35 protein-coding genes, 5 tRNA genes and 3 pseudogenes are annotated in these 43,338 nt (G+C 41.2%); 28 read left to right on the plus strand and 15 right to left on the minus strand.

The features are described from left to right. Window positions 1-102 precede the first annotated feature (102 nt). Window positions 103-789 (plus strand): M15 family metallopeptidase, encoded by a 687-nt coding sequence (locus B0183_RS04385; RefSeq protein WP_015939779.1) that lies wholly within the window; start codon window positions 103-105, stop codon window positions 787-789. Window positions 790-814: 25 nt separating this feature from the next. Here B0183_RS04385 and B0183_RS04390 read toward each other — a convergent pair whose 3' ends face one another. The 5 genes from B0183_RS04390 to B0183_RS04410 form a co-directional block, all read right to left on the minus strand. Continuing rightward, window positions 815-2,224: an ABC transporter ATP-binding protein gene (locus B0183_RS04390; RefSeq protein WP_021114020.1), complete on the minus strand. Its 1,410-nt coding sequence runs from the start codon at window positions 2,222-2,224 to the stop codon at window positions 815-817. A gap of 232 nt (window positions 2,225-2,456) precedes the next feature. After that, on the minus strand, window positions 2,457-3,239 hold the full coding sequence (locus tag B0183_RS04395; protein WP_078208389.1) for an ABC transporter permease: 783 nt from the start codon (window positions 3,237-3,239) through the stop codon (window positions 2,457-2,459). Then, complete coding sequence (locus tag B0183_RS04400; RefSeq protein ID WP_010787018.1) at window positions 3,236-4,180, minus strand: ABC transporter permease; 945 nt, start codon at window positions 4,178-4,180, stop codon at window positions 3,236-3,238. Before B0183_RS04400 ends, B0183_RS04395 begins: the two co-directional genes overlap by 4 nt. A gap of 94 nt (window positions 4,181-4,274) precedes the next feature. After that, window positions 4,275-5,858, minus strand: coding sequence for an ABC transporter substrate-binding protein (locus tag B0183_RS04405; protein ID WP_078208390.1), 1,584 nt, complete (start codon window positions 5,856-5,858; stop codon window positions 4,275-4,277). Window positions 5,859-5,976: 118 nt separating this feature from the next. Continuing rightward, the gene (locus B0183_RS04410; RefSeq protein WP_078208391.1) at window positions 5,977-6,744 is read right to left on the minus strand and encodes a TOBE domain-containing protein; all 768 of its coding nucleotides are present in this window, start codon (window positions 6,742-6,744) and stop codon (window positions 5,977-5,979) included. Between the two features lie 144 nt (window positions 6,745-6,888). Between B0183_RS04410 and modA the strand changes: the two genes are divergently transcribed. Further along, complete coding sequence (modA, locus tag B0183_RS04415; RefSeq protein ID WP_005714031.1) at window positions 6,889-7,647, plus strand: molybdate ABC transporter substrate-binding protein; 759 nt, start codon at window positions 6,889-6,891, stop codon at window positions 7,645-7,647. Window positions 7,648-7,807: 160 nt separating this feature from the next. Here modA and B0183_RS04420 read toward each other — a convergent pair whose 3' ends face one another. After that, window positions 7,808-8,332 (minus strand): hypothetical protein, encoded by a 525-nt coding sequence (locus tag B0183_RS04420; RefSeq protein WP_078208392.1) that lies wholly within the window; start codon window positions 8,330-8,332, stop codon window positions 7,808-7,810. An 89-nt stretch (window positions 8,333-8,421) separates the two neighbouring features. On the opposite strand from B0183_RS04420, the gene B0183_RS04425 reads away from it, so the two are divergent. From B0183_RS04425 to B0183_RS04450, 6 genes are all read left to right on the plus strand, one after another. After that, window positions 8,422-9,273 carry a thymidylate synthase gene (locus B0183_RS04425; RefSeq protein WP_078208393.1) on the plus strand — a complete coding sequence of 284 codons (852 nt, stop codon included), beginning with the start codon at window positions 8,422-8,424 and terminating at the stop codon, window positions 9,271-9,273. Window positions 9,274-9,467: 194 nt separating this feature from the next. Continuing rightward, a tRNA-Gly gene (locus B0183_RS04430) sits at window positions 9,468-9,543 on the plus strand. Between the two features lie 12 nt (window positions 9,544-9,555). Beyond that, a tRNA-Leu gene (locus B0183_RS04435) sits at window positions 9,556-9,642 on the plus strand. Window positions 9,643-9,660: 18 nt separating this feature from the next. After that, window positions 9,661-9,736 (plus strand) — tRNA-Gly (locus B0183_RS04440). Between the two features lie 12 nt (window positions 9,737-9,748). Further along, window positions 9,749-9,835: transfer RNA gene (locus B0183_RS04445), tRNA-Leu, on the plus strand. An 18-nt stretch (window positions 9,836-9,853) separates the two neighbouring features. Further along, window positions 9,854-9,929: transfer RNA gene (locus B0183_RS04450), tRNA-Gly, on the plus strand. Between the two features lie 80 nt (window positions 9,930-10,009). Here the strand turns inward: B0183_RS04450 and B0183_RS04455 are convergent. Next, on the minus strand, window positions 10,010-10,594 hold the full coding sequence (locus B0183_RS04455) for a DUF2726 domain-containing protein (RefSeq protein ID WP_042906641.1): 585 nt from the start codon (window positions 10,592-10,594) through the stop codon (window positions 10,010-10,012). Window positions 10,595-10,838: 244 nt separating this feature from the next. On the opposite strand from B0183_RS04455, the pseudogene B0183_RS04460 reads away from it, so the two are divergent. Next, window positions 10,839-11,627, plus strand: a pseudogene (locus tag B0183_RS04460) (phosphoribosylaminoimidazolesuccinocarboxamide synthase). A gap of 194 nt (window positions 11,628-11,821) precedes the next feature. Beyond that, a complete protein-coding gene (locus tag B0183_RS04465; protein WP_021111391.1) occupies window positions 11,822-12,496 on the plus strand; it encodes a 7-cyano-7-deazaguanine/7-aminomethyl-7-deazaguanine transporter in 675 nt (224 codons plus the stop codon). 43 nt (window positions 12,497-12,539) lie between these two features. Here B0183_RS04465 and B0183_RS04470 read toward each other — a convergent pair whose 3' ends face one another. Then, complete coding sequence (locus B0183_RS04470) at window positions 12,540-13,994, minus strand: aminoacyl-histidine dipeptidase (RefSeq protein WP_078208394.1); 1,455 nt, start codon at window positions 13,992-13,994, stop codon at window positions 12,540-12,542. 179 nt (window positions 13,995-14,173) lie between these two features. Here B0183_RS04470 and gpt point away from each other — a divergent pair, with 179 nt between their 5' ends. Further along, window positions 14,174-14,653 carry a xanthine phosphoribosyltransferase gene (gene gpt / locus B0183_RS04475; RefSeq protein ID WP_005714020.1) on the plus strand — a complete coding sequence of 160 codons (480 nt, stop codon included), beginning with the start codon at window positions 14,174-14,176 and terminating at the stop codon, window positions 14,651-14,653. Window positions 14,654-14,890: 237 nt separating this feature from the next. Further along, the gene (gmk, locus tag B0183_RS04480; RefSeq protein WP_078208395.1) at window positions 14,891-15,517 is read left to right on the plus strand and encodes a guanylate kinase; all 627 of its coding nucleotides are present in this window, start codon (window positions 14,891-14,893) and stop codon (window positions 15,515-15,517) included. 52 nt (window positions 15,518-15,569) lie between these two features. On the opposite strand, the gene radA is transcribed toward gmk, so the two are convergent. Then, window positions 15,570-16,946: a DNA repair protein RadA gene (gene radA, locus B0183_RS04485; RefSeq protein ID WP_005711784.1), complete on the minus strand. Its 1,377-nt coding sequence runs from the start codon at window positions 16,944-16,946 to the stop codon at window positions 15,570-15,572. Between the two features lie 187 nt (window positions 16,947-17,133). Between radA and B0183_RS04490 the strand changes: the two genes are divergently transcribed. The 5 genes from B0183_RS04490 to dapE all read left to right on the plus strand — a co-directional run bounded on the left by B0183_RS04490 (window position 17,134) and on the right by dapE (window position 22,375). Further along, window positions 17,134-17,586: a pilin gene (locus tag B0183_RS04490; protein WP_078208396.1), complete on the plus strand. Its 453-nt coding sequence runs from the start codon at window positions 17,134-17,136 to the stop codon at window positions 17,584-17,586. 332 nt (window positions 17,587-17,918) lie between these two features. Further along, entirely contained in the window at window positions 17,919-19,304 is a 1,386-nt protein-coding gene (locus B0183_RS04495; RefSeq protein WP_071610759.1) for a GspE/PulE family protein, read from the plus strand. Continuing rightward, the gene (locus tag B0183_RS04500; protein WP_078208397.1) at window positions 19,297-20,493 is read left to right on the plus strand and encodes a type II secretion system F family protein; all 1,197 of its coding nucleotides are present in this window, start codon (window positions 19,297-19,299) and stop codon (window positions 20,491-20,493) included. Before B0183_RS04495 ends, B0183_RS04500 begins: the two co-directional genes overlap by 8 nt. After that, window positions 20,490-21,158 carry a prepilin peptidase gene (locus B0183_RS04505; protein ID WP_078208398.1) on the plus strand — a complete coding sequence of 223 codons (669 nt, stop codon included), beginning with the start codon at window positions 20,490-20,492 and terminating at the stop codon, window positions 21,156-21,158. Before B0183_RS04500 ends, B0183_RS04505 begins: the two co-directional genes overlap by 4 nt. Window positions 21,159-21,241: 83 nt before the next feature. After that, complete coding sequence (gene dapE, locus B0183_RS04510) at window positions 21,242-22,375, plus strand: succinyl-diaminopimelate desuccinylase (RefSeq protein ID WP_078208399.1); 1,134 nt, start codon at window positions 21,242-21,244, stop codon at window positions 22,373-22,375. Window positions 22,376-22,448: 73 nt separating this feature from the next. Here the strand turns inward: dapE and clpX are convergent, their stop codons facing one another. Further along, window positions 22,449-23,699 carry an ATP-dependent protease ATP-binding subunit ClpX gene (gene clpX, locus B0183_RS04515; protein ID WP_078208400.1) on the minus strand — a complete coding sequence of 417 codons (1,251 nt, stop codon included), beginning with the start codon at window positions 23,697-23,699 and terminating at the stop codon, window positions 22,449-22,451. 6 nt (window positions 23,700-23,705) lie between these two features. Beyond that, complete coding sequence (gene clpP, locus B0183_RS04520; protein WP_010787003.1) at window positions 23,706-24,287, minus strand: ATP-dependent Clp endopeptidase proteolytic subunit ClpP; 582 nt, start codon at window positions 24,285-24,287, stop codon at window positions 23,706-23,708. Between the two features lie 100 nt (window positions 24,288-24,387). Between clpP and B0183_RS04525 the strand changes: the two genes are divergently transcribed. Beyond that, window positions 24,388-24,777 carry a SufE family protein gene (locus B0183_RS04525; RefSeq protein WP_078208401.1) on the plus strand — a complete coding sequence of 130 codons (390 nt, stop codon included), beginning with the start codon at window positions 24,388-24,390 and terminating at the stop codon, window positions 24,775-24,777. 187 nt (window positions 24,778-24,964) lie between these two features. Here B0183_RS04525 and B0183_RS04530 read toward each other — a convergent pair. Then, a pseudogene (locus B0183_RS04530) lies at window positions 24,965-25,506 on the minus strand (SLC13 family permease); the annotation flags it as partial. A 485-nt stretch (window positions 25,507-25,991) separates the two neighbouring features. Here B0183_RS04530 and B0183_RS04535 point away from each other — a divergent pair. The 3 genes from B0183_RS04535 (at window position 25,992) to bioB (ending at window position 28,876) form a co-directional block, all read left to right on the plus strand. After that, the gene (locus tag B0183_RS04535) at window positions 25,992-26,612 is read left to right on the plus strand and encodes an L-threonylcarbamoyladenylate synthase (RefSeq protein ID WP_015940024.1); all 621 of its coding nucleotides are present in this window, start codon (window positions 25,992-25,994) and stop codon (window positions 26,610-26,612) included. Window positions 26,613-26,778: 166 nt separating this feature from the next. Beyond that, on the plus strand, window positions 26,779-27,798 hold the full coding sequence (rluB, locus tag B0183_RS04540; RefSeq protein WP_005711758.1) for a 23S rRNA pseudouridine(2605) synthase RluB: 1,020 nt from the start codon (window positions 26,779-26,781) through the stop codon (window positions 27,796-27,798). Window positions 27,799-27,877: 79 nt separating this feature from the next. Further along, complete coding sequence (gene bioB, locus B0183_RS04545) at window positions 27,878-28,876, plus strand: biotin synthase BioB (RefSeq protein WP_021113155.1); 999 nt, start codon at window positions 27,878-27,880, stop codon at window positions 28,874-28,876. A 133-nt stretch (window positions 28,877-29,009) separates the two neighbouring features. Here the strand turns inward: bioB and B0183_RS12295 are convergent, their stop codons facing one another. Further along, complete coding sequence (locus B0183_RS12295) at window positions 29,010-31,343, minus strand: hypothetical protein (RefSeq protein ID WP_078208402.1); 2,334 nt, start codon at window positions 31,341-31,343, stop codon at window positions 29,010-29,012. Between the two features lie 201 nt (window positions 31,344-31,544). Between B0183_RS12295 and B0183_RS12655 the strand changes: the two genes are divergently transcribed. Then, window positions 31,545-33,785 (plus strand): hypothetical protein, encoded by a 2,241-nt coding sequence (locus B0183_RS12655; RefSeq protein WP_234802028.1) that lies wholly within the window; start codon window positions 31,545-31,547, stop codon window positions 33,783-33,785. Window positions 33,786-34,115: 330 nt separating this feature from the next. Here the strand turns inward: B0183_RS12655 and purM are convergent, their stop codons facing one another. After that, window positions 34,116-35,150: a phosphoribosylformylglycinamidine cyclo-ligase gene (gene purM, locus B0183_RS04560; protein WP_021113178.1), complete on the minus strand. Its 1,035-nt coding sequence runs from the start codon at window positions 35,148-35,150 to the stop codon at window positions 34,116-34,118. Window positions 35,151-35,337: 187 nt separating this feature from the next. On the opposite strand from purM, the gene ribF reads away from it, so the two are divergent. From ribF to znuA, 6 genes are all read left to right on the plus strand, one after another. Further along, window positions 35,338-36,285, plus strand: coding sequence for a bifunctional riboflavin kinase/FAD synthetase (gene ribF, locus B0183_RS04565; RefSeq protein ID WP_078208422.1), 948 nt, complete (start codon window positions 35,338-35,340; stop codon window positions 36,283-36,285). A gap of 1 nt (window position 36,286) precedes the next feature. Then, complete coding sequence (locus B0183_RS04570; RefSeq protein ID WP_005713875.1) at window positions 36,287-36,571, plus strand: hypothetical protein; 285 nt, start codon at window positions 36,287-36,289, stop codon at window positions 36,569-36,571. A gap of 2 nt (window positions 36,572-36,573) precedes the next feature. Continuing rightward, window positions 36,574-37,236 carry a zeta toxin family protein gene (locus B0183_RS04575; RefSeq protein ID WP_078208403.1) on the plus strand — a complete coding sequence of 221 codons (663 nt, stop codon included), beginning with the start codon at window positions 36,574-36,576 and terminating at the stop codon, window positions 37,234-37,236. Between the two features lie 59 nt (window positions 37,237-37,295). Then, window positions 37,296-40,112: an isoleucine--tRNA ligase gene (ileS, locus tag B0183_RS04580; RefSeq protein ID WP_078208404.1), complete on the plus strand. Its 2,817-nt coding sequence runs from the start codon at window positions 37,296-37,298 to the stop codon at window positions 40,110-40,112. 504 nt (window positions 40,113-40,616) lie between these two features. Further along, window positions 40,617-41,984, plus strand: a complete 1,368-nt coding sequence (pssA, locus tag B0183_RS04585) for a CDP-diacylglycerol--serine O-phosphatidyltransferase (protein ID WP_078208405.1) — start codon at window positions 40,617-40,619, stop codon at window positions 41,982-41,984. A 137-nt stretch (window positions 41,985-42,121) separates the two neighbouring features. Beyond that, window positions 42,122-43,060 (plus strand): zinc ABC transporter substrate-binding protein ZnuA, encoded by a 939-nt coding sequence (znuA, locus tag B0183_RS04590; protein ID WP_021114411.1) that lies wholly within the window; start codon window positions 42,122-42,124, stop codon window positions 43,058-43,060. Between the two features lie 95 nt (window positions 43,061-43,155). On the opposite strand, the pseudogene B0183_RS04595 reads toward znuA, so the two are convergent. After that, window positions 43,156-43,338: pseudogene (locus tag B0183_RS04595) on the minus strand (IS256 family transposase); the annotation flags it as partial.

Raw genomic sequence — 43,338 nt, forward strand, 5'->3', positions numbered from 1 at the left:
CATTGTTTTATAAGGGATATTGGTAGAGATGTGGTGTTTTATTTATTGTATTTTCTTTTGCTATAATACGGTTTCCCATGTTTTTTTGAAGTGGTTTAATTCATGTTAAATTTTGAAAATTTACCTTCTCTTCTTACAGGAAAGAGCAGACAGCATTTGGTTGCCTTACCAAATAAATTATCTGATCAGCATGCATTACAATCTGAAGTAGTAAAAGCATTTTTGCATTTACAAGATGCCGCACTGAAAGCAGGTTTTAATTTACAACCTGCAAGTACTTATCGGGATTTTGAACGACAAAAATGGATTTGGAATACAAAATTCAATGGTGAAAATAAAGTTCATGATGATCATGGTAAAGCTATCATATTAACTGGCTTAGATGATTGGGACAAATGTCAAGCTATCCTGCGTTGGTCCGCAGTGCCAGGGGCTAGCCGTCACCATTGGGGAACAGAAATTGATATTTTTGATCCTACTTTACTTCCTGAAGGAAAAAAGCTCATGTTGGAACCGTGGGAATATCAGACAGGAGGCTATTTTCAACATTTAACGAATTGGTTATTAGTCAATGCCGAACGTTTTGGTTTTTATTTCCCTTTTATGGAAGCTAATAATAAGTTTATTGGTCTAGAACCATGGCATATGAGCTATTTCCCTATTTCGGAACAATATGAACGATTACTGTCCCCAGAGATATTGCAAATGGCTTGGCAAGGCGAGAATATCGCTGGTGTAAATAGTTTGAATGAGCATATTTCTGAGTTATTTGAATATTACATTCTGTAAATGTCCCTTTCTGCTTTTTTATTAATTAAAGATAATTTTCAAGATCAATCACCTTATCACAACTTCGTTCAATCAAAAACGGATCGTGGCTGACGATAATTAATCCGCAATTTCTCGCTCGGCATTGCTCAATCAGCAATTTGATCGTTTCTTGTTGAGTGATCGGATCTAAGCGAGAAGTCACTTCATCGGCAAATAGTAGCACTGGTTCAAGTAGCAAGGCTCGTAAAATTGCAACCCGTTGCAACTCGCCACCCGATACGTTATCGGCGTTGCGTTGCAGAATGTCAGGCGACAATGCAAGCTGTGCTAATAGAGCTGGAATTTGTGAACGGTCGAGATGATGATGCTCGATCACATCGTCCAATAGTTGTTGCAAGCTCACATTCGGTGCAAAGGCTTCGGGCGGATCTTGATACAATTTCAGCACTTGATGTTTTTTATGGCTGTGGCTATGCCAAATCACTTCGCCCGATTGCGGTTTGAGTAGCCCGCAAAGCACATCAGCAAGGGTGCTTTTGCCTATGCCACTGTGTCCGACAATGCCTAAAATTTCTCCTTGGTGTAAATCAAAGGAAAGCTGTTTGAACAGCGTTCTTGTTCCCCGTGCAACCGTTAAATTTTTGACCGATACAAGCGGTGTTTTTGGCTTAGAATGTTGCAAATCGGCTAAAGGTTGCCAATGTTGCGGATCTGCACCGATTAAGGCTTGAGTATAAGTATCTTGCGCTTGGTTCAGCAGTTGTTCTGCTTTGCCTTGTTCAATCAATTTGCCTTTTTTCATCACAAAAATGTAGCCTCCGAGAGCGGTTGCCACTTCAATATCGTGAGTGATCGTCAGCAAGCCTCCGCCTGTTTCATAGGCTTGTTTCAGTAAGTTAATCACTTCTGCTTTGCTATTCGGATCAAGCCCTTTGGTAGGTTCATCGGCAAGCAGAATTTTTCCCCCTGATGCCGTGGCGATTGCAAAAGAAGCTCGTTGTGCCATACCACCTGAAAGTTGGTGTGGATAGCGTTGTTGAGCCTGAGATAAACCCAGCTGGGTTAAAGAAATCTCGCTCGCCTTTTCTGCATTTTTCTGGCTTAAACCTGCCACAAAGCGAAAGCTCTCCCACAGTTGTCGGCTAATTCGCATCAGTGGGTTTAATGAACGGCGTGGCTCTTGGGGCAACATCACTAAGGTTTTGCCCCAAAGAGATTGTAAGCGGTCGGATTGCCCGTCTATTTTGCAATTTTCCACTACAATCTCACCGCTTGCGATTAATCCTTGCGGTAACGCTCCCATAATTGCTTGAATTAACAGACTTTTTCCTGAGCCTGTTTCGCCTAAAATGGTGATATTTTTGCCACGTTCAAGACAAAAACTGATCGGCTCGACCAGCTCAATGCCATCGAGTGTTTGAACAGTGACGTTGGTTATTTTGAGTAATGACACGGTGTTTTCTCTACTGTATTTCAATGGATCATCGCTCCCCCTGCTTGCGGGGGGAGCTGCCGAAGGCTGAGGGGGGGAAATTTCATTCCTTGAGCAATCCCCCCTTCCGCCTTCGGCACGTTATTCGCTCTGCTCACCCTTCGGGTCGTTGGCAAAGCCAACGCTCAAATGCTCTCGCATTTGTCCCCCGTAAACGGGGGAAGGGAATGTATAGGATAATTAATGTTCAAATCTACTTCACCTTCCCCGCCAACAACTGCAAGCTAAATACCAATAGGAACACAGCAATTACAGGTTGTAGGAAAATCAATGGGGCTTGATAGTGATAGGGGAACAGCTCTGTCATCATCAGCCCTAATTCAGCCGTAGGCGGTCGCAATCCCACGCTGACAAATCCGAGTGTTGCAAGGGCTAAAATCGCATTACCGATTGAAAATGCGGTTAATGTGGCAACCATCGGCAGTAAACGGGGGAACAGATGACGTTTAATGCAATAAAACCAAGGCATTCCCATCAAACGAGAAGATTGCAGTTCTGAGCTGGACGCAAGGGTACTGGTGATCGCCCTGATGACACGGAAAAATTCAACCCAAATCACTAAGGCAATACCTAAATAGAGTGTCCAAAATGAACCAGGGGAAAGCGAAGCAAACAGCAAAATCAGCAATAAACCTGGTAATGCCATCACTAAATCACAGATAAAGCTAAACAAGCGATCTAACCAACCGCCAAATAATCCTGCCAGAATGCCGAATAACAAGCCTGCCACCAATGCACAAGCAACACTAAATAGCGATAAACCGAATGAAAGGCGAATGGCGGAGGCAAGACGGGCAAACATATCTCGCCCTAAATGATCGGTGCCAAACCAGCTTTCTGCATCAGGACTTGCCAACATATTGCTGAGATCTTGAAAACCAATATCCATCGGGTAGAAATAAGGCTGTAAAAATGCAGTGGTGAGTAGCAGTAGTAATAACAAAGCTCCGTAACGTTGTCCAACGGTTAATTTCATACTGTTCCCCCTTCACGAATACGCGGATCAATCCACGCATTAAGCAGATCGGCAAGCATATTGAGTACCACAAATAATCCCCCCATCACTAACGCCGTGCCTTGTATCATCGGCACATCTCGTGCAATGATGGCGTGAACTAAAGCGTGTCCGCTTCCCGGCCAAGCAAAAAGGCTTTCGACAATCACAACCCCTTCAATCAGGTAAACCAGTTGCACGCTATGATAAGCAATCACTGGCACGGCAATATTCGGGATCCCGTGTCGCACAAAGGTCTGCCAACGGCTCAAGCCTTTTAGCTGTGCAAATTGATAGTAGTCGGATTGCATCACCTGCACCATCGCTTGACGTGTCACACGCACCGAAACGGCACTTAAACCTATCGCCAAGGTGAGAGCTGGCAAGACAAAATGCAATGCCGTGCCGTATCCGCCTGCTGGTAACCATTTCAACTGAACAGAAAAGAGCGTAATCAATCCAATCGCAATGATAAAAGCAGGAACGGCACGAAATAGACTACTTAAGACTAAGGTCAAGCGGTCAAATACGCCGTTCGGTTTACGAGCTGATAATACGCCTAAGGTGGGACCAATGAGCAAGGCTAACAGTAACGCTACCACTGCTAGACTAAAGGTATGCCCGAATTGATGTTCAATTTCGTGCCAAACGCTGTCGCCTGTGACTAAGGATTTACCTAAGTTAAACTGCACTAAATCCGCTAACCAACTGCCGTAGGTTTGCCACCAAGGTTGATCCAACCCGAGCTCTGCTCGTACCATTTCTGCGGCGGCGGCATCGGTTTGATCGTAACCGTAGCGACTTGCCGCAATACGATATGCCATATCGCCCGACAGTTGCCGAGTTAAAATAAAAGTTAAAGTTCCGACTGACCAAATCACCAAAAGGATCTGGGATAGTCGTCTGAATAAAATAGAAAGCACGGGGATAAATCCTTAAAATCTGTTGTAGGGACACACTGCGTGTGTCCGCTAATTGTGGCTTTTTAAGCGGACACACGCAGTGTGTCCCTACATTTTATTTACTCAACATCTCCAAAAAGAACCGTCTTTCAAAAGGATCTAAAGTCACATTTTTCACGTCTTTATGTGCCACCACATTTTGCTGATAGTACACCACAGGAATAATCGGCAGTTCATCGTGGATAATTTGGCTCACTGTCTGTTTTAACGCCTTCGCTTTTTGTGGATCACGTTCTGTTTCAAGCTGAGTTAAAGCGTTGTCTAATGTCGCATTTTGCCAATTCATCACCCCCCAATCGCTTCCTGTTTTCGCATAATCCTGCACGATCACACCAAAAGGATCTAAGGTTTTGCCATAGTTCAACGCATAAAGTGCCATCTCTAAACTGCCGTCTTGGTGTCCAGCAGGGATTTCACTGAAGTTACCGACAGACACATTCACATCAACGCCAATCTGCTTCCATTGAGCTTGCAAAATTGTCGCAATCATTGGTAATTCAGGGCGATCGGAGAATGTGCGTAGGGTAAAACTAAACGGCTTACCGTCTTTAGTTAGCTTGCCTTCGCTATTAAATTCATAACCACGAGCGGTTAGATCTGCTTTGATTTTTGCAAGATCAGGTTTTGCTGTTGTCGTATCAATTCGCCATTCTGCAAAGGCTTTCGGCAGAATTTGATCCGCCTCGCCACCTTCGATTTTTAACACATATTCCGCAATTGCTTTGCGATCAATCGCTTCACTTAAGGCTTTACGCACCGCTAAATCATTAAAGAACGGTTTTGCCACGTCCATTTTGAGCTGAATAGTACGAGCAATAGACACACTGGTTAAGTTCAAATTCGGATCGGTTTTCAAACGCTCAACACTGGCGGTATCAAGGTTAAACACTAAGGCAGATTTATCGCTTTGTGCCATCAGCATTCGGGTTTCACTACGGCTACTTGCAAGGTAGTTCGCTTGAGCCAGTTTCGGTTTATTACCCCAATACTGTTCAAAACGCACCGATTCCAATTTTTGTGGTGCTTCAATTTTAGTCGCTTTAAATGCCCCCGTGCCTATCACTTGGGTCACTTCCCCTTTGTCGTTATAGCTTTCAGGGGCAAGAATAATTGCGGTGTAGTGTGTTAAAAAAGATGGAAACGGCACAAAAGATTTGGTTAAGGCAATTTGAATTTCTGTCGGGCTGACCGCTTGAATATCTTTAATAAAGGCTTTTTGCAACATTCCCGGTTTCGCCAATGCAATATTTAGACTGTTTGCCACCGCTTGTGCAGTTAAAGGTTGCCCATTGTGGAAAATCACATTCGGACGGAGTTTAAAGGTCCAAAGGGTCGCATCTTCATTACTGTTCCATTCGGTCGCCAATCCTGCAACAAGTTCCCCCTGTAAATTCGCTTCCACTAAGGTTTCCGCTAAATTCATACGTTGAAAAATCACCCCTGTCTGGTTCGGATCAAGGCTATTGATTTCCCAAGGGGCAACCACCGTTGCCAGAGCAAGTTCATCATTTTGCTTTGTTTGAGTTGTCGGTTCAGTCGGTTTTGCCGTTTCTGTTGCTGTGGCTTTATCACCTTGAAAATAGTGAACCGCCAACGCTGCAACACCACCGACTAAAAATGGGGCAAGAAATTTTTTCATTGTTATATCCCTTAAAATAATAATGGTTTTCAAAAAGGCGTGTATTGTGCCATAAATTCCATAAAAAAATAGTGGGATGTTAAAAAATTTATCACCGAAGAGTGTGCCCGTAGAGGGATTAGATAGTAACTAAGACTATCTGTTCAGGATCGATATGTATCCATACCTGTTGATTTTCTTGGAGCGGTTGGGCTTTTTTGACCGTTGCGTAACATTCCGTTCCATTTGCGTTTAATGCAATTTCTTTATATTCCCCTTTGTCGTAAATTGCTTCGACTTTGGCTGCTAGGCTGTTTGGGCGTTGTGGGTGTTCGGGGTGAATTTCAATCCACGGCGCTTTGACCATTAACATTACTTCTTTCCCTTGTGTCAGTTTGAGCCGTGCTGCACTTTGAGCTGTAATGGAAGCGGTGAGATCTTGCGGAAATTCTGCAATGTGAATATCAACATAGCAGTGAACATCTTCTTCTCTCAATTGGGTGACAGTGCCAAAAAATTGGTTTCTGGCACTGCTTTGTAGGGAGAATTTGGCTGTTGCAGTGAGTAAGCTATCTAGGGGGATGCTTTCATCTTGAAGGATCGCAAAGGCTTTTTCTTGGGTCTGTTCAAGTAAATCGTAGAGCTGAAGTAACCGCTCGGCATAGGGGGTTAGGGCAGTGCCGCCGCCGTGTTTGCCTCCTGTGTTGCGTTCGAGAAGTGGTTTAGGGCTGATGTTGTTCATCGCCTCAAGATGATCCCAAGCACTTTTGTAGCTGACTTTGGCGTTTTTTGCCGCTTGGTTTATTGAGCCACATTCTTGAATGGCTTTGAGTAGGGTAATTCGTTTGGGATCGACAAAAAGCTGTTGTTTTAGTTTGATGGTTAATAGGATTTCGTTGTTTAACATAGGCTGCCTTTTTGCAAAATAGAACGCTGAAATTATCTACTTTCTTGTATTAAAAGGAAATGTAATTTTTACCTTTGTATTTATTTTATAATTCGTTATATAATAGTTTATATATTGTTATATCCACTCTCATAAGGATTATTTATGAAAAAAACTTTTGTAAAATTAGCTTTAGCGTCAGCATTGGCTTTGGGGGCAACCTCTGCGTTTGCTGAAAATATTACGGTATTTGCAGCAGCGTCTATGACAAATGTGTTGCAACAGATTGGTGATGAGTATAAAAAAACTTATCCAGAGGATAGTTTGACCTTTTCTTTTGCAGGGTCTTCAACTTTAGCAAAACAGATTGAGCAAGATGCCCCTGCGGATTTGTTTGTGTCTGCGGATCAAAAATGGATGGATTATGTGGCTGAGAAGCTGCCTGCCAAAACAAAAAATGTGACAACGTTGGTTGAAAATGAGTTGGTGCTGATTGCGCCTGCAGACAGTAAAATTAAAGTGGCGTCTATTAAGGATATTAACTTTAAAAAGGTGATCGGAGATAGCTATTTGGCAGTGGGCGATGATAATGTGCCTGTTGGTCGCTATGCGAAGAAAGCGTTAGAACATTTAGGCGTTTGGGCTGAGGTTGAGCCTCGTTTGTCTAAGGCAAAAGATGTGCGAGCGGTGCTTTCTTATATTGAGCGTGGTGAGTTGCCGTTGGGGATTGTGTATTCAACCGATGCGAAAGTGAGTGATAAGGTGAAAGTTGTCGCGGTTTTCCCTCAAGAGAGTTATGGCAAGGTGGTTTATCCTGCGGCAACCTTAAGCGATAAGCCTGAAGCAAAACGTTTCTTAGACTTTTTAGCGACACCAAAAGCGAAAGAGGCTTTTGCGAAAGCTGGGTTTAAGGCAGTTAGATAGCCTTCGGATTTGACCTGCTATTAGTGAGATGAGTTTATATTCCCTCCTACTATAGCGTTTATCTTTGATATTCCATCCATCCTTTTTCTTTATCTTCCCCCGCTTAGGGGGAAAATAAAGAAATCGTCAAACATAATTATATCGAGTGAAAATAGATTCACTATTTCCTTTTCTGGGCTTCATTTTCCATTTGTTCTACACATAAGTGAAGAATTTGATCCGCACCTTCTTGGATATATTTATCGTGACGCACTTTATTGGTTTGAATATCTAACATTGCATCATAGATACCCTGTGTAATGCTTGGTGTTTGAACCATTGTCCAGCAGGTTGGGCTTAGACGATTAAAATTATTTTGTAGATCGGCAGCATAAAGTACGCCGCTATAATAAGCATACACGTTATGATCTAACATTCGATTTAACAGGCTTGCCCGAATTTGTTCTATCGGGTGCTTGACTTTCTTGTTAAACCAATCATCAACCCCACGGATAAAAGATGTAATATCATAACTTTCATTCACGCGATCTGCATAAGTTTGCTCTACTGCACCATAAGCAATCGCATAGGATTTTTGATCGATTTGGGATTCGGGTAAACGCTTCCAACCGCTTGTATTAGTGCTACAAGCTGTTACCAATATCAATGTAAAAATGACAGCAACTCGTTTGTATAAAGATTTCATCATTTACTCCTTATCTCTCTGTACTAAAAAAGTGTTACAATTCTAACAAATTATTTTACGGATTACTCTAAACATTTTAAGGTTGAATTATGAAACAATATCTTGATCTCTGCCAACGTATTGTCGAACAAGGGAAGTGGGTTGAAAATGAACGTACGGGTAAGCGTTGTTTAACCGTGATTAACGCTGATTTAATCTACGACGTGGCAAAGGGGGAATTTCCCCTTGTGACTACACGCAAAAGTTTTTGGAAAGCTGCGATTGCGGAATTACTCGGTTATATCCGTGGTTATGATAATGCCGCAGATTTCCGTCAGCTTGGCACAAAATCGTGGGACGCAAATGCCAATGAAAATGCAGCTTGGCTGGCAAACCCACATCGCAAAGGCGAAGATGATATGGGGCTGGTTTATGGTGCGGTCGGACGAAACTTCCCGAAAGTTGGCGGTGGTAGCGTCGATTTATTGCGTCAAATTGTCGATGATCTGAAACGTGGCGTAGATAATCGTGGCGAGATTTATACGTTCTATCACCCTGGGGCTTTCCATTTAGGTTGCCTACGTCCGTGTTTACACAGCCACCATTTTTCACTGTTAGATGGCACGCTTTATTTGAACAGTATCCAACGCTCTGCCGATGTGCCACTTGGTTTAAACTGGAATATGATCCAATGTTACACTTTTCTTGCGTTAATGGCACAAATTACAGGACACCAAGCAGGACAAGCATTCCATAAAATTGTGAATGCGCATATTTATGAAGATCAGCTGGAATTAATGCGAGATGTACAACTAAAACGCACGCCATTTAAAGCTCCAACACTCAAAATCAACCCCGATATTAAATCCCTAGAAGATTTAGAAACTTGGGTAACATTGGCGGATTTTGAAGTTGAGGGCTACGAATATCATCCGAGTATTCAGTATCCGTTTTCTGTGTAGTTGGAAAAATTTTTGCTATCTTCAGACTTTATTATTTCTCTTTATATAAATGATTGGAAGGTAGAATATTTGAAAAAGTGTGCAATAATTTCCTAAAAAATCAGCGAACAATAGAAAATCGCTGATTTGTGTTTGACAAGCATATAAAAATCTCTAAAATACGCCGCAACGAATATGTTGTGTTAAGCAATGCTGCGGGAATAGCTCAGTTGGTAGAGCACGACCTTGCCAAGGTCGGGGTCGCGAGTTCGAGCCTCGTTTCCCGCTCCATTTTTTCGTTGTGCCCGAGTGGCGGAATCGGTAGACGCAAGGGATTTAAAATCCCTCGCCTTTCGGGGCGTGCCAGTTCAAGTCTGGCCTCGGGCACCATTTTTATTCATCATATTTGCGGGAATAGCTCAGTTGGTAGAGCACGACCTTGCCAAGGTCGGGGTCGCGAGTTCGAGCCTCGTTTCCCGCTCCATTTTTTCGTTGTGCCCGAGTGGCGGAATCGGTAGACGCAAGGGATTTAAAATCCCTCGCCTTTCGAGGCGTGCCAGTTCAAGTCTGGCCTCGGGCACCATTTTTATTCATCATATTTGCGGGAATAGCTCAGTTGGTAGAGCACGACCTTGCCAAGGTCGGGGTCGCGAGTTCGAGCCTCGTTTCCCGCTCCATGATAAAACCTACATCTATCATCCATCTTCTTTTCTAGATAAAAAGTTTTTTCTATTCCATTATTTACTCTTTTTCCTTTCTATTTAGAAAATCTTTGCAATATCTTTAAGATAATATTAAATTCAACTTGATTATAGTTTGGCGTGATTTCTATAAATGCGATATTAGCTTTGCGACAAGCCTCCCTTTTTATTGCATCTCTTTCCGCTGCATTATGTTGATAATGAGCGTGCCCTTGATATTCGATGACTGCAATGGGATTGCTTTGTTTATCTGTGATAAGAAAATCGACCCTTTTGTGATTAATTTTTGCATAGGCTTCATCCTGTTCCGCTTTGATAAACTCCCCCATGGCGACTTGAGAAAATAGAAGAAAATGTGAATCAAGGTTGTGTGATTTTAGGTAATTTAATAAAAGATAGAATAAACGATGTTCACTTTTGTTCATTAATGGGACTTTATGGTAACTGGACTTAGCAACTATTGCTAAATTGGAACTATGTGTAAAGCCTTTTGGGAATATCGGAGTATCAATAGTAGCTCTCCTAGATAATGTCGTTCTTTTCCGGCTATTAGATATGGTTATTCCAAAAGCAAAGATGAGTATGGCGCTAGCAATAACGAGTAATAGCCGACTGTGTTCAAATAAATAGGTGAGAGACATTGCGTACTCCATTTGTAAATATAAAGTTGTCATAAATTAAAAAAATTTTGTGATTGCTGCAATTGGATTCTTTTAATTTTTCGACAGAGATCGAAAAATTTATTTTTTCTCATCACAAACGTTTGCGTAAGTCGATATAATTATTCCATTCTTTGTTTAGATATTGGAACTTTGTTATGCAAATCAGCCTAAAAAAATCTATTCTGGTAAAGTTCGTGATCTCTACGAAATTGATGATAAACGTATGTTAATAATCGCAACCGACCGCTTGTCTGCTTTTGATGTCATCTTAGATGATCCAATCCCTCGTAAAGGGGAAATCCTGACACAAATTTCTAATTTTTAGTTCAATAAATTAGCCCGTATTATGCCGAACCATTTTACGGGAGATTCTGTTTTTGACGTGCTACCACGAGCAGAAGCAGAAGCTATTCAACATCGTGCTGTTGTTTGTAAGCGGTTAGTTCCAGTAAAAATTGAATCTATTGTGCGTGGCTATTTGACGGGTAGTGGTTTAAAAGATTATCAAAAAACAGGGACTATTTGCGGTTTGGCATTGCCCGAAGGTTTGGTTGAAGCAAGCAAGTTACCTGAGCCAATTTTTACCCCTTCAAGTAAAGCGGAAGTTGGTGACCACGATATTAATATCAGCTATGCTGAATGCGAGCGTCAGATTGGGGTAGAGCTAGCGGCAAAAGTACGAGATGCAGCTATAGCACTTTATAAAGAAGCGGCAGATTATGCTTTAACTAAAGGGATCATTATTTGTGATACTAAATTTGAATTTGGTTTAGATGAAAATGGCGTATTAACATTGATGGACGAAGTTTTGACCCCTGACTCTAGTCGTTTTTGGTCAGTTGAAACCTATCAAGAAGGAAGTAATCCCCCGTCTTTTGATAAACAGTTTATTCGTGATTGGTTAGAGCAGAATGGTTGGAACAAACAGGCTCCAGCCCCTAGTGAGCCTGCTGATGTGATTGAAAAAACGGTGGCGAAGTATCAAGAGGCTTTGGATCTCTTGACTAAATAGGCTGTGTAAGCGGTGAAATCATTGCAAAAATTTGCAGTTTTTCACCGCTTGTTATTAAGAACCAAAAATTCCAATTCTTAAATAGATCATCGTAAATTTACTTGATCTTTTCTTCTTAAGGCGTATCATTCGCCCTCTTTTTTCACTTGGGTTCCCTCACCCCAAACCACCAAACTTATATAAAAAGGAACAATATGAACGTATTTGATTACTTTTCTGACGAGCAGAAGCGTCGCTCGTTGCTATTACTTTCTCTTTTTCACATATTTATCATCACAATCAGTAACTATTTAGTACAGATTGCGTTTGAAATTCCAATCCCTTTTACTCAAACATCGATCCCAACAACTTGGGGGACTTTTACCTTTCCCTTTATCTTTTTAGCAACGGATTTAACGGTTCGTGTATTTGGTGCGTCACTTGCTAGAAAAATTATTTTAGCGGTAATGTTGCCTGCATTAATCGTTAGCTATGTGATTTCGGTGATTTTCTTTGAGGGACAATTTCAGGGAATTGCAACATTAGCGGAGTTTAATCTGTTTGTTTTCCGTATTGCGTTAGCAAGCTTTGCAGGTTATGTAGTCGGTCAATTAATGGATATTTTTGTCTTTAACCGCTTGCGTCAAGGCAAAACGTGGTGGCTTGCCCCTGCAAGTTCAACGATTTTTGGTAGTCTGATTGATACATTTGTGTTCTTTGCAGTAGCATTCTATAAAAGTAGTGATGAATATATGGCGGAACACTGGTTTACTATTGGAGCAGTTGATTATGCATTCAAATTGTTTGTCAGTCTGTTGCTCTTTTTACCGCTCTATGGTCTAGTACTTAATTTTTTAATTAAAAAATTAAATTTAAAACGCTTTAATTAAGTAGACTTCTTCCCATCCTTTTGGATGGGAAGAAAATACCTCCTTACTTGTTTGGCACCTGCCCCAATATTCTCGTCAATAATTCCCAATAAATTTGTACGGCTGGGATATGCACTTTCTCATCTGGTGAGTGAGCATTACGGATTGTTGGGCCAATGGAAACCACGTCAATGTTTGGATAGACTTTCTTAATCAAGCCACATTCTAAGCCTGCGTGAATTACTTTAATTTGAGCTTCATAGCCCAGTATTTCATCATAAATCGCTTTGGTAAGTGGTGTAATGGCGGATGTCGGGTCTGGTTCCCAACCTGGATAACCGCCAGAGAAAGTGGCTGTTGCACCCACCAGTTCTGCTAATGAAGTTAAACGAGAACGTACATCGGCTTTGCCGTTTTCAATTAATGAACGCACTAAAATATTCGCTTTTACCCCTTGTTCATCGCTAGTTAAAATGCCAATGCTCAATGAAGTTTCCACCACATTTTCGACCACATCGCTGTTGCGAATTACGCCGTTTGGTAGTACGTTGAGGAATTGAATGACTTTCGCACTGCTCTCTTTAGCGAAAATCTGTGACGGTTTGGCAACATTTTCCACAATGAAATGTAAATTAGGTTCAGCAAAAGCTAGCTCACGTTGTAAGGCTTGTTCAAACTGACGTAAATAAGTGGTGAGATTGTCTTGATCTTTTGCATTAAATCCAATGGAAACGACCGCTTCTCGAGGAATTGCGTTACGCACAGAGCCACCACGGATTGCACCGATTTGAAAATCAAAATGCGCTTTTAACTCAGCCAATGTACGAGCCATTAGTTTAATGGCATTAGCTCTTGTTGTATGAATGTCACAGCCTGAATGTCCGCCATTTAAGCCTTTTAGGCTTATCTGTAACGTGGTATCAAACGGATTTTGTTCATAGTTCACAGGCAAGGTTAATGTTGCATCTTCGCCACCTGCACAACCAATGTAAATTTCACCGTTATCTTCGGTATCCGTATTAATCAAAATGTCCGCTTTTAGCCAATTTGGACGTAAGCCTAAAACCCCTTCCATACCAGCCTCTTCTGTCATTGTGAGCAAGGCTTCAATTTCAGGGTGAATAAGATCATCAGCGTCTAACACCGCCAAACAAGAGGCTAAACCGATCCCATTATCCGCCCCAAGTGTCGTGCCTTTTGCTTTGACCCATTCTCCGTCAATATAAGGTTGAATAGGATCTTTTTTGAAATCGTGCAATGTTCCTTCATTTGCTTGTGGCACCATATCTAAATGTGCTTGCAATGCCACTGTTTTACGATCTTCCATTCCTTTTGTCGCAGGTTTGCGAATTAAAACGTTGCCAGCTTCATCACGTTCTACAAAAAGCTGTTTTTGCTTTGCCCAGTTCACAATAAACTGAGCGATTTCTTCTTCGTGGTAAGACGGGTGTGGAATGGCACAGATTTGATCAAACCATTTCCATAATAAGTGAGGTTTAAGTGTTTGAATTTCTGACATATCGGTTTCCTATAAAGATGATAGCGGTGAGTTTCCTGTAAAATTTTGCAAAATTCATTCGGATAAATACGTTTATTGTAAAATTTGCCTTGAAATGATAGCACGAAAGTTGTTTTCGGGTTATCATTTCGCAATTTTTTTATTCGGTGGCATCGCCACCGCTTTTTTTAGGTGAACTTATGAGTGAGAAATACACAAATGAAAAATATGTTGTGACGTGGGATATGTTTCATATGCACGCACGCAAATTAGCTGAACGTCTTTTACCTGCATCACAATGGAAAGGCATTATTGCCGTCAGTCGTGGTGGTTTATTCCCTGCTGCAGTATTGGCTCGTGAATTAAGTATTCGCCACGTCGAAACGGTGTGTATCGCAAGTTATGACCACGATCATCAAGGTGAATTAAAAGTATTACACGCTGCACAAGTTGCAAATGGTGGTGAAGGTTTTATCGTTGTTGATGATTTAGTGGATACAGGGAATACCGCTCGTGCTATTCGTGAAATGTACCCGAATGCAAAATTTGTCACCGTGTTTGCTAAACCAATGGGCGCAGAGTTAGTAGATGATTATGTGGTTGATATTCCACAAGAAACGTGGATTGAGCAACCTTGGGATTTAGGTATTACCTTTGTTCCACCACTCGCAAAAAAATAAAATTCAGTGTTAGGGACGCTTTTGCGTCCTTAATTTTTTACTCTATCATTTACATCAATGAATAACGGACACACACAACGTGTTCGCTAAACGAATGAATAATCGTAGGGACACACTGCGTGTGTCCGCTGAATGAATAATGGATACATGCAACGTGTTCGTTAAAAGAATGAACAACGGACACACGCAGTGTGTCCCTACATTCAAGACCATTGTGAGAACAACTCTAAATAAATTATGAGCTTAGGAAATTTATATATCATCTCAGCCCCAAGCGGTGCAGGAAAATCATCATTAATCAATGCGTTACTTGCTGATCTTCCCCGTTCACAAGTACAACTTTCCATTTCCCACACCACACGCAATCCACGTCCAGGTGAAGAACACGGCGTACATTATTACTTCACGCAACACGAGGAATTTAAACGCCTGATTGAACAAGGACATTTCTTAGAATCGGCGGAAGTTTTTGGTAACTATTACGGCACATCATTGCCGATGATTGAACGTAGCCTTGAACAAGGCATTGATGTATTCCTCGATATTGATTGGCAAGGTGCAAGGCAAATTCGTGCAAAAGTGCCAAATGTCAAAACCATTTTCATTCTGCCACCGTCAAAAGTAGAATTAGAAAAACGTTTAATTGGTCGTGGGCAAGATTCGGCAGAAACCATTGCAAAACGAATGAGTGAAGCGGTTTCTGAAATGAGCCACTACAATGAATTTGATTATGTGATTGTAAATGATGATTTCCAAGTAGCATTATCAGAACTCAAAAGTATTTTAATCGCAGAGCGTTTAAAACAAGCGGTGCAGGCAGAACGCTATCAGTTCTTGATAGCATCACTATTGTCTGAAGCATAGAATGGGAGAACATATAGGAGTTTAATTATAGCTCCTATCATTTTCCTAATGCTTATAGATCATTCACAATATCCAACGCATCACTTAATTTCTTCACGGTAAAGACTTCCATTCCCTTAATCGCTTTTTTCGGGGCGTTGCCGTGAGGAATGATCGCACGCTTAAAGCCGTGTTTTGCCGCTTCACTAATTCGCTCTTGTCCGCTTGGCACAGGGCGAATTTCCCCTGCTAAACCAACTTCGCCAAAGACCACCAAATCTTGCGGTAACGGACGATTGCGGAAGCTAGAAATGAGTGCCAGCAATAGAGCTAAGTCGGCACTGGTTTCAGTGACTTTTACACCGCCGACCACATTCACAAACACATCTTGGTCAGACATTTGCAAGCCACCGTGTCGATGTAACACCGCAAGCAACAGTGATAAGCGGTTCTGTTCTAGCCCCACCGCAACACGGCGAGGGTTGGCAAGCATTGAGTGATCGACCAATGCTTGAATTTCTACCAACAACGGACGAGTGCCTTCCCATAATACCATCACCGAACTGCCTGAAGTCTGTTCTTCGCTACGGCTTAAGAAGATCGCCGAAGGGTTCTTCACTTCTTTTAAGCCTTGTTCTGTCATTGCAAATACGCCGAGTTCGTTCACTGCTCCGAAACGGTTTTTCTGACTGCGTAAGGTGCGATAACGCGAGTCCGCCTCCCCTTCCAATAACAACGAAGCGTCAATGGCGTGTTCTAGCACTTTAGGGCCTGCTAAAGTTCCATCTTTGGTAACGTGGCCGACCATAATAATCGCCACTTGACGTGTTTTGGCATAACGTGTCAAAAATGCCGCACATTCACGCACTTGAGCCACACTGCCAGGGGAAGATTGAATATCCGCAAGGTGCATTACTTGAATAGAGTCAATCACCATCAGTTTGGGTTTTTCCTGATCGGCAAGGTTACAAATATGTTCGACTGAGGTTTCAGATAACATTTTTAGATTGTCCGTCGGCAAGCCCAAGCGGTTAGCACGCATTGCCACCTGTTGTAGCGACTCTTCCCCCGTCACATAAAGGGTCGGCACACTTTGCGATAAACCGCACATTACCTGCAAGAGCAAGGTACTTTTCCCTGCGCCGGGGTGTCCGCCGATCAAAATAGCACTACCAGGTACAATACCGCCCCCCAGCACACGATCTAGCTCATAAAAACCACTGCTAAAACGAGGCACTTCCTGCAAATCAATTTCAGACAGCCGCTGAATTTTGCCTGTCGTTTCCCCTGCATAGCCACTCAAGCGATCACTTTTGCTCTCTTTTGCCGAAATCAGACGGACTTCGCTAATGGTGTTCCACGCTAAACACGCCTTACACTGTCCCATCCAACGAGCATATTCCGCGCCACAATCATTACATACATACGCAGTTTTTGGTGCTTTTGCCATTTTATCTTTCACTCTCAAATCAAAAAATTGCCCTATTTTAGCAAAAACACTGTGTAAATGAACAGGAAGAAAAAACGATTTTTTCGATCTACGTCGAAAAAATAAATGTTGCTCATCGCATTTTTTATAAAAAGTGGCAGAGTAAATAAGGCGTAAATTCTACGCATTCATTTTAGAAGGACAATTTATGAAAAAAATCAGGTTAATTCGACCGCTTGCAAAAGCCTTTACCTTAATTGAGTTGATGATCGTGATCGCCATCATTGCTATTTTAGCCACGATTGCAATCCCGTCTTACACCAGTTACACCCAAAAGGCTGCACTCTCTGAGTTATTAAGTGCTTCTGCATCTTATAAATCCGATGTGGAAATTTGTATTTATAACGTAGGGGATAAAAAAATCTCGGAATGTAGTTCAGGTAAAAATGGCGTTCAAGCGGATAAAACCGATGTTGCCGATGCGAAATATCTTAAATCTATTTCCGTCGCTTCGGGGACAATCACCGTAGAAGGCAAAAGCAGCATTGATGGCTACGGCTACACAATGACCCCGAAATTTGCCAATAACAACATTACTTGGGCAACAAGCTGTCGAGGTTCTGACACCAGTTTATTCCCTGCGAATTTCTGTGGGCAATAATCAAAAATACTTCTCCCCTGAGTGGGGGAAGTATGTAAATGATGTCTTTGGGTTGTACTGCCCCCATCCCCCTCGCTGCGCTCGGGGACTTCCCCCATAAATGGGGGAAGAATTTGTGGGGAAGAGTTTATGGAGAAAAGATTTATTTTAAATCTTCTCCCACTTGCGGGGGAAGTCCCCGAGCGTAGCGAGGGGGATGGGGGTCTGCGAGGAAGATGGGGGTATACAAAAATAATGGAGGCATTGCTAAAAAATAAACCCAAAAGATGAGAGAGAATTACAAAGTTTTCCATTAAATAAAATATGAAAATAACTTAACCAAAGGATCTACTATGTCCCAATACACCGTCTGCGAACAACAAACCGAACGCATTTTTGATATATCGCCTAGCCGTTGGCAACAAAATTGCGAAGAAAAAGAGCTGTTATTGCGTTATCTTGCCGTTCCTGTGCAAGAAACTGAGCATAAATTATGGCTTGCCGTTGATGATGAAAACAATCTCACCGCTTGCGAAATCTTTGCTTTTATGACCCATAAGCAGATTGAGCCTGTAGTGATTGCTTCTGATGAACTTAAATACTTGCTTAACGCACTCTCGCCTGAGCAACAGCCCTTTTATGAAGAGAGCGAACTGGCTTTCGCAGAACAAGAGCAAGAACAGCTCAACTTAAGCGATCCGATTATTCAACTGCTCGATAATCTTTTTAAATTCTGTTTAGCCCAAAATGCGTCCGACATTCATATTGAACCACGCAAGCAAAAATTGATTATTCGCCTACGCATTGACGGTGTTTTGCACCTGTATAAAAGCCTGTCTATTCAACTGGCAAGCCGACTTATTTCACGGATAAAACTGCTGGCGAAGCTAGATATTAGTGAATTACGCCAGCCACAAGATGGGCAATTTAGCTTTACCACCGCCTTGGCGGACACCCTTGATTTTCGGGTATCTAGCCTGCCGACGATCTACGGCGAAAAACTGGTATTGCGCCTACAAAAAAACAAACCAACCAGTTTTGATTTTCTGCAACTTGGCTTTAATCCACAACAGCAGACCACACTACTCAACGCCTTGAAACAACCGCAAGGGCTGATTTTAGTGACAGGACCAACGGGCAGTGGCAAAAGTATCACCCTTTACAGCGCCTTAAACTATCTCAACCAAATGGATAAACATATTCTCACCGCCGAAGATCCCGTGGAAATTGAGATTGACGGCTTAATTCAAACCCAAGTCAATCAAAGTATTAACCTTGATTTTAGCCAGCTATTACGCACCTTTCTACGCCAAGATCCCGACATCATTATGCTAGGTGAAATTCGAGATGAAGAGAGTGCAAAAATGGCATTAAGAGCAAGCCAGACGGGGCATTTAGTCCTTTCAACCCTGCATACCAATGACGCACTATTAGCGGTTGAACGTTTGTTACAACTGGGTATTCAAGAGTATGAAATCCAAAATTCACTACTGTTAGTCATTGCACAACGCCTTGTGCGTAAGCTCTGCAAAAAGTGTTGTGGCACAGGCTGTGATGAGTGCTATCAAGGCTATAAAGGGCGGATCGGGATTTACCAATGCTTAAGCAGAACTGCGAAAAAATTCGATAAACAGACCGCTTACTTAGATTTTTCCAGCTTACGAGAGAGTGCTAAACAAAAAATTGAACAACAACTAACCAACGAAATCGAAGTGGATAGGGTATTAGGCGATGAATAACATTTATGAATTTCAATGGAAAGGACGCAACCGCTTTGGACAAAAGCAAACAGGGCGACAGCTTGCCGAAAGCAGAGAAATGCTAGAAAAACGCTTGCAACAAAAAGGCTATAGCCAGTTACGCATTAGCCGACATTTTGCCTTGCCGACGGCACCGAAAAAGGAAGAAATTAATCAATTTATGCAACAGTTGGCATTATTAATTCAAGCCAAAATCCCCCTAAAACAGAGTTTGGTAATGTTGCTGGAAACTTGCCAAAATCGCACCTTTTACCGTTGGCAACAAGAGACAATCCGCTTGATTGAAGCTGGCTTTGCCCTATCCGTTGCCTTTGAAAAACAGGGGAAATATATCAATCCACAAGAGATCCAATTAATTAAAATGGCAGAAACAAGCGGTAATTTAGGGCTGATTTTAACCAATATTGCACAACGCCGTGAAAAATCGGAAAAACTAACCAAGAAAATTAAAAAAATTCTCTTTTATCCCGTATTTATTTTAGCTATTTCAATCACACTCTCTATTTTATTATTGCTTTTTATTGTGCCACAATTTGCAGAACTTTATGGATCAAAAGGAAAATCATTACCCCTAATTACCGAAATACTCTTTAGCCTATCCAATTTTCTACAACACTCTATTTTAACGCTAATTATCTTATGTGTGTTATGTTTTCTTTTAATTCATATTTTAAATAAAAAAACAGATCTTATTAAACGCCTAAAGTTTATTATATTAAGCCATATTCCTATTTTAAAAGGCATTATCCAGTATTCACGCATTATCTTTTTTTGTCAAAATAGCAGTTTAATGCTGGCTTCACATATTCGTTTAGATACTGTACTTCATTCCTTTTTAGCCAATAAAAGTGATGATATTTTATTACAACGTTCTCTAGCAACTACACTAACTTATTTAAAACAAGGCCATCGTTTAGCCGACAGTTTAGATCCAAAACTCTTTCCTACGGATATGTTACAGATGATTGCCATTGGCGAGCAGAGCGGAAAATTATCGCCAATGTTGCAACAAATCAGCGACGGTTATCAACAGCGGTTAGATTATCAAATTGATATACTTTCCCAATTATTAGAGCCGATGTTAATGGTGTTAATGGGAATTATTGTAGGGACTATTTTAGTCGGGTTATATTTGCCGATTTTTGATATGGGAGCAATGATAGAATGATGTTATTTTTATTGTCGATTTTACTTGCTTATTGGTTTCAAAAAGAAATGCAATATTTTCCAACACGAATTAATCAGCAAACTTATCAGGATTACCATTTATTAGTCCAATCGCCTTTAAGTTTGGCGGATTTTATTCATAAATCCACTTTACAGCCTAAATTTACATTTTTATCCTACAGCTTTTATATTTTATTTCCTGTTATAGTTTGGATATTTTACGATATAAACTTACCGCTTATTTTTATTCTTATCTGTCTAATTTATTTATCTTTATTGGACTATTTATATTATTTAACGGATATTCGCTATGTTTTAATTATTTTTGTCTTAGCATTATGGCAACTGCTTTTTTACCATTCCCTTGAGCTAAATTCCCATATTTTTTCGCTTTTTATCACCATTCTCTTTTTTAGCTTATTTTCACTACTTAGCCAGTTAATCTACAAAAAAGAGAGCTTAGGCTTAGGGGATATTCTTCTCTTTATTGCATTATCCCCTTTGTTTACCCTTGATGAGATGATTTTATTGCTGCTTTATGCGTCCTTATTTGGTTTAACGTTTTACGCCATCTATTTTTTATTCACCAAGCAAAAACTTACCCGATTGCCTTTTATTCCCTTTATTAGCCTTTCGACTTTGTGGGGGATTATTGCTAAAATTTGAATCCTCTTAATTTTCTTCATAAAGAAAAATAGGCATATACCTGTTGTAAGGTTTCAATAATTTAGCAAATACAGTGAAATAAAATGCAAAATCAAATTATCTCTCTTAGTCGATCTCTTATCCAACGTAAATCTATCAGCCCGAATGATGAAGGCTGCCAACAACTGATTGCTGAACGACTACAAGCGGTCGGATTTAAGCTGGAATGGTTGCCTTTTGGCGACACCTTAAATTTATGGGCAACCCACGGCGAAGGCGAACCTTGCCTTGCCTTTGCAGGACATACTGACGTTGTCCCTGAGGGCGATGAAAGCCAATGGACTTATCCGCCGTTTTCCGCTGAAATTGTCGATGATATGCTTTACGGGCGTGGAGCGGCGGATATGAAAGGTTCTTTAGCGGCAATGGTGATCGCTTGTGAAACCTTTGTGAAAAACAACCCGAACCATCAGGGCAAAATTGCCTTGCTTATCACTTCTGACGAAGAAGCTGCTGCCAAAGACGGCACAGTGAAAGTGGTGGAAACCTTAATGCAACGCCAAGAACCGATCCACTATTGTGTAGTGGGTGAGCCATCCAGCACCAAACAGTTAGGAGATGTGGTGAAAAACGGTCGCCGTGGCTCGATTACCGCCAACCTTTATATTGAAGGCATTCAAGGACACGTCGCCTATCCCCATTTAGCCGAAAACCCCGTTCATACAGCTTTACCATTTTTGAGCGAACTGACCACTTACCAATGGGATAACGGCAACGAATTTTTCCCACCGACAAGCCTGCAAATTGCCAATATCAAAGCTGGCACGGGCAGTAATAACGTGATCCCAGGCGAGCTTTATGTGCAGTTCAATTTACGTTATTGCACCGAAGTAAATGATGAAATCATCAAAACCAAAGTTGCCGAAATGTTGCGAAAATACGGTTTAAAGCATCGAATTGAATGGAATTTGTCGGGAAAACCGTTTTTAGCAGGCAACGGAAAACTGGTGCAAGCCACGATACAAGCGGTCGAAAAGGTGACACAAATTACACCTAAATTAGACACTGGTGGTGGCACATCAGACGGGCGTTTTATTGCCTTAATGGGCGCAGAAGTGGTTGAGTTCGGTCCAATCAACCAAACCATTCATAAAGTGAATGAATGTGTGAATGTGAATGACTTAGGTAAATGTGGAGAAGTTTATTACCAAATTTTGTGTTCGGTTATACCAAATTAGTTAACTTGATTCAGTAATGGAAAAGTTTCTAGTAAAAATCCCCGCCCTTAGGACGGGGAGAATATCAATTAAGTTACTCCACCTTCGGCTTTTCACCTTTCTCAACACAGTTTTTACCTACTGTCACTTTACTTGCTTTCAAGGACGGTAAATCATACATAGTGTCAAGTAGCAAGTTTTCCACGATTGAACGTAGCCCCCTTGCCCCTGTTTTACGAGAAATCGCTTTTTGAGCAATCGCCACTAAAGCATCTTTGGTGAATTTTAATTCCACACTTTCCATTTTGAACAAGGCTTGATACTGCTTGATAATCGCATTTTTCGGTTCTGTCAAAATGTTAATAAGTGCTTTCTCATCAAGTTCTTCAAGCGGTGTGATAACAGGCAAACGCCCGATTAGCTCTGGAATTAAACCAAATTTTACCAAATCTTCAGGTTCAACTTGTTTGAATAATTCAGTGAGTGCTTGACGATCTTTATCTTTTTTCAATTCTGCTTTAAAGCCAATTCCACCTTGTGTATTCGTTCGAGCTTCGACAATTTTATCTAGCCCAGCAAATGCACCGCCACAGATAAAGAGAATTTTAGAGGTATCAACTGGGATTGTTTCTTGTTTCGGGTGTTTGCGTCCACCTTGTGGATTGATATTCGCGATAGTACCTTCAATCAATTTAAGTAACGCCTGCTGAACCCCTTCACCTGATACATCACGGGTCAATGATGGATTTTCTGATTTACGGGTAATTTTGTCGATTTCATCAATAAAAATAATGCCACGTTCAGCCTGATCTTTATCAAAATCACACTTCATCAGCAATTTTTGGATCACATTTTCAACATCTTCACCCACATAGCCTGCTTGCGTCAGCGTTGTTGCATCAGCCACAACAAAAGGCACATTTAAACGGCGTGCCAAGGTTTCTGCTAACAATGTTTTACCACTTCCTGTCGGGCCGATAAGCAAAATGTTACTTTTACCCAACTCAACGCCTTCACTCTCTTTATTGTCAGAAAGTGCATTGCGTAAGCGTTTGTAGTGGTTATAAACCGCAACCGACAACACCTTTTTAGCGTGTTCTTGCCCGATCACATAATCATCTAAATGTGCGTGAATTTCATGTGGAGTAGGCACATTACCTAATACATCTTGGCTCTCAGCCTCATTTGCATCAATCAATAGCTCATCAGTTCCATTAATTAATGCATAAGACTCTTCAATACATTCGTTACAAATATGTCCTTCTGTGCCTTCAATTAATGCATCGACTTCATTACGACGCTTTCCACAAAAACTACAATGTGGTTCTTTCTCAAAATTTGCCATTATTCACTATCTCTTTGTTACAACGTCATCAATTAAACCGTAGGCTTTCGCTTCTTCCGCAGACATAAAATTATCACGTTCCGTATCTTGAGCCACCTTCTCAAAAGGCTGTGAACAATGTTCTGCCATTTTGCGTGTCAGCATCTCTTTCAGTTTTAAAATCTCTTGTGCGTGAATTTGAATATCCGTCGCTTGCCCACGATAACCGCCTAAAGGTTGGTGGATCATCACACGAGAGTTAGGTAATGCAAAACGCTTACCTTTTGCCCCTGCGGATAATAAAAATGCTCCCATTGAACAGGCTTGCCCCATACACAACGTAGATACATCGGGTTTAATAAAGTTCATCGTATCGTAAATCGCTAAACCAGCGGTAACGACACCACCTGGCGAATTAATATAAAGATAAATATCTTTTTCAGGATCTTCTGCTTCTAAAAAGAGCATTTGAGCAATAATTAATTTCGCCATTTCATCTTCAACACCGCCATTTAAGAAAATAATACGTTCTTTCAACAGACGGGAATAAATATCATAGGCACGTTCGCCTTTTGAGCTTTGCTCAACGACCATAGGGATTACAGCCATTTTGTGTTCCTCATTACAAATTGGTAAAAATCGGGGGATTTTAACAAAAAATCGCAGTATGATATAGCTCTTTTATTACCGATACTTGGATAGGGATTTTATGACATTTGATGAAATCAATGCCCAGTTTGCCCTTTGCAAATCTTGGGAAGAAAGATACCGCTTGTTAATTCAACTAAGCCGTCAATTACCCAAACCAACCGAACAACAGCTTGAACAGTGGCAAGAAATTCACGGTTGTGAAAGCCGTTTATGGTTTAATTTTCAGCTTGAGCCACGTCAAGTACAAGGTTATAGCGACGCTCGTTTAATGCAAGGATTGTTAGTGGTGTTGATTGCTTTTGTTACGGAAAAATCAGCTGAAGCATTGCAATTATTTGAAATTCAAACACTTTTTGATGATTTGCAAATAACTCGCCACTTAACAAGTACAAGGTTAAATGGGCTGCAGCAATTACAAAACATTATTCTAGATACTGTGAAAAATTAGTCATCAGAAATAAAATATGCAGTTACTAAATTATCATTCCTATTTTAGCGACTGCCTTTTTAGTTTTTTTCTATTGATTAGTAAAGCAACTCAATAATAAACCAGCCCCATATAATGCTCAAAGCAGGACCTAATAAACCAATAACTATTCCCCCTAATCTAAATTCGGATTGTTGAATTAGCCCTGTACTAAATGCAATCGCATTCGGTGGAGAGCCAATGATAGTTCCCATTCCACCAATAGATAGAAGCAGCAGCTGGAATGCCTAGTAGTAATGCTCTAGATAGATTAGCTTTTTTGTCTAGGGTCGCAAAAATAGGACTAATCGTCGCAATCATCATCGCTGTTGTAGCTGTATTGCTCATAAACATTGACATTAGTGCAGTAATCAACATTAATCCCCAAAGTACATAACGAGGGTCTGTACCAAATTTAGGTAATAAATGTTTCAACAATAACGTATCTAACGCTGTTTTTTTCATTGCTTCCGCAAGGAAAAAACCACCTAGAAAGAGCCAAATAACACTATCCGACCAGGTTTGTAGATATTTCATTGCATTTTGTGCATCGTGCCTTCCCATAATTAACACGAGAAAACCGATGATTAAAATACCTACTGAAAACGGTGGAATAGCTTCCGTTACCCATAAACAAATCGCAAAAAAGAGTAAAAACATCACATTTCTTTGAGTTGGGGTAAATAATGGATCTGAAAGAAGATGTGCCATAAAAAAAGCAAAAACAAGCGAGAATAGAAAGAAAAGCACCCTACGTTTTCTGGCTAATGCTAGAGGATATTTAGTCAGTTTTTTTAACGAAGCATAACGCGAGTCAGCCATAATTGCCTCCTATATGAAATGACGTTCAGATTTTATAAGAGTCACTCAAAATAAACTGTGATCACATTCAAATTGTTAAAAATTCATTACCGCTAAAATATATTTTACAAAAACACGGAAGCGCAAAATGCACTCCAGGTTATTGACAAAGTAGCTTGTAGGGTGGGTCTTGACCCACCATATAACCGTAACATATTGATTTTATTGGTGGGTTAAAACCCACCCTACAATATTAAATCTGTTTAATATATAGTTTGTTAGCAGTCTGACTCCCACATTTTTGCATTGTAATTATCAGAATTTTGATAAAATCTTACCGCTTCTTAGCTAAAAAGCGTATAATCTCGCCAATTTTGACAACCTAAAGGAAGAGTATGAGCCAATTTTTCTATATTCACCCCGAAAATCCACAACAACGCTTAATTAATCAAGCAGTGGAAATCATCAAAAATGGTGGTGTGATTGTCTATCCGACAGATTCTGGTTACGCCTTAGGTTGTGCGATTGGCGATAAGCACGCAATGGACAGAATTGTGGCAATCCGTCGTTTACCTGAAAATCACAACTTTACGCTCGTATGTAGCGATTTATCAGAGCTTTCGACTTATGCACTAGTGACAAATCAATCTTACCGCTTGATTAAAAATAATGTGCCAAATCCTTATACCTTTATTCTGCCAGCGACTAAAGATGTGCCTCGTCGTTTAATGACTAAACGTAAGACGATTGGTATTCGTGTGCCAAATAATGTAATTGCTTTGGCACTGATTTCTGCTTTGGGTGAACCGATTCTCTCGTGTTCATTAATATTACCAAATGAAGCAATTACCCAATCGGATCCTGATGAAATTCGAGAGCATTTAGAACATCACGTTGATTTAATTATTCACGGTGGTTACTTAGGGCAATCACCGACAACAGTGATCGATTTAACTCAAGATAGCCCTGAAATTATTCGAGTGGGTTCGGGCGATCCGACACCTTTTGAAGCATAATATCCCTCTCCCGCTTGCGGGAGAGGGTGGAGAAAATCCGAAGGATTTTTGGAGGGAGAGGGATTATACTCCCCCCTTCCGCCCTTCGGGCATCTTCCCCCTCAAGCGGGGGAAGTATAGTAAATAACACCCCGACGCTTGTGAAAGCGACAAATAAGGAACTTAAATGACGACATTTCGTAAACCAACTGCAACCAAGCGGTCAGATTCTGCAAAAACGTTGCAAAAACCGACTCAGCGTAATACACGCCAAGAAACCCAAAATCGTAAACCACTTGTAAAAAAATCGCCGAAACCAACCGCTTCCATTGAAACGGAAAATAAAGCAAACGACAAAATCGTCGGTGAAAAACTACAAAAAATTCTAGCTCGTGCAGGACAAGGCTCTCGCCGTGAAATTGAAGAAGTGATTGCGGCAGGGCGAGTGAGTGTAGATGGTAAAATTGCGACACTAGGTGATCGTGTACAGGTTAGCTCGAGCACCAAAATCCGTATCGACGGCAATTTAGTTAACCTAATTCCAACTCAAAAAGAGATCTGCCGAGTGTTGATGTACTACAAACCTGAAGGCGAACTCTGTACGCGTTCTGATCCTGAAGGAAGAGCAACGGTATTCGACCGCTTACCACGTTTAACAGGCTCTCGTTGGATTGCGGTGGGGCGTTTGGATATTAACACTTCAGGCTTGCTACTATTTACCACCGATGGCGAACTGGCTAACCGCTTAATGCACCCAAGTCGAGAGGTTGAGCGTGAATATTCTGTGCGTGTATTTGGCGAAGTGAATGACGCAATGATACAACGTTTACGCAAAGGTGTGCAGTTGGAAGACGGCCCTGCTAATTTCAAGCAGATTAAAGCAGTTGGCGGCACAGGGATTAACCAGTGGTTTGATGTCACCTTAACCGAAGGACGTAACCGTGAAGTTCGTCGTTTATGGGAATCACAAGGGATTCAAGTGAGTCGTTTGATTCGTATTCGTTACGGCAATATCAAACTTGAAAAAAGTTTACCTCGTGGTGGCTGGGAAGAGATGGGATTAGAACAAGTGAACTACTTGCGTGAATTGGTTGGCTTAAAGCCTGAAACGGAAACTAAGGTTGATGTAACAAAAGCCCGTCGTCGTACCAGTACTCGACAAATCCGTAAAGCCGTGAAACAGCATACGAAATATCGTAAAATTTAAACGCTTCCCCCTTCCGCCCTTCGGGCAACTTCCCCCGTAAACGGGGAAAGAAGTTAAAGGAATTATTTTCGGAGAACAAATGACCATCTTCAACCTTCGCCTAAAAGCTAAAAGTGAACTCACCCCACACCCTACCGCACAATATTGGCGAAAATGCCAAGTGGAAGAACTCTTTGCAATGCCATTTATGGAACTGGTATTTAAAGCAGCACAAGTTCACCGTGAAAACTTTAATCCACAAGAGATCCAACTTTCTACCTTACTTTCGATTAAAACAGGTGGCTGTCCTGAAGATTGCGAATATTGCCCACAATCTGCCCGCTATAATACAGGGCTTGAGCGTCAAACAATGTTAGATGTAGAAGAAATTCTCGAAAAGGCACGCATTGCAAAAGCTCGTGGAGCAAGCCGTTTCTGTATGGGCGCTGCGTGGCGTGGACCTAAGCCAAAAGATATTGAAGTGGTCACGAAAATTATTTCTGCGGTAAAAGATCTCGGTTTAGAAACCTGCGGTACTTTTGGTATGTTGGAAGAAGGTATGGCAGAAGATCTGAAAGAAGCTGGATTAGATTATTACAACCATAATCTCGATACCGATCCTGACAGCTATCACAAAATTATCCATACACGCACTCACGATGATCGAATGGACACACTCGGCAAAGTGCGTAATGCTGGTTTAAAAGTTTGCTGTGGCGGTATTGTGGGAATGAATGAAACTCGCCCAGAACGAGCAGGCTTAATCGCAAGCCTTGCCAACCTTGATCCACAACCTGAAAGTGTACCGATCAATCAATTAGTCAAAGTAGAAGGTACGCCATTAGCTGATGCTGAAGATTTGGATTGGACAGAGTTTGTTAGAACCATTGCAGTTGCTCGAATTACGATGCCAAAAAGCTACGTTCGTTTATCCGCAGGACGTGGCAATATGCCAGAAGCGATGCAAGCCTTATGTTTTATGGCTGGGGCAAATTCGATTTTCTATGGGGATAAATTGCTCACGACAGAAAATCCAGAAGAAGATCTGGATCAGGTGTTAATGGCAAAATTAGATCTTTATCCATTAACTGTTTCTTAAATAACGAGATATGTAAAAAAGGCTTGCAAACTGACCGCTTTTATTTTGTTTAGCATGCTATTTTGAGACACTTAGCACATTTACATGTGCTAAGTGAGTGGCAAAGCTAGATGGTTAGACAAAAGATATTAGATTACGATAATACCTTGTTGAATCCAAACCTCATGTTTATACGCAGAACTGCTTTCTGAGCTATGGTAGTAAACATCAAAGGTAATATTTTACCCATAATATTGTCCACAACAGAGCCAGATTTCATCCATACAGAGTTGCTATCACCAAGACTTGGGTCTTTCAGTCCTTCGCTTCCACGTGAGCTAATTTGCGTATAATCGTCATCAATTGCCCCTAAATCAACTTTAGTAGAATATTTATTACTATAGTAGATTTTAACTGGACCTTCTAAACCACTATCAGAAACAAGGTCCTTGATGCGAACGTTAAAGACGCTTCTATTACGAAGTTCTATACGCTCAAAGCCCTTAATGTTAGCGGTCGATGCTTGGGCGTAGTTAAAACCCGTAGCACCATTTACGATATAATGGTCGATACCGCTGCCACCATCGATGGAGGTTGCTGATTCGCTTTTCCATACACCTTGTACGAAGATATCGTGACCACTACCCAGATTGACTTTTGCTCCTGCGTAGATACTTGTTTTCACTTCTACATAGTCGCTATCATCTCCCATTTGGATATGAGCATCTCCAAGTCTCTTCGTGATGAATTTATCACGTCCGCTACCCAACATGATATTGGTGCCTTTTTCAAAGGTTGGACCTATAATAAGGTCATCACCATTTCCACCATAGATATTGGTACTACGTACGCTATAAGCCTCTCCATCACCATCAGCAACAATAAAACGGTTATCGCCGTTACCTAGATAAACAATGTTATCGGCAGATGCGTAGGTGTCTGCACCAGCATTTGCAACACCTTTCAATAGAATTGCATCATTGCCATCGCCCATATGCACTTCTACATTACGCATTTGGCCACCATACCAAGCGTCATTATTCATCTTATCGATACGAACGAAATCGTTGCCAATATTAGTGCTTCTGTGAACAATATCAAAGGTACCTGATGCTTTATGTTGAATCACATGGTAGTGTTCGTTATCTTGACCTACAAGTAATACGTCATTACCCGCGCTCATATCCACTTTAATTTTACGTAGTGGTTGACCACCAGAATAATTAACGTAACCGGTTCCCATATCATTACCGATGAGTAGCATATCGTTACCGTCTTTGAAGCTGAGCTTCATTTGGTCAATATCACCAGAGTCTCCATTCATGTAGCCTAGAGATGAACGGATAACGGCAACATCAGCAGTATTACCACATACCCATTCTCTACCACGCGCATCGCCAGCAATCGCATTTTTATAAAGTGGTTTGGAGTTACCACCTTCTCCTCTACGCCATAACTGTGCTGCCCAAGAGTCGCTATTATCCTCTCCAAGTCTATATTTTAGCCAGCCATTATCATAACGATTTGTACTGGCGAATACATTCCAACGTCTTTCATTATACCAAGTACCTAGGTCATTGCTAATTTGATTTAGCTTATTAAGTGCATCTTGGTAATCGATCTTATCTGCAATGGTTACTGTCTCATTTCCATGAGTTTTAATACCCTCATTGTTATAAGAGTCAATTGTCACAGCACTATTTCCTTTCACTGCTGATGGGGCAATGGTGACTTTACCTGTACTTGACTGTACAGTCACGCCATTTGGTGCTTGGCTGGTAGTTTGGTTATTAACAGAAACCAATTGCCAATTCGGGCTGTCTTTGGTGCCTTTATTTTGGTACTCCAAGAGCTGGTTCTGACCTTGCTCATTTTTGTAAGTTAACACAAATTTCAGAGTGTTACCTTTTGGTTGAACCCAAGCACCACCTGCATTTTGTTTGTCAATTTGCGCATCCGGCGTAGTCGGTTGCGGTTCTTTGACTGCATCTGCAGTAGCATTATCACGAGCTCGCCCTTGACTATCGAATGCTGTAATAGTGACTTTAGTTCCATCTTTTAGCACTTTTGGTGCAAAGGTTACTTCGCCGTTAGTTTGGTTAAGACGGATATCACCAGTTCCATTTGTCGATACTTGAACCCCACCATTATGCTCATTGGCTTTAGAAGAATCTAACTCCCATTGACCTTGAGCATTTTTCTTGAACCAAATCACTCTATTCATCCCTGTTGCCGCATCTTTGTAATCCACTCGGGATGCTTTGGTTTCATCCCCGTCAGTTCCTGCAGGTTTAACTTTCACACCACCTAGATTTTGTGAATCTTGCTCTGCCGTTGGCTTGCCGATAGTTTCATATTTCGGCTTCTGCGGTGCAGGCGGTTGTTGCGGTTGGCTTGTGTCGGCACCAGTTTGGGTTCCGCTACTTGTACCACTAGAATCTCCTCCTGTAGTTGGTGTGCTTGGCGAAGTTGAACCCGTACTTGGCACAGTTTGAGCTGATTCAGAGGTGATAGTTATATCAGTGAGCTCAATTTTCTTAGCGTCCTCAGATACCCATGGATCGTTTTGAGTATCAGTCAGTGAGGAGGAGATTCTAGTGGTACAAGTAGCGGAACCCAAACTGGTGGTGGCACAACAGCTCCAACTACACCGACACCAAAAGAGGAATATGACACTCCAACAGCAACTGTGGATAATCAGAACAAAGGCGGAGTCATTGTTTCACCAAGAAGTGAAAACTCAGGACAACCAAAAACTAAACACTTCCGTGTGGATTATCAGCAACCTGATGGCACGAATAAGTCAATTTGGTTTAAGTATGAGGGTAGCAGTTGGCAATTGGATCAATCTAAAAATTCGCAAATGAATGGTATTAATGTAGATACCAATGGCGGCAATGGTCCAATTAAACTTGATACTTCAACAGGAAAAGTCACTTTTGCGCCAAGTGCGGTTAAAGATGGTAGTGAAGTTTATATCTCAGCATTAGCTCCTGACGGTACGACAGCTCGTAGACAGGCAAAAGTTAAAGCTGAGGTTGAACCACAACCAATGAAACCAACAGCAGAGATTGACAGTGTTAACCGAGGCGGCGCAATAGTGACACCGAAGAATAACACCAATAAGTTCAAGTTGACTTACACGGATGAGAAAAACAAAACCAAAACGCTTGTATATGAAAAAGAGAACGGAAGCTGGAAACTGAAACAGGTGGATGGTCAAAACAACACTTCGGCTCCACAAGGCGTAGCATTGTCTAATGATGAAACAGGCACAGTCACCCTATCACCAAACGCAGTAAAAGACGGAAGCCAAGTGAAGATAGAATCGTATAACAACGAAGACAGAATCACCCAAAGTGCGGACGTCACCACCACGACAGACAAAGTGGAATACACAAATGTCGTAGGAAATGATAATGGAACACCAACAGGACGTGTGGGTTACTCAGAAGGAACAGGTATCTTTGGTATACCATGGCATAACCAAATTGACGTCTACCAAGACTGGAGTAACAACTCGTCTTGGGGTCTGCAACAGGTACAAGAAGGAAAATACGGCAACAGCAAGCCAACTTCTGTATTAAAAAATAATCAAGGTGCAACATATACTTGGGGTAACAACAATGATACTGTCTACGTGCATGAAAGCCTAGGTATCATCAACGACCAATCAGGTAAAAACTACAAGCTCAACTTCAACTTCCAACAAGGGAACGATACCTTAATAGTAGGTAACGACCTAGGAACAAGATATAAGAGCCAACGTCAACCAGGCACAAACGTCATCAGCGTCAACATGGGAGACGGAGACGACTTACTCATGGTAGGTACCGATAACGAATACTTCGACGAATTCCGCAACAAGAAAACGGGCGAAATTGATGTATTTGCGATAGGCGCAGACGGTGCGAGCAACTGGGCATCTAGTGGTGGTGGAGATTGGGAAAAACTCAACAACCAAATCAACCACGGAGGACAAAACAGCGGCGGACGCATCGAAAATGCAACCATCAACATGGGTAATGGCGATGACACCATCATAGTAGAAGGTATCACACACCAAAACTGGAGTCCGGTCATCAACTCAACCATCAACCTAGGAGACGGAAACAACCGCTTTATAGTGGCACCAAATGGCGCCTACGCATATAAACCGGGTCACTACTTCAACAGCCCAATGCAAGCAAGAGGTAGCGTAGAAGCCTCGAAAATCATAGGTGGGAAAGATAGTGATTACGTCAGAGGAGCATTATTTGAGAAAGGCGCTAACATCCAATTAAACGCAGGCAATGACATCTTCATCGCAAACCGTTTCCAAAGCTCAACCTTAGACATGGGCTCAGGAGACGACATTGTAGAAATCAAAAACTACAGTAAAAACGAGCAAGGTCGAACCTTTGCAGGAAACGGAACCATCGCATGGGATACCGAAATTGGTGAAGGCTCAAGAATCAACCTAGGCTCAGGCAACGACACCTTCCGCCAAGACTCAAAAGGCATAGGCGCAGGCTCGTTGATTGACGGGGGCACAGGCATTGACTTATACCGCATAGCGGGAGGCGCAAGAGCAACCACAGACAAAGTGAAAGGCTTCGAGCGCATAGAGTTAATGGATAATGGCGCAGTTATCGGCATTAGATATGGAGATTTGAAAAACTCAGGCTTAGAAGGCCCAGTGAAAATCTACAAGGGATTGAAGGTGGATAACGGCGACAAAGTCAAAGTTGACTTAGGTAACAACAATAATGATTGGTTGACGGGTACTAATACCAACTCAAGCCAATGGGGAGACGCATCTGCATCTGGTGCAAGCTGGAATAAGTCTTCTAGTGCAGTCACAAAAAATGGACGTACCTATGACGTTTACACTATTAACGGAGACCAAAAAGTTCAAGTTTGGATTGAAAATGGCATCTTAGTCATCTAATCCTCCAAAAAAAGATTGACATGACAACCTCATGTCAATCTTCACCGAATAAAAAAGTGCGGTTGAAACTGATCTGCACCCCCAAAGTTGGACTAAACAACCAACTAATTAAGGTGCAGATCAAACCTCAACCGCACTTTTTTTACCTAAATTCAATTATACCCTCAACCCCCATCCCCTTCGCTAACGCTCAGGGACTTCCCCCATAAATGGGGGAAAAATTTTCTCATAACACCGCTCTACAACACTTCCCCCTCCCCTCCAATTCTTCCCCCGCTTGCGGGGGAAGGTGCCCGAAGGGCGGATGGGGGGCGAATAAGGTGGGAGAAATTACAAGATTTCAACCTGCTCTGTACCACTACCTAATGCTTCAATCTTACCGATCACCCAAGCATTTTCGCCAGCTTCTGTTAAGACTGTTAATGCCGTTTCGACATCTTTTTCAGGTAGAGCAATCACCATACCTACACCGCAGTTGAAGGTACGATACATTTCATAACGGCTGATGTTGCCTTTTTCCTGTAACCATTTAAATGATAGCAACCATTCCCAGCTTGCTTCATTAATCACAGCTTTTACATCGGCTGGTAATACACGAGGGATATTTTCCCAGAAACCACCGCCTGTTAAGTGTGCGATAGCGTGAACCTCTGCTTGTTTGATTAACTCTAACACCGATTTTACATAGATTTTAGTTGGTGCAAGGAAATGCTCACTCAATGGTTTACCTTCGAGTAAATCCGTTGGTTTCGCACCGCTCACTTCTAGCACTTTACGGATCAAGGAGTAACCATTTGAATGTGGACCACTTGAACCTAATGCAATCAGCGTATCGCCAACTTGAACTTTTGAGCCATCAATAATTTCTGATTTTTCAACAACACCTACGCAGAAGCCTGCTAAGTCGTAATCGCCTTCGTGATACATCCCTGGCATTTCTGCAGTTTCACCACCAACTAATGCACAACCGGATTGTTCACACCCATTGGCAATGCCTTTAATGACAGAGCTTGCTACATCAACATCTAATTTACCTGTCGCATAGTAATCAAGGAAGAACAGCGGTTCAGCACCTTGCACAACTAAATCATTCACACACATTGCGACTAAGTCGATACCTATAGTGTCGTGTTTATTTAGATCAATGGCTAAACGTAGTTTTGTACCCACACCATCAGTGCCAGACACTAAAATCGGCTCTTTATATTTGGTAGGCAAGGCACATAACGCCCCAAAGCCCCCTAACCCACCAATTACTTCAGGACGACGAGTACGTTTTACATCGCCTTTAATACGTTCAACTAATTCATTACCTGCGTGAATATCGACACCAGCGTCTTTATAACTAAGTTGTGTAACTGTCATAGCAATCCTCTTAAATAAAAAAACTTATTCATAAGTATAACATTAAGCAAACGTTTGCGTACAGTAATTATACCAAGATAAGCTAGAAAGATCGCCAAAATATCTTTATGCTTTTCTTTTCATTTCCCCCCATTCCTCGTATAATCGGGCATAATTTTTGTTTGAAAACGTAATCTATTTTTATCCGATGCAATTAATTCGAGGCGTGCATAATTTAGCTCACTGTGCTGATTTTTCTAAGGGCTGTGTGCTAACCATTGGCAATTTTGATGGTGTTCATTTAGGGCATCAGCAAATTTTGAAGCGTTTGCTAGAGAAAGCAAATGCCTTGCGTTTGCCGTCAGTGGTGATGATTTTTGAGCCTCAGCCTCGTGAGTTTTTTGCCAAAAAACAAGATAAACTGACCGCTCCTGCACGATTGATGCGTTTACGCGATAAAATTCACGCCTTACAAGAAATCGGTTTTGATTATTTGCTTTGTGTGCGTTTTAATGCTCAGTTCGCTCAATTACAACCAGAGCAATTTATTCAACATTTATTAGTCGATAAGTTGAATGTGAAGTATTTAAGTGTCGGTGACGATTTCCAGTTTGGCTACAAGCGGTCGGGGACTTTTGATAGTTTGCAACAGGCAGGAAAGCAATTTGGGTTTGACGTAGAAAATTCGCACAGCCATTGTTTAGAGCAACAGCGGATTAGTAGTTCACTTATTCGTGATGCGTTACATAATGATAATTTGCAGTTAGCAGAAAAAATGTTGGGAAAACCCTATGCAATTTGTGGTCGTGTTGCTCACGGTAATAAGTTAGGTCGAACCATTGGTTTTCCGACGGCAAATCTGATGCTAAATCGTTTAGTAACGGCTATTCAGGGTGTTTATGCAGTCAAAGTAAAAACATCAGCAGGGATTTTTAATGGTATTGCGAATGTGGGTAATCGCCCAACGATAAATGGGACAAAGCCGTTATTGGAAGTACATTTGTTTGATTTTGATAATTCTATTTATGGGCAAGCGATTGAAGTCCGTTTTTTAAAGAAGGTTCGTTCAGAAATTAAGTTTGCGGGTTTTGATGAGTTAAAATTGCAAATTGAGAAAGATGTACAAGCGGTGAGATTATTCTTTCAAGAGGTATAAAATGAGATTAACAGAAGAAAGAAAAGCCCAAATCTTAGCCAGTTTACAGCAAGATTATGTGCCGTTTAGTGATGTTTTCCACGAAATTTGTGCGGATACTTTTGCTGATATGCTAATGACAGGGGCATTACAGACTGAAATAGGAAAAAGTGATCGTATTCAATTACACCATTTAGAATTAGAGTATTTTAGTTTAATTCCTGAACATTATATGGACGTGATCCCTGTTGTTGAACAGGTGCTGATTTTGCAAGATAAATATCAAAAATTGCGTTTGGAACATTGATTATGGTGAGAGAGGTCAAACCAACAGAAGAACAAATTCAAGCACTCTTTGATGATAGAGTTTTTGTTCAAGGTTTAACCTCAATAGATTTACCAAAAGCCATCATTGTCGCAGGTGTGAGTGGTAGTGGAAAATCAACTTGTATTAAGTTGTTATATGATAATTTTGAGTTAAATTATTTCCCTATTCAAGCTGATGATTATAGACGTATTCACCCTAAAATAAGTCAATACATTGAAAAATATGGTAGAGATAATGCTCATAAAAAAACGGGCAATTTTGCTCATCGAGTAGCAAAGGGGTTATTGAAAAAAGCGACTGAAAATAGGTTGAATATAATATATGAAACAACCTTTAATAATATTGATACAGCAATAGAATTATTATCAGAATTAAAAAATCAGGATTATCAAATTTATATTCTTACATTACCTTCAAACACAGAATTGAGTATTATGCGTAATAGACAACGGTTTGAGGATAAGCGTAATATAGAAGGCACTCTCCCTCGAATTGTTGAGCGAGAAGTGATTGAACGAATGGCAGTAAATTATCAACAATGCCTTGAACAGTTAAAACAGGATAAAAATATTTACCTTTATCAAATAAAAGATCATCAAGAGGTAAACCAAATAGTACGATCTATTTTGCAAAATAGTGGGTAATTTCTACCGCTTACTTATTTTTCATAAAGACTTTTAATTTTATTAATTGGAACAACAAAATGACTGATTACAAAAACACATTAAATCTGCCTGAAACAGGCTTTCCGATGCGTGGGGATCTCGCTAAGCGTGAACCTGCGATGTTACAAAATTGGCACGACAAAAAGCTCTATCAAAAAATTCGTGAAGCATCAAAAGGGAAAAGATCCTTTATTCTGCACGATGGCCCTCCGTATGCGAATGGGAATATTCACTTAGGACACGCTGTAAACCATATTCTTAAAGATATTATTAACAAATCTAAAACTGCAATGGGCTTTGATACACCTTATGTACCAGGTTGGGACTGCCACGGTTTGCCGATTGAGTTAAAAGTAGAAGGTTTGGTGGGTAAACCGAACGAAAATATTTCAACCGCTGAATTCCGTCAAAAATGCCGTGAATATGCAAAAGAGCAAGTGGATGGTCAAAAAGCAGATTTTATGCGTTTAGGTATTTTAGGCGATTGGGATAATCCTTATCTCACAATGAATTTTGATACGGAAGCACATATTATCCGTACATTAGGTAAAGTGATTGCAAATGGTCACTTATACAAAGGTTCAAAACCAGTTCACTGGTGTTTAGACTGTGGATCTTCCCTTGCTGAAGCTGAAGTGGAATATGAAGATAAAGTATCACCATCAATCTATGTACGTTTTTCAGCGGTAGATCCTGTTGCTGTGGAAGCGAAATTTAATGCTCAGGGCAAAGGAAGCGGTCAGATTTCTGCTGTGATTTGGACTACAACCCCTTGGACATTGCCGTCAAACCGTGCGATTGCGTTAAATTCGGAATTAGAATATCAGCTCGTACAGTTTGGCGATGAGCGTGTTATTCTTGCGACAGAATTAGTGGAAGCCGTACAAAAAGCAACGGGCGTTGAGCAAGTTGAAGTGTTAGGTTCAGCGAAAGGCTGTGACTTAGAGTTAATGCGTTTCAATCACCCATTCTACGATTTTAGCGTGCCGTTTATTTTAGGCGATCACGTTACCACAGATGGCGGTACTGGTTTAGTTCACACCGCACCAGATCACGGTTTGGACGACTATATTGTGGGTCAAAAATATAAATTAGAAATGGCTGGATTAGTGGCAAATGATGGCAAATTTATTTCAACTACTCCATTCTTTGCAGGTAAAGGCGTGTTTGAAAGTAATGATTTAGTCCTTGAAAAACTAAAAGAAACAGGGGCGTTGCTCAAATTAGAGCATATCAAACACAGCTATCCGCACTGCTGGCGTCACAAAACCCCGATTATTTTCCGTGCGACACCGCAATGGTTTATCGGTATGGAAACGCAAGGTTTACGCAAACAGGCATTAGGCGAAATTAAACGTGTTCGTTGGATCCCAAGTTGGGGTGAAGCGCGTATTGATACAATGGTGGCGAACCGTCCTGACTGGTGTATCTCTCGTCAGCGTACTTGGGGCGTGCCGATGACAATGTTTGTACATAATGAAACAGAACAGTTGCACCCACGCACCTTAGAAATTCTCGAAGAAGTGGCAAAACGTGTCGAACAAGCAGGCATTCAAGCATGGTGGGATTTAGATCCGAAAGATGTGTTAGGCGAAGAAGATGCGAAAATCTATCGTAAAGTACCTGATACCCTTGATGTATGGTTCGACTCGGGATCGACTTATGCGTCTGTGGTACAACAACGTCCAGAGTTTAATGGCAATTCTGCGGATATGTACCTTGAAGGTTCAGACCAACACCGTGGTTGGTTTATGTCATCATTGATGCTTTCTACCGCAACCGATAATAAAGCCCCTTATAATCAAGTACTTACACACGGTTTTACCGTTGATGAAAAAGGTCGCAAAATGTCAAAATCACTCGGTAACGTGATTGTGCCAAGTGAAGTATGGAACAAAAATGGGGCAGATATTTTACGTTTATGGGTTGCTTCTACGGACTACACAGGTGAAATTGCCGTTTCGCACAACATTTTAAACAGTGCAGGCGACACTTATCGCCGTATTCGTAATACTGCTCGCTTCTTATTAGCGAACTTAAATGGCTTCGATCCAAAACGTGATTTGGTTAAACCGGAAGAGATGATCGCCTTAGATCGTTGGGCGGTAAGCTGTGCGTTAGATGCACAAAACGACATTAAAGAAGCCTATGATAATTATCAATTCCACACCGTTGTTCAGCGTTTAATGCGTTTCTGTTCAATCGAAATGGGATCGTTCTATTTAGATATTATCAAAGACCGTCAATACACCACCAAAGCAGACAGCCTTGCACGCCGTAGTTGTCAAACTGCGTTGTGGCATATCTCTGAAGCATTAGTGCGTTGGATGGCACCGATTTTATCCTTCACCGCCGATGAAATTTGGGGCTACTTACCACAAGTGGAAGGGCGTTCTGAATTTGTCTTTACTGAAGAATTCTACACAGGCTTATTCGGTTTAAGTGAAAGCGACAAATTAGATGACAACTACTGGCAAAAACTGTTAAAAGTGCGTGCGGAAGTAAACCGTGTCTTAGAACAAGCGCGTAACGACAAGTTAATTGGTGCTGGTCTCGAAGCGAAAGTGACCGTTTATGCAAATGATGATATTCGTCCGTTGTTAGAACAGTTAGGCAACGAGCTACGTTTCGTGTTAATCACTTCACAAGCGATTGTTAAACCACTTTCAGAATCTGATGTTGCAGAAGGCGAATTAGCGGGTCTTGCGGTGAAAGTAGAACGTGCAGACGGTGAAAAATGCCCACGTTGCTGGCACTATGCGACAGATATTGGTGCGAATGCAGAACACGCTGAAATTTGTGGGCGTTGTGTGGAGAATGTGGTTGGGGAAGGTGAAACAAGAAACTTTGCGTAGTTTCATCATCGCTTAATTTTGTTACTTTTCTTTGCTTTGCCAAAGAAAAGTAACCAAAAGAAAGGCAACCCTACTTCACCGCTTATCTTCGCTTAGTTTAAATTTGCTTAACGGAACATTTTAAATTCGCCAACTTCGTTGGCTCAGAGAAAAATGTTCCTACAAATTTAAACACGCTCAGGCGGTTTAGAAGGGAACCCAAACCGCCAAACAAGCGGTAAGTTTTAGTTAATTTTTTGCAAAGTTGAGATCGAGATGTTCGATCAATTCCCCTGCGTTTCGCCGAAGCGGTTGCGTAAATTTTTGAGGACAACTTTTCGTGTTTGAGCTTGCGAAGCAAGCGAGTTTGAAAAGTTCGTCCCAAAAATTAGCAACAAGCGTAGGAAGAAGAAACGCTCGGGGTCGCCTTTCTTTTGCCTACTTTTCTTTGGCGAAGCAAAGAAAAGTAGGGATAGTGTTACTGCGTAGAAACTATCTATGAAGTAAAGAAAAATGGAGCATAAGATGCTTATTCTAAACAAACAAACCCGTGCAAAACGCCACTTAGATAATCTCACTTTTATCCCCCAAGCGGTAGAAAAAGTGGATTTTCTTACCAGTAGCACCGAGTTTAAACAACACATTTTAGCGTTAATAAAACAAGCAAAATTTCGTATTTATCTTACCGCTCTCTATTTTGAAAAAGATGAAGCAGGGCAAGAGATCTTAGATGCACTTTATCAAGCGAAATTAGCTAACCCACAACTAGAAATCAAAATCCTTGTGGATTGGCATAGGGCGCAACGAGGGCGTATTGGCGAAGCAACCCAAAGTTCAAACGCCGACTGGTACACCCAGATGCGTGAGCAATATGCCTTGCCGACGGAGCAAGAGATTGCATTTTATGGCGTTCCTGTCAATAAACGTGAGATCTTCGGTGTGTTGCACCTAAAAGGTTTTGTGTTTGATGATACGCTGCTTTATAGCGGAGCGAGCATCAACAACGTCTATTTACAGCAGTTTGAGCGTTATCGTTACGACCGTTATCATCAAATTGAAAATAAAACTTTGGCAGACAGCTGGGTCAATTTTATTCAGCAAAATATATTGAGCAATCCTGCGGTAAATCGCTTGGATCAAGCAAATCGCCCAAAAACCATTGGAATTCGACCACTTGTGAAAGCTTTCCGTAAGGAGCTTAGCCAACAAGAATATCGTTTTAATGGTCAGTCAATGGATAATGAACAGCTAATGCTTTCACCTTTAGTGGGTTTAGGGCGTAAAAATCCGCTGAATAAAACGATTGAAGCGCTGTTTTTCCAAGTACAACAAAAATTGACGATTTGTACGCCTTATTTCAATTTCCCTCGTTCAATTAACCAGCGAATTGAATGGTTGTTGGAAAATGGTAAACAAATTGAAATTATTGTCGGCGATAAAACGGCGAACGATTTTTTCACGCCACCAGAAGAAAAATTTACGATGGCGTCCGCTTTGCCGTATCTGTATGAAAAAAATCTGCGAGCATTTACGAAAAAGTTTGGTCATTATATCCAAAATGGGCAATTAACGATCCGCTTGTGGAAAGATGGTAAGAACAGCTACCACTTAAAAGGCGTATGGATTGATGAGCGTTATATTCTACTTACAGGAAACAATCTCAACCCACGTGCGTGGAAATTAGATGCAGAAAATGCCATGTTGATTTCTGATCCAAAGGGTGAGCTGAGTGAAAAAGCCCAAGGTGAATTAGCACAAATTCGTACACATACAACAGTCTTAACCCATTATAGCGATTTAGAAGAGCTAAAAGATTACCCCGAAAAAGTGAAAAAATTACTGAAAAAATTTGGACGGGTGAAATTGGATAAGATTGTGAAGATGTTGTTGTAGTTTTACCGTCAGTTTTATAAGGACGCTTTTGGGTGTCCTTATTTTTTTGTGATTAATGCTAATAACCATAAAAAAATTATAGATTAATTGCAATATTCTGCTAAGATCTCACCGCTTTATTTGAGAGGAGATCTTCTATGTTTAAAAAAAGTTTATTAAGCCTTGCATTATTGGGGGCAACTGCAGTAGCTAATGCCGATGTTTTAACCACAGTCAAACCACTAGGTTTTATCGCTAATGCGATTACCGACGGTGTCACAGAAACTAAAGTGCTATTACCAACCAGTGCTTCACCACACGATTACAGCCTCAAACCTTCTGATGTTGAACAACTTCAATCGGCACAGCTCGTAGTATGGATTGGGGAAGAGATGGAAACTTTTTTAGAGAAAAGTATTGAGAAATTACCAAAAGAGAAAGTCTTAACCCTTGAAGATGTGCCAGCAATTAAAGAGCTTGTGGAACATTCAGGTGAAGAAAAAGAGGAACATCACGAGCATAAGCACGGACATTCCCACAATCATACTCATCACGCCCACAGCCACGATGGGCATAACCACGACGAAGATTGGCACATTTGGTTATCACCTCAAGCGAGTGAACATATCGCAGAACAAATCGCCGAGCGTTTAAGCCAGCAACTACCTGAACAAAAAGCAAAAATTGCAGAGAATTTAGCGAATTTTAAAACGACATTGGCAACGAAAAATAGCGAGATTGCAAAACAGCTAGCACCTGTAAAATCAAAAGGTTACTACACTTTCCACGATGCTTACGGTTATTTTGAAGATGCTTATGGATTGAAATCATTAGGTTCATTCACAATAAACCCAACTGTTGCACCAGGGGCAAAAACCTTAAATGCCATCAAGAAAAGCATTGCTCAGAAAAAAGCACAATGTTTATTTGCTGAGCCACAATTCACACCAAAAGTGATTGAGAGCTTAAGCAAAGGCACATCAGCCAAAGTAGGGCAATTAGATCCATTAGGGGCAAAAATTGACTTAAGTAAAAACGCCTATCCAGAATTTTTACAATCTTTGGCGGATCAATTTGGTGGGTGTTTAGCTCAATAAAATTCGCAATTAGTACATCACTTGCAAAACCCAGCCACCTTTAAATAGGCTGGGTTTGACCCTATCCCAAATTCTGTGTAAACACCCATTTCAACTTAACGGTGATCGTCTAGGCGATCACCAAAATCAATCATAAATCGATTCATCGCCAGTTTCCAGTTCTGAATCGGCATTGTCCATTTTTTTGATGCATCTTTAATCGCAAGCCAAATCACTTTGAAAACTGAATCATCCGTCGGGAATACATTTCGTTTTTTAATCACGCTATTAAGCGATTC

The organism is Glaesserella parasuis (genome assembly GCF_002015085.1).
In the GTDB taxonomy this organism is placed as follows: domain Bacteria; phylum Pseudomonadota; class Gammaproteobacteria; order Enterobacterales; family Pasteurellaceae; genus Glaesserella; species Glaesserella parasuis.

Excerpts from the sequence above, each read along its gene's own strand:
- B0183_RS04385 (WP_015939779.1), top strand. The coding sequence starts at position 103 with ATGTTAAATTTTGAAAATTTACCTTCTCTTCTTACAGGAAAGAGCAGA.
- B0183_RS04395 (WP_078208389.1), bottom strand. The coding sequence starts at position 3,239 with ATGAAATTAACCGTTGGACAACGTTACGGAGCTTTGTTATTACTACTG.
- B0183_RS04405 (WP_078208390.1), bottom strand. The coding sequence starts at position 5,858 with ATGAAAAAATTTCTTGCCCCATTTTTAGTCGGTGGTGTTGCAGCGTTG.
- B0183_RS04410 (WP_078208391.1), bottom strand. The coding sequence starts at position 6,744 with ATGTTAAACAACGAAATCCTATTAACCATCAAACTAAAACAACAGCTT.
- modA (WP_005714031.1), top strand. The coding sequence starts at position 6,889 with ATGAAAAAAACTTTTGTAAAATTAGCTTTAGCGTCAGCATTGGCTTTG.
- B0183_RS04420 (WP_078208392.1), bottom strand. The coding sequence starts at position 8,332 with ATGAAATCTTTATACAAACGAGTTGCTGTCATTTTTACATTGATATTG.
- B0183_RS04425 (WP_078208393.1), top strand. The coding sequence starts at position 8,422 with ATGAAACAATATCTTGATCTCTGCCAACGTATTGTCGAACAAGGGAAG.
- B0183_RS04455 (WP_042906641.1), bottom strand. The coding sequence starts at position 10,594 with ATGTCTCTCACCTATTTATTTGAACACAGTCGGCTATTACTCGTTATT.
- B0183_RS04465 (WP_021111391.1), top strand. The coding sequence starts at position 11,822 with ATGAACGTATTTGATTACTTTTCTGACGAGCAGAAGCGTCGCTCGTTG.
- B0183_RS04470 (WP_078208394.1), bottom strand. The coding sequence starts at position 13,994 with ATGTCAGAAATTCAAACACTTAAACCTCACTTATTATGGAAATGGTTT.
- gpt (WP_005714020.1), top strand. The coding sequence starts at position 14,174 with ATGAGTGAGAAATACACAAATGAAAAATATGTTGTGACGTGGGATATG.
- gmk (WP_078208395.1), top strand. The coding sequence starts at position 14,891 with ATGAGCTTAGGAAATTTATATATCATCTCAGCCCCAAGCGGTGCAGGA.
- radA (WP_005711784.1), bottom strand. The coding sequence starts at position 16,946 with ATGGCAAAAGCACCAAAAACTGCGTATGTATGTAATGATTGTGGCGCG.
- B0183_RS04490 (WP_078208396.1), top strand. The coding sequence starts at position 17,134 with ATGAAAAAAATCAGGTTAATTCGACCGCTTGCAAAAGCCTTTACCTTA.
- B0183_RS04495 (WP_071610759.1), top strand. The coding sequence starts at position 17,919 with ATGTCCCAATACACCGTCTGCGAACAACAAACCGAACGCATTTTTGAT.
- B0183_RS04500 (WP_078208397.1), top strand. The coding sequence starts at position 19,297 with ATGAATAACATTTATGAATTTCAATGGAAAGGACGCAACCGCTTTGGA.
- B0183_RS04505 (WP_078208398.1), top strand. The coding sequence starts at position 20,490 with ATGATGTTATTTTTATTGTCGATTTTACTTGCTTATTGGTTTCAAAAA.
- dapE (WP_078208399.1), top strand. The coding sequence starts at position 21,242 with ATGCAAAATCAAATTATCTCTCTTAGTCGATCTCTTATCCAACGTAAA.
- clpX (WP_078208400.1), bottom strand. The coding sequence starts at position 23,699 with ATGGCAAATTTTGAGAAAGAACCACATTGTAGTTTTTGTGGAAAGCGT.
- clpP (WP_010787003.1), bottom strand. The coding sequence starts at position 24,287 with ATGGCTGTAATCCCTATGGTCGTTGAGCAAAGCTCAAAAGGCGAACGT.
- B0183_RS04525 (WP_078208401.1), top strand. The coding sequence starts at position 24,388 with ATGACATTTGATGAAATCAATGCCCAGTTTGCCCTTTGCAAATCTTGG.
- B0183_RS04535 (WP_015940024.1), top strand. The coding sequence starts at position 25,992 with ATGAGCCAATTTTTCTATATTCACCCCGAAAATCCACAACAACGCTTA.
- rluB (WP_005711758.1), top strand. The coding sequence starts at position 26,779 with ATGACGACATTTCGTAAACCAACTGCAACCAAGCGGTCAGATTCTGCA.
- bioB (WP_021113155.1), top strand. The coding sequence starts at position 27,878 with ATGACCATCTTCAACCTTCGCCTAAAAGCTAAAAGTGAACTCACCCCA.
- purM (WP_021113178.1), bottom strand. The coding sequence starts at position 35,150 with ATGACAGTTACACAACTTAGTTATAAAGACGCTGGTGTCGATATTCAC.
- ribF (WP_078208422.1), top strand. The coding sequence starts at position 35,338 with ATGCAATTAATTCGAGGCGTGCATAATTTAGCTCACTGTGCTGATTTT.
- B0183_RS04570 (WP_005713875.1), top strand. The coding sequence starts at position 36,287 with ATGAGATTAACAGAAGAAAGAAAAGCCCAAATCTTAGCCAGTTTACAG.
- B0183_RS04575 (WP_078208403.1), top strand. The coding sequence starts at position 36,574 with ATGGTGAGAGAGGTCAAACCAACAGAAGAACAAATTCAAGCACTCTTT.
- ileS (WP_078208404.1), top strand. The coding sequence starts at position 37,296 with ATGACTGATTACAAAAACACATTAAATCTGCCTGAAACAGGCTTTCCG.
- pssA (WP_078208405.1), top strand. The coding sequence starts at position 40,617 with ATGCTTATTCTAAACAAACAAACCCGTGCAAAACGCCACTTAGATAAT.
- znuA (WP_021114411.1), top strand. The coding sequence starts at position 42,122 with ATGTTTAAAAAAAGTTTATTAAGCCTTGCATTATTGGGGGCAACTGCA.